Source organism: Clostridium ljungdahlii DSM 13528 (assembly GCF_000143685.1).
In the GTDB taxonomy this organism is placed as follows: Bacteria; Bacillota; Clostridia; order Clostridiales; family Clostridiaceae; genus Clostridium_B; species Clostridium_B ljungdahlii.
In genome coordinates this window covers 1,268,774-1,326,444 of sequence record NC_014328.1, presented here as the reverse complement: position 1 = coordinate 1,326,444, position 57,671 = coordinate 1,268,774, and the positions used below count along the sequence as shown (strand labels likewise).

At 31.7% G+C, this 57,671-nt stretch carries 60 protein-coding genes and 1 other annotated feature (2 of these 61 running past the window's edge); of the genes, 3 read left to right on the top strand and 57 right to left on the bottom strand.

All coding sequences use genetic code 11. From position 1 onward, the window contains the following. The 25 genes from sigK to alr form a co-directional block, all read right to left on the bottom strand. Positions 1 to 327: the 5' portion of an RNA polymerase sporulation sigma factor SigK gene (gene sigK, locus CLJU_RS06015; RefSeq protein ID WP_013237891.1), read on the bottom strand. It extends 375 nt beyond the left edge of the window; only the first 327 of its 702 coding nucleotides appear in the window; it begins with the start codon at positions 325 to 327; the stop codon falls past the left edge of the window. A gap of 82 nt (positions 328 to 409) precedes the next feature. Beyond that, positions 410 to 2,074, bottom strand: a complete 1,665-nt coding sequence (locus CLJU_RS06010; RefSeq protein ID WP_013237890.1) for a penicillin-binding transpeptidase domain-containing protein — start codon at positions 2,072 to 2,074, stop codon at positions 410 to 412. An 85-nt stretch (positions 2,075 to 2,159) separates the two neighbouring features. Next, complete coding sequence (locus CLJU_RS06005) at positions 2,160 to 3,386, bottom strand: peptidase U32 family protein (RefSeq protein ID WP_013237889.1); 1,227 nt, start codon at positions 3,384 to 3,386, stop codon at positions 2,160 to 2,162. Between the two features lies 1 nt (position 3,387). After that, positions 3,388 to 4,035 (bottom strand): O-methyltransferase, encoded by a 648-nt coding sequence (locus tag CLJU_RS06000; protein WP_013237888.1) that lies wholly within the window; start codon positions 4,033 to 4,035, stop codon positions 3,388 to 3,390. A 57-nt stretch (positions 4,036 to 4,092) separates the two neighbouring features. Beyond that, positions 4,093 to 5,916 (bottom strand): translational GTPase TypA, encoded by a 1,824-nt coding sequence (typA, locus tag CLJU_RS05995; protein WP_013237887.1) that lies wholly within the window; start codon positions 5,914 to 5,916, stop codon positions 4,093 to 4,095. A 174-nt stretch (positions 5,917 to 6,090) separates the two neighbouring features. Beyond that, on the bottom strand, positions 6,091 to 6,450 hold the full coding sequence (locus CLJU_RS05990) for a YlbF/YmcA family competence regulator (protein WP_013237886.1): 360 nt from the start codon (positions 6,448 to 6,450) through the stop codon (positions 6,091 to 6,093). A gap of 34 nt (positions 6,451 to 6,484) precedes the next feature. Further along, a complete protein-coding gene (locus CLJU_RS05985) occupies positions 6,485 to 8,152 on the bottom strand; it encodes a ribonuclease J (protein WP_013237885.1) in 1,668 nt (555 codons plus the stop codon). 39 nt (positions 8,153 to 8,191) lie between these two features. Continuing rightward, complete coding sequence (locus CLJU_RS05980; protein ID WP_013237884.1) at positions 8,192 to 8,650, bottom strand: Fur family transcriptional regulator; 459 nt, start codon at positions 8,648 to 8,650, stop codon at positions 8,192 to 8,194. A gap of 234 nt (positions 8,651 to 8,884) precedes the next feature. Beyond that, positions 8,885 to 9,145, bottom strand: a complete 261-nt coding sequence (locus CLJU_RS05975; RefSeq protein ID WP_013237883.1) for a DUF1292 domain-containing protein — start codon at positions 9,143 to 9,145, stop codon at positions 8,885 to 8,887. A 178-nt stretch (positions 9,146 to 9,323) separates the two neighbouring features. Then, complete coding sequence (gene ruvX / locus CLJU_RS05970; protein ID WP_013237882.1) at positions 9,324 to 9,737, bottom strand: Holliday junction resolvase RuvX; 414 nt, start codon at positions 9,735 to 9,737, stop codon at positions 9,324 to 9,326. 63 nt (positions 9,738 to 9,800) lie between these two features. Next, positions 9,801 to 10,052, bottom strand: a complete 252-nt coding sequence (locus CLJU_RS05965; RefSeq protein WP_013237881.1) for an IreB family regulatory phosphoprotein — start codon at positions 10,050 to 10,052, stop codon at positions 9,801 to 9,803. A gap of 61 nt (positions 10,053 to 10,113) precedes the next feature. Then, positions 10,114 to 12,753, bottom strand: a complete 2,640-nt coding sequence (gene alaS, locus CLJU_RS05960; RefSeq protein ID WP_013237880.1) for an alanine--tRNA ligase — start codon at positions 12,751 to 12,753, stop codon at positions 10,114 to 10,116. Positions 12,754 to 12,841: 88 nt separating this feature from the next. After that, positions 12,842 to 13,029: a binding site (T-box leader), on the bottom strand. A gap of 95 nt (positions 13,030 to 13,124) precedes the next feature. Continuing rightward, positions 13,125 to 14,153: an AI-2E family transporter gene (locus CLJU_RS05955; protein WP_013237879.1), complete on the bottom strand. Its 1,029-nt coding sequence runs from the start codon at positions 14,151 to 14,153 to the stop codon at positions 13,125 to 13,127. 82 nt (positions 14,154 to 14,235) lie between these two features. Next, positions 14,236 to 14,751 (bottom strand): PRC-barrel domain-containing protein, encoded by a 516-nt coding sequence (locus tag CLJU_RS05950; protein WP_406540980.1) that lies wholly within the window; start codon positions 14,749 to 14,751, stop codon positions 14,236 to 14,238. A gap of 141 nt (positions 14,752 to 14,892) precedes the next feature. Continuing rightward, positions 14,893 to 15,321, bottom strand: coding sequence for a Fe-S cluster assembly scaffold protein NifU (nifU, locus tag CLJU_RS05945; RefSeq protein ID WP_029170221.1), 429 nt, complete (start codon positions 15,319 to 15,321; stop codon positions 14,893 to 14,895). Continuing rightward, complete coding sequence (gene nifS / locus CLJU_RS05940) at positions 15,321 to 16,529, bottom strand: cysteine desulfurase NifS (protein ID WP_013237876.1); 1,209 nt, start codon at positions 16,527 to 16,529, stop codon at positions 15,321 to 15,323. Before nifS ends, nifU begins: the two co-directional genes overlap by 1 nt. Continuing rightward, entirely contained in the window at positions 16,530 to 16,976 is a 447-nt protein-coding gene (locus CLJU_RS05935) for an RrF2 family transcriptional regulator (protein ID WP_013237875.1), read from the bottom strand. A 215-nt stretch (positions 16,977 to 17,191) separates the two neighbouring features. Continuing rightward, positions 17,192 to 18,169 (bottom strand): dipeptidase, encoded by a 978-nt coding sequence (locus CLJU_RS05930; protein WP_013237874.1) that lies wholly within the window; start codon positions 18,167 to 18,169, stop codon positions 17,192 to 17,194. Between the two features lie 33 nt (positions 18,170 to 18,202). Continuing rightward, positions 18,203 to 18,955, bottom strand: a complete 753-nt coding sequence (locus CLJU_RS05925; RefSeq protein WP_013237873.1) for an ABC transporter ATP-binding protein — start codon at positions 18,953 to 18,955, stop codon at positions 18,203 to 18,205. Then, on the bottom strand, positions 18,955 to 19,911 hold the full coding sequence (locus CLJU_RS05920; RefSeq protein ID WP_013237872.1) for an ABC transporter ATP-binding protein: 957 nt from the start codon (positions 19,909 to 19,911) through the stop codon (positions 18,955 to 18,957). The genes CLJU_RS05925 and CLJU_RS05920 overlap by 1 nt, the downstream gene beginning before the upstream one ends. Before the next feature lie 12 nt (positions 19,912 to 19,923). Further along, positions 19,924 to 20,805, bottom strand: coding sequence for an ABC transporter permease (locus CLJU_RS05915; RefSeq protein ID WP_013237871.1), 882 nt, complete (start codon positions 20,803 to 20,805; stop codon positions 19,924 to 19,926). 11 nt (positions 20,806 to 20,816) lie between these two features. Beyond that, the gene (locus CLJU_RS05910; RefSeq protein ID WP_013237870.1) at positions 20,817 to 21,821 is read right to left on the bottom strand and encodes an ABC transporter permease; all 1,005 of its coding nucleotides are present in this window, start codon (positions 21,819 to 21,821) and stop codon (positions 20,817 to 20,819) included. A gap of 121 nt (positions 21,822 to 21,942) precedes the next feature. Continuing rightward, positions 21,943 to 23,532: an ABC transporter substrate-binding protein gene (locus tag CLJU_RS05905; RefSeq protein WP_013237869.1), complete on the bottom strand. Its 1,590-nt coding sequence runs from the start codon at positions 23,530 to 23,532 to the stop codon at positions 21,943 to 21,945. A gap of 311 nt (positions 23,533 to 23,843) precedes the next feature. Beyond that, positions 23,844 to 24,389, bottom strand: coding sequence for a helix-turn-helix domain-containing protein (locus CLJU_RS05900; protein ID WP_013237867.1), 546 nt, complete (start codon positions 24,387 to 24,389; stop codon positions 23,844 to 23,846). Positions 24,390 to 24,772: 383 nt separating this feature from the next. Then, complete coding sequence (gene alr / locus CLJU_RS05895) at positions 24,773 to 25,933, bottom strand: alanine racemase (protein WP_013237866.1); 1,161 nt, start codon at positions 25,931 to 25,933, stop codon at positions 24,773 to 24,775. A 501-nt stretch (positions 25,934 to 26,434) separates the two neighbouring features. Here alr and CLJU_RS05890 point away from each other — a divergent pair. Continuing rightward, positions 26,435 to 27,751, top strand: a complete 1,317-nt coding sequence (locus CLJU_RS05890) for a replication-associated recombination protein A (protein ID WP_013237865.1) — start codon at positions 26,435 to 26,437, stop codon at positions 27,749 to 27,751. Between the two features lie 99 nt (positions 27,752 to 27,850). Here the strand turns inward: CLJU_RS05890 and eutM (CLJU_RS05885) are convergent, their stop codons facing one another. The 13 genes from eutM (CLJU_RS05885) to pduB all read right to left on the bottom strand — a co-directional run bounded on the left by eutM (CLJU_RS05885) (position 27,851) and on the right by pduB (position 37,415). Next, positions 27,851 to 28,147 (bottom strand): ethanolamine utilization microcompartment protein EutM, encoded by a 297-nt coding sequence (eutM, locus tag CLJU_RS05885; protein ID WP_013237864.1) that lies wholly within the window; start codon positions 28,145 to 28,147, stop codon positions 27,851 to 27,853. 74 nt (positions 28,148 to 28,221) lie between these two features. Then, positions 28,222 to 28,512 (bottom strand): ethanolamine utilization microcompartment protein EutM, encoded by a 291-nt coding sequence (gene eutM / locus CLJU_RS05880; protein ID WP_013237863.1) that lies wholly within the window; start codon positions 28,510 to 28,512, stop codon positions 28,222 to 28,224. Positions 28,513 to 28,560: 48 nt separating this feature from the next. Continuing rightward, the gene (locus CLJU_RS05875) at positions 28,561 to 29,211 is read right to left on the bottom strand and encodes a phosphate propanoyltransferase (protein WP_013237862.1); all 651 of its coding nucleotides are present in this window, start codon (positions 29,209 to 29,211) and stop codon (positions 28,561 to 28,563) included. A 1-nt stretch (position 29,212) separates the two neighbouring features. Beyond that, on the bottom strand, positions 29,213 to 30,766 hold the full coding sequence (locus CLJU_RS05870; protein WP_013237861.1) for an acetaldehyde dehydrogenase (acetylating): 1,554 nt from the start codon (positions 30,764 to 30,766) through the stop codon (positions 29,213 to 29,215). A 51-nt stretch (positions 30,767 to 30,817) separates the two neighbouring features. Further along, complete coding sequence (locus CLJU_RS05865; protein WP_013237860.1) at positions 30,818 to 31,564, bottom strand: BMC domain-containing protein; 747 nt, start codon at positions 31,562 to 31,564, stop codon at positions 30,818 to 30,820. A 32-nt stretch (positions 31,565 to 31,596) separates the two neighbouring features. After that, complete coding sequence (locus tag CLJU_RS05860; RefSeq protein ID WP_013237859.1) at positions 31,597 to 32,268, bottom strand: cupin domain-containing protein; 672 nt, start codon at positions 32,266 to 32,268, stop codon at positions 31,597 to 31,599. A gap of 17 nt (positions 32,269 to 32,285) precedes the next feature. Further along, positions 32,286 to 32,552: a EutN/CcmL family microcompartment protein gene (locus tag CLJU_RS05855; protein WP_013237858.1), complete on the bottom strand. Its 267-nt coding sequence runs from the start codon at positions 32,550 to 32,552 to the stop codon at positions 32,286 to 32,288. Further along, positions 32,546 to 32,851 carry a BMC domain-containing protein gene (locus CLJU_RS05850; RefSeq protein WP_013237857.1) on the bottom strand — a complete coding sequence of 102 codons (306 nt, stop codon included), beginning with the start codon at positions 32,849 to 32,851 and terminating at the stop codon, positions 32,546 to 32,548. Before CLJU_RS05850 ends, CLJU_RS05855 begins: the two co-directional genes overlap by 7 nt. Before the next feature lie 16 nt (positions 32,852 to 32,867). After that, positions 32,868 to 33,710 (bottom strand): ethanolamine utilization protein EutJ, encoded by an 843-nt coding sequence (gene eutJ / locus CLJU_RS05845; RefSeq protein WP_013237856.1) that lies wholly within the window; start codon positions 33,708 to 33,710, stop codon positions 32,868 to 32,870. Beyond that, positions 33,692 to 34,465, bottom strand: coding sequence for an ethanolamine utilization protein (locus CLJU_RS05840; protein ID WP_013237855.1), 774 nt, complete (start codon positions 34,463 to 34,465; stop codon positions 33,692 to 33,694). Before CLJU_RS05840 ends, eutJ begins: the two co-directional genes overlap by 19 nt. 34 nt (positions 34,466 to 34,499) lie before the next feature. Then, positions 34,500 to 35,303 carry an MIP/aquaporin family protein gene (locus tag CLJU_RS05835; protein ID WP_029170117.1) on the bottom strand — a complete coding sequence of 268 codons (804 nt, stop codon included), beginning with the start codon at positions 35,301 to 35,303 and terminating at the stop codon, positions 34,500 to 34,502. A 50-nt stretch (positions 35,304 to 35,353) separates the two neighbouring features. Further along, positions 35,354 to 36,496: a 1-propanol dehydrogenase PduQ gene (locus CLJU_RS05830; RefSeq protein ID WP_013237853.1), complete on the bottom strand. Its 1,143-nt coding sequence runs from the start codon at positions 36,494 to 36,496 to the stop codon at positions 35,354 to 35,356. A gap of 55 nt (positions 36,497 to 36,551) precedes the next feature. Continuing rightward, entirely contained in the window at positions 36,552 to 37,415 is an 864-nt protein-coding gene (pduB, locus tag CLJU_RS05825) for a propanediol utilization microcompartment protein PduB (RefSeq protein WP_013237852.1), read from the bottom strand. 596 nt (positions 37,416 to 38,011) lie between these two features. Between pduB and CLJU_RS05820 the strand changes: the two genes are divergently transcribed. Beyond that, on the top strand, positions 38,012 to 39,223 hold the full coding sequence (locus CLJU_RS05820; protein ID WP_013237851.1) for a sensor histidine kinase: 1,212 nt from the start codon (positions 38,012 to 38,014) through the stop codon (positions 39,221 to 39,223). A gap of 68 nt (positions 39,224 to 39,291) precedes the next feature. Continuing rightward, a complete protein-coding gene (locus CLJU_RS05815) occupies positions 39,292 to 40,038 on the top strand; it encodes a response regulator transcription factor (RefSeq protein WP_013237850.1) in 747 nt (248 codons plus the stop codon). 77 nt (positions 40,039 to 40,115) lie between these two features. On the opposite strand, the gene CLJU_RS05810 is transcribed toward CLJU_RS05815, so the two are convergent. The 19 genes from CLJU_RS05810 to CLJU_RS05720 all read right to left on the bottom strand — a co-directional run. Beyond that, on the bottom strand, positions 40,116 to 41,048 hold the full coding sequence (locus tag CLJU_RS05810; protein ID WP_013237849.1) for a glycyl-radical enzyme activating protein: 933 nt from the start codon (positions 41,046 to 41,048) through the stop codon (positions 40,116 to 40,118). A 118-nt stretch (positions 41,049 to 41,166) separates the two neighbouring features. After that, positions 41,167 to 43,731, bottom strand: coding sequence for a glycyl radical protein (locus tag CLJU_RS05805; RefSeq protein WP_013237848.1), 2,565 nt, complete (start codon positions 43,729 to 43,731; stop codon positions 41,167 to 41,169). Between the two features lie 354 nt (positions 43,732 to 44,085). Beyond that, positions 44,086 to 44,580, bottom strand: a complete 495-nt coding sequence (locus CLJU_RS05800) for a flavin reductase family protein (RefSeq protein ID WP_013237847.1) — start codon at positions 44,578 to 44,580, stop codon at positions 44,086 to 44,088. A gap of 3 nt (positions 44,581 to 44,583) precedes the next feature. Further along, a complete protein-coding gene (locus CLJU_RS05795) occupies positions 44,584 to 45,357 on the bottom strand; it encodes a histidinol phosphate phosphatase (protein ID WP_013237846.1) in 774 nt (257 codons plus the stop codon). Positions 45,358 to 45,371: 14 nt separating this feature from the next. Further along, complete coding sequence (locus CLJU_RS05790; RefSeq protein WP_013237845.1) at positions 45,372 to 46,295, bottom strand: AEC family transporter; 924 nt, start codon at positions 46,293 to 46,295, stop codon at positions 45,372 to 45,374. A 127-nt stretch (positions 46,296 to 46,422) separates the two neighbouring features. Next, positions 46,423 to 47,016 carry a hypothetical protein gene (locus tag CLJU_RS05785; RefSeq protein WP_013237844.1) on the bottom strand — a complete coding sequence of 198 codons (594 nt, stop codon included), beginning with the start codon at positions 47,014 to 47,016 and terminating at the stop codon, positions 46,423 to 46,425. 83 nt (positions 47,017 to 47,099) lie between these two features. Next, positions 47,100 to 48,611: a sensor histidine kinase gene (locus CLJU_RS05780; RefSeq protein WP_013237843.1), complete on the bottom strand. Its 1,512-nt coding sequence runs from the start codon at positions 48,609 to 48,611 to the stop codon at positions 47,100 to 47,102. Next, on the bottom strand, positions 48,601 to 49,296 hold the full coding sequence (locus tag CLJU_RS05775) for a response regulator transcription factor (RefSeq protein ID WP_013237842.1): 696 nt from the start codon (positions 49,294 to 49,296) through the stop codon (positions 48,601 to 48,603). The genes CLJU_RS05780 and CLJU_RS05775 overlap by 11 nt, the downstream gene beginning before the upstream one ends. After that, a complete protein-coding gene (locus tag CLJU_RS05770; protein WP_029170119.1) occupies positions 49,242 to 49,907 on the bottom strand; it encodes a phosphatase PAP2 family protein in 666 nt (221 codons plus the stop codon). Before CLJU_RS05770 ends, CLJU_RS05775 begins: the two co-directional genes overlap by 55 nt. Before the next feature lie 384 nt (positions 49,908 to 50,291). After that, on the bottom strand, positions 50,292 to 50,627 hold the full coding sequence (gene hisE / locus CLJU_RS05765; RefSeq protein ID WP_013237840.1) for a phosphoribosyl-ATP diphosphatase: 336 nt from the start codon (positions 50,625 to 50,627) through the stop codon (positions 50,292 to 50,294). 19 nt (positions 50,628 to 50,646) lie between these two features. Then, positions 50,647 to 50,976, bottom strand: coding sequence for a phosphoribosyl-AMP cyclohydrolase (gene hisI / locus CLJU_RS05760; protein WP_013237839.1), 330 nt, complete (start codon positions 50,974 to 50,976; stop codon positions 50,647 to 50,649). 22 nt (positions 50,977 to 50,998) lie between these two features. After that, positions 50,999 to 51,760, bottom strand: a complete 762-nt coding sequence (hisF, locus tag CLJU_RS05755) for an imidazole glycerol phosphate synthase subunit HisF (protein WP_013237838.1) — start codon at positions 51,758 to 51,760, stop codon at positions 50,999 to 51,001. 4 nt (positions 51,761 to 51,764) lie between these two features. Then, positions 51,765 to 52,838, bottom strand: coding sequence for a histidinol-phosphate transaminase (gene hisC, locus CLJU_RS05750; RefSeq protein ID WP_013237837.1), 1,074 nt, complete (start codon positions 52,836 to 52,838; stop codon positions 51,765 to 51,767). Between the two features lie 28 nt (positions 52,839 to 52,866). Beyond that, the gene (hisA, locus tag CLJU_RS05745) at positions 52,867 to 53,580 is read right to left on the bottom strand and encodes a 1-(5-phosphoribosyl)-5-[(5-phosphoribosylamino)methylideneamino]imidazole-4-carboxamide isomerase (RefSeq protein ID WP_013237836.1); all 714 of its coding nucleotides are present in this window, start codon (positions 53,578 to 53,580) and stop codon (positions 52,867 to 52,869) included. 25 nt (positions 53,581 to 53,605) lie between these two features. Further along, positions 53,606 to 54,214, bottom strand: coding sequence for an imidazole glycerol phosphate synthase subunit HisH (hisH, locus tag CLJU_RS05740; protein WP_013237835.1), 609 nt, complete (start codon positions 54,212 to 54,214; stop codon positions 53,606 to 53,608). Between the two features lie 123 nt (positions 54,215 to 54,337). Next, the gene (gene hisB, locus CLJU_RS05735) at positions 54,338 to 54,922 is read right to left on the bottom strand and encodes an imidazoleglycerol-phosphate dehydratase HisB (protein WP_013237834.1); all 585 of its coding nucleotides are present in this window, start codon (positions 54,920 to 54,922) and stop codon (positions 54,338 to 54,340) included. A gap of 30 nt (positions 54,923 to 54,952) precedes the next feature. After that, the gene (gene hisD / locus CLJU_RS05730; RefSeq protein WP_013237833.1) at positions 54,953 to 56,257 is read right to left on the bottom strand and encodes a histidinol dehydrogenase; all 1,305 of its coding nucleotides are present in this window, start codon (positions 56,255 to 56,257) and stop codon (positions 54,953 to 54,955) included. A gap of 11 nt (positions 56,258 to 56,268) precedes the next feature. After that, a complete protein-coding gene (gene hisG / locus CLJU_RS05725; protein ID WP_013237832.1) occupies positions 56,269 to 56,928 on the bottom strand; it encodes an ATP phosphoribosyltransferase in 660 nt (219 codons plus the stop codon). Positions 56,929 to 56,943: 15 nt separating this feature from the next. Beyond that, positions 56,944 to 57,671: the 3' portion of an ATP phosphoribosyltransferase regulatory subunit gene (locus tag CLJU_RS05720; RefSeq protein WP_013237831.1), read on the bottom strand. Its footprint extends 451 nt past the window's final position; only the last 728 of its 1,179 coding nucleotides appear in the window; its start codon lies off the right edge, out of view; it ends in the stop codon at positions 56,944 to 56,946.

Below are 57,671 nucleotides of genomic sequence, written 5' to 3'. Positions count from 1 at the left end.
ACACTTTGCTGCATATGTTGCTAGTCTAGTTCCCTTAGACATATCAAAAGAATCTATTGCTTTAATAAGCCCAACAGTTCCAATTGAAATTAATTCATCTACTTCTTTACTAGGATATGAATACTTTTTTACAATATGTGCTACTAGTCTTAAATTTCTCTCCACTAAAATACTTTTAGCAAGCAAATCTCCCTGCTCTAATTTTTTGAGATAATATTCTTCTTCTTCATCACTTAAGGGTTGTGGAAATGAACTACTATTTGTAACGTAAGCCGTCATAAATACTACATTTCCCAGGATATCTAATAAGCAATTTGTTAAAAACACTTGTTGCTCCTCCTAACAGTGCTTATTAATATACTATGAATATATTTTAAAAAAGTGCACACATAAATAAATTTATTTAATTTCACTTTAAATATTGCTGTACTTTCAAAATTATATTTTTAAAAATAGGAGCTGCAGTATTTCCTCCGCTTTCGCTGTCTTTATTTATATCTTCAACAAAAACTACCATCGAATAATATCTTCCATTTGCTTTAAAGAAACCGGAAAACCATCCATCTGAATGTTCCTGTGCAGTTTTGCTGCTGCCAGTAAGTTCCACTCTCTGTGTGCTTCCAGTCTTTCCCCCTACTTCCTGATTGTTCATATACGCTGATTTTGCTGTACCCATATCAACTACATTTATCATCTGCTTCTTCATTTCCTCTGCTGTAGATTTCTCAATTACAGAATAACTTGTAGTATTAACTTGTTCTATAACATTATTTTTATCATCTACGTAACTATCTACTATATACGGTTTAACATATACTCCATCATTTATAACTGTATTAGGTATGCTTATAGCTTCCAGTGGAGTTATTCTTACATTTTGACCTATAGCTGCAAGTCCCAGGCTTCCATCACTATAACTTGGATTTTTCACCTCAAATCGGCCCTCTTTTTCACTATCCAAATTTAACACTTTTTGAAACAATCCTTGAGATTTTGCATTGTCATAAAAATTGTTAAATCCAACCTTATTTCCTATTTGAGAAAATACATCATTACATGACAGTGTAAGTGCCCCCTCTGGAGTCAAAGTTCCGTGATGGGACTCATCTTTTTCTTCATAAAGTCCTCTACATGTAAACTTATCATTTACACTTATCATATTCTTATCGAGTCCTGCTTCCTCCACTAAAACTTTGAATATAGATCCAGGGAAAAATCCATGATTAGTAGAAACCCCTAAATTTACATTTGGCTTATTATCATCTTTCTGCACCAGAGCTTTTATTTTTCCCGTACTTGCCTCCATTAAAACTACCCCAATCTGCCCATAGTTTTTATTTTCGCTGCTATTTAACACTTCTTTTATTTTATCTTCTATATCTTTATCTACAGTCAACCTAACATTTACATTATTTTTAGGTAAATTGGTCTTTTTCCCTATTATATTTCCATTTACATCCCTCTCAAATACTACCTGAGGTTTTTCGTTATTCTTAGTTTTATTATATATCTGCATTTCCAAAGAACTCCCAGATTTCATCTTATTATCCTTAGTTCTTCTAGGGTTTTCAAGTAAATTTTCTATGCTCCACACTCCACTCCTATTTAATGGGGAGTATATATAGGTATAAAATCCATTTACGCCTTTTATATCTTTTAGTTTATTATATGTACTCTCGTCAATTTCATAATATACTTTTTGACTGCTATTTAGCACAGCTATCTTAGATAAATCATAGCTACTATTATAATTTCTAAGAGTGTATACAAGTGTCAAAACTTTCTCTGAATCTGCATTTTGATTATCTTTTAAAAACACTTCTGGCAGTATTACAACATAATATTTCTTATTGTAACTCATAAGCTGTCTTCCATAAGAATCAAATAATTTGTAATTGGCATCTGTAAGATCTTCTTTATAGGAATACTGAGCATCCGCCATTACACTTAATTTGTTCCACCCAAAATATTGAACCTTTATTATTTTAAAATATAGTACTGAAAATATTAAAATAATTACTATAAATAAAAAACACTGTCTTTTTCTAATTACATTTCTATTAATCTCAAACATAAAAAAAACACCTCATCTAGACTAAAATTTTGTCCAAAATAAGGTGTTTTATTCATAATTTTATCATTTTTACCATACTTATTTTTTATTTATCACTTTTTGCTTTTAAAAGCATATCTCCCTTTTCCATCTTGTTACTTACTTTAGCTGTAAATATCATTTGGGCTACAGGTGCCGATTCTATTTTTTCTCCCTTTTCATTTCTCATGTCATAAAGGCGTATGCAAAAGCCATCACCTTTAGGTCTAAGCACTTCTACTTCATCTTCATTAAAAACCTTATTCCTCTGTTCTATAACAGCTCTTTCTTCAAGGCTATCATAATCTTTCACTATTCCTACTATATCATAATTTCTTATATATGAAGAGGTCTCATATACCTGTTTGCCCGGATCTCCAAAATAAAATCCAGTATAATATACTCTATGGCTTGCTTTCATTAAATCATCCAACCATACTTTTTTAAATTTATATGAATCTGGATTTTCAAAATAAGCATCTATCGCTCTTCGATAGGCTTTTACTACAGTAGCCACATAATATGAACTCTTCATTCTTCCTTCTATTTTTAATGAATTTATGCCACTCTTAACTAGTTCAGGAATATGATCTATCATACATAAATCTTTAGAATTTAATATATAAGCTCCTCTATCATCTTCAAATACCGGGAAGTATTCCCCTTGCCTTTTTTCTTCCATCAAATAATATTTATATCTGCATGGCTGGGCACATTGACCTCTATTGGCATCTCTTCCTGTCATATAATTTGAAAGTACACATCTACCAGAATAGGACATACACATTGCACCATGAACAAAAGCCTCTATTTCGCAACTCTCCGGTAAATGGCATCGTATCTCATTTATTTCTTTAAGCGATAACTCTCTTGCAAGTACTATTCTCTTTACTCCTTGGTTGTGCCAAAACATAGCTGATTTCCAATTCACATTATTGGCTTGAGTACTTAAATGAAGTTCTAAGTTAGGAACGACTTCTTTTGCAGTCATTATTATTCCTGGATCAGATACAAGTATTGCATCTGATCCTAATTCGTATAATTTTTTTAAGTAATCTTCCATTCCCACTAAATCTTCATTATGAGGGAACACATTTACAGTTACAAATACCTTTTTACCCCTTTTATGAGCATACTCTATTCCCTCTTCTAATTCATTATCTTCAAAATTATCCGCAAAAGCTCTTAAATTCAGCTTGCTGCCTCCAAGATAAACTGCATCAGCACCAAAGTTTATAGCTGTCTTCAGCTTTTCAAGATTACCAGCTGGTGCTAGAAGTTCTGGTTTTTTCATCTTAATTCCTCCTCACTGTAACAGCTATACCATCTCCCATAGGTATAATTGATGTTATAAATTTATCATGATCAGATATTGTATTTAAGTACTCTCTCATTCTTTTTACTATAGTTATCTTTCTTCTTTTCACCAATTCATCTGAAGCAATCATTCCTCTAAATAATGCATTATCTGCTACTATCATGCCTTCTTCATTTAAAAGTTTTAAACAATAAGGTAAAAAATGATTATAGTGTGCTTTGCCTGCATCCATAAATATAAAATCATATTGTTCCTGCATAGTTTTAAGTACTTCCAGGCAGTCTCCTTCTATAATGTCAATGTGCTGCTCAAATTTATATTTTTTCACATTTTCCCTGGCGATTTCTATCATGTGCTTATCTCTTTCAACTGTTGTTATATGACTTTTTTTATGGGAACTTAAGCTCATGAGAATAGCAGAGTAACCAATTGCTGTTCCAAGCTCCAAAATTTTTAAGGGCTTTTTCATAGTTATCATAAGTTCTAAAAATCTTGCCACTTCTTTATGAACTATTGGAACAGAATTTAATCTGGCGTACTCTTCCATCTCCTTTAATATTCCATCATGTTCTCCTATCAATGATCTTATATAATTTTCCATGTATTCATATGCAACACCGCTCATTTTTTCCTCCAAAATAACTTCAAATTAAATAGTTATTCTTATGTGTAAAAGCTTTTACTATTTTCTCCTTGCAGCCTTTTTTCTAAGATCTGTATTTAATATTCTCTTTCTCATTCTTATACTCTTAGGAGTAATCTCCACTAATTCATCCGATGCTATAAACTCTAGTGATTTTTCAAGACTCATTTTGTTTACAGGAACTAACTTTAATGCATCATCCGCACTTGAAGTTCTTGTATTTGTCAAATGCTTCTTTTTACATACATTTACCTCTATATCCTCAGCTCTTGAACATTCACCAGCTATCATTCCTTCGTATACTTCTGTTCCTGGCTCTATAAAAAGAGTTCCTCTTTCCTGAGCATTAAAAAGTCCATAAGTTATAGCAGTACCTGGTTCGAATACTACGAGTGATCCTCTTGTTCTTTCTGGTATGTCTCCTTTGTATTCTTCATAACTATCTAATACATGGTTCATTATTCCATTTCCCTTGGTATCTGTCATAAATTCATTTCTGAATCCAATAAGTCCCCTTGCTGGTATTTTAAATTCCAGTCTTGTATACCCATTAACTGCAGAAGTCATATTTACCATTTCAGCTTTTCTAGGTCCAAGCTTTTCCATAACAATTCCCATAAATTCTTCAGGTACATCTATAGTCAAATATTCAATAGGTTCTAATTTTTTTCCATTCTCTTCTTTATATATAACTGTTGGTTTTGAAACTTGAAATTCATAGCCTTCTCTTCTCATAGTTTCTATTAAAACTGAAAGATGTAGTTCTCCTCTGCCGCTTACTTTAAAGCAATCTGCTGAGTCAGTTTCTTCTACTTTAAGGGCAACATTTGTTTCAAGCTCTTTCATGAGTCTATCTCTCAAATGTCTTGAAGTTACATAATCTCCTTCTCTTCCAGCAAAAGGTGAATCATTTACCATAAAGTTCATATTCAATGTAGGTTCGTCTATCTCTACAAAAGGAAGTGCTTCTGGTTCTGAAGCATCTGCTATAGTTTCACCTATATTTATATCAGGAATACCTGATACAGCAACTATATCACCAAGTTTTGCCTCATCTACCTCTTTCTTTTTGAGTCCATCATAAACATAAAGATTAGACACTTTTACATTCTCTATTTTATTTCCTTTTCTTATAAGTGCAACCTGCTCATTTTTCTTTATACTTCCTCTTGTTATTTTTCCTACACCTATTCTACCTACATATTCATTGTGATCTATAGTTGTAATTAGCATTTGAAGTGGCATATCTAAATATCCCTGAGGTGGAGCAACATTTTCTATTATTGCATCAAATAAAGGTTCCATATTATCTGATTCATCTTCCATCTCTTTTTTAGCAAACCCTGCTTTTGAAGAACAATAAACTACAGGGAAGTCAAGCTGTTCATCATTAGCACCTAACTCTATAAATAAATCAAAAATTTCATCCAGTACTTCAGAAGGTCTTGCATCCGACTTATCTATTTTATTTATAACAACTATTGGCTTTAATTTTAATTCCAACGCCTTTTTCAAAACAAATTTTGTCTGAGGCATAGGTCCCTCATAAGCATCTACTAATAATAAAACGCTATCTACCATTTCAAGTACACGTTCTACTTCTCCTCCAAAATCTGCATGGCCCGGTGTGTCTACTATATTTATTTTAATTCCTTTATGCATTACAGAAGTATTCTTTGATAGTATAGTAATACCTCTTTCCTTTTCAAGATCATTTGAGTCCATGACTCTCTCTTCAACTTTTTCATTTGATCTAAATATATTGCTTTGTCTTAATAATGCATCTACCAATGTGGTCTTACCATGATCGACATGGGCTATTATTGCCACATTTCTTATATCATTTCTTGTAAACAAATTCATTATTACTCCTCCAATTTTACACTTAAACTGACTAAACATATTAAAATTCTGAATAAATACTCAAAAAAATTGGATACTTCCCTGTATCCAATTTAAAGTAACATATTTATTTTAATATCATAGTGTTAAAAAGTCAACTTTCTAAACATCATTCTAATGGTTTTCACGTAAAAACTATTTTTTATTTTTACCTGTTCCAAAAGAAAAGTCTATTCCTATGGCATCATTTAGCACCTTTAATATATTCTGCCACATAATACTGAATCTCTGTTCTGTCTGTATATACTTATTTACAGATGGATTCATAGATACTACAGAACCTATATCTTTAAATTTTTGTTTAGTTTTCTCAGAGACCTCTCCATTTTGCATTTGCTCTGAATAAGCCTCCATTTGTATTTTTCTAAAGTCATCTAACATTTTTATATTTGCTTCACTTTTTTCTATTTCCTTACTTGCCTCTCTTAATGCAGTCACTTCTTCACAGTTTTTAAGCTCTGCTGCAAGCTCACTTGCTTTATCGCATATACTCATTTCAACCATCCTCCTTAGACAATATTTCAAAACATTATATTTCCATAATTATAGGTAATATCATTGGTTTTCTCTTTGTCTTTTCGTATAAGAATGATCTGAGGACTTCTTTTACATTTGATTTTATACTTGCCCATTCAGTAATGTGTTTCTCCTCACATTCATTTAATGCACCTCGTACAAGTTCCTTTGCTTCTTCCATTAAATCTTCTGATTCTCTTACATATACAAATCCCCTGGATATTATATCAGGACCAGCAATAACGGTGCCAGTTTGTTTTTCAATGGTAATTACTACTGTAAGTATACCGTCTTGTGAAAGATGTCTTCTATCTCTCAAAACTATATTTCCAACATCCCCCACTCCAAGTCCATCTACAAATATCTGTCCAGATACTACTGTACCCGTTTTCTTTATAGAGTCTCTGGAAACTTCTATTACATCTCCATTATCTGCTATAATTATATTGTTTGAAGGCATTCCTAAGCTTACGGCAAGGTCTTTATGCTGCTTCAAATGCCTGTATTCTCCATGCACTGGCATAAAAAATTTAGGTTTTACAAGAGTATGAATTAATTTTAATTCTTCCTGACAGGCATGACCTGAAACGTGCACATCTGCTAGTGCTTCATATATTACTTCTGCTCCCTTTTTAAACAGTTGATTTATAACTCCAGAAACTAATTTTTCATTTCCAGGTATAGGATTTGCTGAAATTATTATTGTATCTCCTGGAATAATATTTACTTTCTTATGTTCGGAAGCTGCCATCCTGGAAAGAGCTGACATAGGTTCGCCTTGACTTCCAGTAGTTATTATAACTATTCTATTACCAGGATACCTATTTATATTATCTATATTAATAAGAGTATTTTTTTTAATGTCTATATATCCCAAGTTCATAGCTACTTCCATTATATTTTCCATACTTCTCCCGGAAATTGCAACTTTCCTGTCATATTTTTCAGCAGCAGTAATTACCTGCTGTATTCTATGAATATTAGAGGCAAATGTAGCCACTATTATTCTACTTTTTGCAAGTGAGAAAAACTTTTGAAAAGTTGTTCCTACAGTTCTTTCAGACATAGTGTATCCCGGTCTCTCTACATTAGTACTATCTGCTAACATAAGGATTACACCTTTTTTACCTAGTTCTGCAAGCCTAGCAAAATCAATTACACTTCCATCAATAGGCGTATAATCTACCTTAAAGTCACCAGTATGAAATATAATACCTATTGGTGTATGTATTGCAAGGGCAGTTGAATCAGCTATACTGTGGCTAGTTCTTATAAATTCCACAGACATACTATCCAATTTAATTACGTCCTTTGCTTTTACACACTTTAATTTTACTACATCATTTAAGTTATGTTCCCTTAACTTACTCTCAACAATACCCAGGGTCAACTTCGTACCGTACACAGGAACATTGATTTCTTTTAGCACATAAGGTAACGCTCCTATATGGTCTTCATGTCCATGAGTTAAAAATATTCCTCTCACCCTGTCAATATTCTTTTTTAAATAAGTAATATCGGGTATAACTATATCTATGCCCAGCATATCTGCATCCGGGAAACTCATGCCACAATCAATTACTATTATGTCATTTTTATACTCTATTACTGTAAGATTCTTTCCTATTTCACCTAGACCACCTAATGGAATGACTTTTACTCTATCTTTTTCTTTACGCAAAAAAATCTTCCCTCCTTTTTATATTTTAGTTTTTTATACTTATTTTGATTTTTTTGTACATTTATTACATATGCCATAAAATTTTAAACTATGGTTTAAAATTTTAAAATCATACTTTTCTTCTATCTTTTTTTCTAAAGGTTCCAACAAATCATCCGTTACTTCAATTATCTTAGAACATTTAGTACATATTAAATGATGATGCTGATGGTTTTCTTCTTCATGCACTATTTCGTATCTATTGCATCCATCCTCCAAATCCAATTTACATATAACGCCTATATCCTCTAAAAGCTGTACTGTCCTGTAAACTGTAGCCAAACCAATTTCAGGGCATTCACTCTTAACCTGATCATATATTTCTTCTGTAGTAAGGTGTTTTCCTTCATTTCTTATTATAATATCAACTACAGCACGCCTCTGCGGCGTAAGTTTATATCCTTTTTCTTTTAAGCTATTTTTTAATCTCTCTATTTCTGAAGAGGAAAGTTTTGGCATTACTATACCCCATTTCAACCTAAATTTGTCCCATGACAACCTTCTCTACTGCTTCACTGTGTGTAACGGTAGTGTTATAGATAGCAGCCATCGGATAAAAACATTGTTTAAAAATTACAATACTATAAGTTTAATATAGTATAAAGTTATTGTCAATTGAAAATCAATTAATATAAAAGCTAAAGGCTAAAAGCTATCTAAGCCACAGCTTTTAGCCTCTAGCTTTTATATTAACTAAGCTTCATTTCCAAATAAACTTTCATAAACTTCTAAAACCTTATCAAATTCATCCTCATCTTCTACTGTTACAAGAACTTCTTCTCCATTATCATCTTTTACTATTTTAAGTGCTATAGCTGTATCTTCATCAGCACATTCTTCAGGTACCGCAATTATATATTCTTCTTCTTTTATATCAAATTTAGTAACCACCTGGAACTTAACCTTTTTTCCATTTTCATCTTCTAATATTAAATCTGCTGCGTTATTATCCATATTGAGTTTTCCTTTCTTTTAAATCCAGATTTATTCAATAACTACTCTCTTTAACACTTAACGATACTTTGCAAAAACCCTTCACAAAAATTATAGATTTTAGTTTTCTGATTTTTTTCAAGTCTATGATAAAGAGAGACTATATCCCTAAATAAGTTCAAACAATTTTCACTTGATACTATTTTGAAATACTATCCAAATATCCTTGAAGTATATAAATAGCTGCCATCTTATCTACTATTTTTTTTCTCTTTGCCCTAGATAAATCTCCCTCTATCATAGCCCTATGAGCTGCTACAGTAGTTAATCTTTCATCCCACATCTTTATGGGTACTTTTATACTTTGCTCTATAACCTTGCAAAAACTCAACACTTTTTCACTCTGAAGACCTAACGTACCATTCATATTTTTAGGAAGCCCAGAAACAATACATTCTACACCGTATTTTTCACATATAGACTTTAATTCCTCAATATCCTTTTCCTGATTCTTTCTTCTCACAGTAGTGATTCCTTGTGCCGTTATCCCAAGTGGGTCACTTAGTGCCACTCCTATAGTTCTGTCACCTATATCCAATCCGAGTATTCTCAAATCTTCACTCTCCTACTTTATATTATTCTCATATTTAAAATAAAAATGTCCATAAGGACATTTTTATTTTATGTCTAAGTATGCTTTTAAGACTTCTTCAAGTATTTCATCTCTCTCAAGCTTCCTAACCAATGACCTTGCTCCATTATAATTTGTTATATACGTTGGATCACCAGAAATCAAATATCCCACCAATTGATTTACTGGATTATAGCCTTTTTTAATTAGCGAATCATAAACCTCAGTCAATATTTCCTTTGTCAATGCTTTTTTACTTTCAGAAATGTCAAACTGAATAGTATTATCGTTGCTCATATATATCACCCCGCTAACATTCTAATAAATATATTATAAAACATATTTCATAAAATGTATACTACTTAACTAATTTTGTAATAATTGTATTACTTTTTCCTATAGCTTCTTGTAACTTATCTGGAAGTCTTCCTCCTGCTTGAGCCATATCAGGTCTTCCTCCACCGCCGCCACCTGTAATGGCTGCAACTTCCTTTATGATTTTTCCACAATGTATTCCACTTTTTACTGCTTCTTTAGTTGCCATAGCTACAAGCTGCACTTTTCCTCCTATGCTGCTTCCAAGCAAAACTACACAATTTTCAGATTTACTCCTGATTTTATCAGCCAATTCCCTAAGAGAATTTCCATCTACATCTTTCAATATACCTGTAAATAGATCTATTCCTCCTATTTTCTCTACTGACTTTAAAATATCGTCTTCTGCACTTCCTGCAACTTTCAATTTTAATTCTTCAATTTCTTTTTCCAATTCTTTCAGTTCACTAGATTGCAAATCCAATTTATGAACAATTTCTTTTTCAGAACATTTCAGTTTGCTTGATATTTCTCTTAGTATATCACTTTTTGAATTAACATATTCAGCAGCCATCTTACCTGTAACTGCTTCTATTCTTCTTATACCAGCTGCTATTCCAGTTTCAGAAGTTATTTTAAACAAGCCTATCTCTCCAGAATTACTTACATGAGTACCTCCACAAAGTTCCTTGCTGAAATTTCCTACGGAAACTACCCTTACTTCATCCTTATATTTGTTGTCGAAAAGTGCTATTGCACCACTTTCTTTGGCTTCCTCTAAGGACATTATAGTTGTTTTTACAGGATAAACTTTCATTATACTTTCATTTACCAAGTTTTCAATATTCCTTAATTTTTCATAGCTTACAGCTTCAAAATGATTAAAATCAAACCTTAGCCTAGATTCATCTACATAAGAACCAGACTGATGTACCTGTTCTCCTAAAACTTGTTTTAAAGCAGAATCTAATAGATGAGTTGCCGTATGATTTTTTCTTATATTACTTCTTCTATCCTCGTCTACACTCAGTTCAATTGTATCCTCCAAATTTATACTTCCTGAAATAACCTTAACAAAATGTAGTACCTTTCCTGCTAGATTTTTCTTACAATCTAAAACTTCTCCTTTGAAATTTTCACTAAATACAGTTCCCTTGTCTCCTACCTGGCCTCCCATTTCAGCATAAAAAGGCGTATTAGCAGTTATAATAACTCCTTCTTCTCCTTCGTTTAAAACAGATACAAATTCTTCATCTTTTACAATTAATTTAACTTTGGAACTGGATTTTAATCTATCATACCCTTCAAATACCGTATTTATTTCAAAAGGAATTTTATTTAATACAGTATTTTCTGCTCCCATATAATTGGTCTCTGCTCTAGCAGATCTTGCTCTTTCCCTCTGATCTTTCATATTCTGATTGAATTCATCTAAATCCACAGTCATTCCTTTTTCTTCTAATATTTCTTGGGTAAGTTCTATAGGAAAACCATAAGTGTCATACAATTTAAATGCTTTTTCACCCTCAAGTACAGTATTTTTATTTGACTTTAAATCAGATATAAAGTCATTTAAAATTTGCATTCCACTATCTATAGTTTCATCAAATCTTTCCTCTTCTAGCTTTATAATCTTTTTTATATACTCTTCTTTTTCCTTCAATTCAGGATAATTTCCGCAAGAATTGTTTATGACAACTTCTGTAAGTTTATACAAAAATCCTTCCTTAATACCAAGGGACTTTCCATGCTTTGCAGCCCTTCTTAAAAGTCTTCTAAGCACATACCCGCGGCCTTCATTAGATGGAAGTATTCCATCACTTATCATAAATGTAACGCTTCTCACATGATCTGTTATTATTCTCATGGACATATCGCTTTTTTCATTTTTACTATATTCTATACCAGCCATATTGCTAACTTCTTTTAATATAGAATTTATAGTATCCACTTCAAATATACTGTTTTTACCCTGCATTATAGTTGCCATTCTCTCAAGACCCATACCCGTATCTATATTTGGATGAGAAAGCTTATTGTAGTTTCCCTCTTCATCTTTATCAAATTGTGTAAATACCAAGTTCCAAAATTCAACTACCCTGTCACTATCACCTGCTTTTACAAATTCATCTACTGTAGTTATCTTTCCTTCGCCTCTATCATAGTGAATCTCCGAACAAGGTCCACAGGGTCCTGCTCCATGTTCCCAAAAATTATCTTCTTTTCCTAGTCTGAATATTCTAGATGGATCTATGTCCGTCTTTTTCACCCATATATCATAAGCTTCATCGTCATCTAAATATATAGTGACATATAATTTATCTTTAGGAATCTTTAAAACATCAGTAGTAAATTCCCAAGCCCAAGGAATTACTTCTTCTTTGAAATAGTCTCCAAATGAAAAATTTCCAAGCATCTCAAAAAAGGTACCATGTCTGGATGTTTTCCCAACATTTTCAATATCCCCTGTTCTTATACATTTCTGACAGGTAGTCACCCTTTTTCTAGGTGGAACCTTCAATCCTGTAAAATAGGGTTTAAGAGGTGCCATTCCTGCATTTATAAGAAGTAAGCTCTTATCATTATTGGGCACTAAAGAAAAACTTGGCATTCTCAAATGCCCCTTCTTTTCAAAAAAACTTAAATACATCTCTCTAATTTGATTTAATCCTAATTTTTCCATATGTATCTCTCCTCTTCACTCATATGTAATCAAATTTTATCATCTTATTATGTAAAAAATAATTTTAATTAAAAAGCTTCCATCCCTGAAAAGGGACGAAAGCTGAATCCGCGGTACCACCCTAATTAAACAGATATATAAAACAAAAAACCTGTATCTCTTAAATTATATGTTATGACTCATAGATAGCTTCAATATATATTATAAGAAGTTTACACCATCCACTCCCTCTCTTTATATAATAAAATATTTACTTTTTCTATTCATTGCCTATATTCCATTATGATACAAATTATAATTTAAATACACTTTTATGTCAATATTGTAGTCTTTTATAGTACCTTATACTAATCAAAAATTAAAAATGGTCCTTAAAACATATAGTAATTCAGATCCTCATATATAACTTTAACTAAAACTCCAAAAGGTACTGCTAATACCATTCCAATAAATCCTGATATCTTTCCTCCAACTATTAATAGAAGAATGACTATAAGAGGATGCATATCTATGCTATCTCCTGTAACCTTAGGTGATAGTATGTTTCCTTCTATCTGCTGCAGAAGATAAAGCCATACCGCTGTCCATAAAGCCGTTTCTGGAGATTTTGTAAGGGCTATAACTATAGCCGGGAGAGCCCCAAATATAGGTCCAAAATAAGGTATTATGTTAAAAAATGCATTTAATATAGATAATATTATAGGAAATTCCACCTTTAAAAATATAAGTATAAAAAAAGTAGCTATTCCCACAAGAGCACTTAGCATAATCTGACTTGCTATATATCGTCCTAATATCTTATCTGCATGACAGCATATTTTTTTAATAGGTTTTCTACTATTTACCGGGAATGCCGAAAGCAAACTTTCATTTATGCATTTATCATCAGCTAAAAAGTAATAAGTTATTATTGGTATAACTACTAAATACAATATATTTTCTCCCATATTCATTAAGAAATCGAATATTTTAACAAATATAGAAGCAATTTCACTGTCAATCCTTCTATTTAAATTATTTACTAATAAGTGTATTGTCCTATTGCCCTGGATTAACTTTAGTTTTGCATAAAATTTGTCTATTAACATCTGAATATTGGCAGCAGTGGCATTTAACTTTAAGCTTTCCTTAAATAAAGATGGTATAAGAAGAGCAAATGTAGAAACAACTAATAAAATTAGTATACCTATTATAATAATAGCACTAACTTTTTTATTTACTCCGGCATTAACCATCTTTATTTCTATAGGTTTTAGGGTATACGCTATTAAAAAAGATATAAAAATCAAATATAACATTTCCCTTAATACAGAACTTTTAGCAACAAGCAAGGCAGCTGCTGCAAATATAACTATTGTAAGTACATATTTGACGACAGAATTTTTAATAATATTCATCATATCATCTTCCACAATTTTAATTATACTTGAGTGTTTCTCTTTCTTAGACATTTTCAAAAAAATAACCATTCAGTATGCTAGCCTATTTTCTTTCAGATGCCTTATCTGAGTTAAATAGTGCATGAGGAGAATTAAAAAATTTTAAATTTTCTTTTTTCCCTCTGTAAAATACGTTATCTTCTCCTAAAGTCAAATCATCTATAAGCAATATTTTTTTTCCTTTTATAAAATTATTTATAAATCCAGTGGAAAGTATAACTGCCTTTATGCAAAAACTTTCTTCATCAAATAATATATCTTCTACCATCCCTATTAAACATCCTTTTTCATCCACTACATTCATTCTCTTTACATCATTAAATTGAAAATACTTATCCTTATTTACATTAGTAACAACTATTACAGATGTTAGACTCACTATATCCTTTATAAATACGTTTAAACTTTTTCTAAATATGTTGTTAGGAGTTATAACAAACCCCTTTACTTGTTTTTTGTTAAAGTCTAAAAATATATCACTTATAAACCCCAGTAAATTTCCTGAAAGATTTACTGCATCCATAAATATAAAATCTCTTATTCTATACAAAGATATCACCTTAATTTAAAAATATATACCTGTAGTTTATCCAAAAAATAAAAATATAACCTCATAAAAAGGTTATATTTTTATTTAGTAAACAAAGTTTAAATTCTATATATTACAGAAAACCTACTTAATATATTATCTAAATTATTATTAATTTCCATGAACATGTTCGTGGATAGTTTCAGAATGATTTTTAGTTGCCCATGGTTCAAGTCCCTGTGACTCTCTATAATCGTTTATTGCCTTATGGATAGCTTCTTCTGCTAAAACAGAACAATGCATCTTCACTGGTGGAAGTCCATCCAGCGCCTCTGCAACTGCCTTGTTAGTAAGCTCCCATGCATCTTCTAATGTTTTTCCTTTTATAAGTTCAGTTGCCATACTGGAAGATGCTATAGCAGAACCGCATCCAAAAGTCTTAAACTTTATATCTTTTATCACATCATCTTCAACCTTTATATATATCTTCATTATATCTCCACATTGTGGATTTCCAACTTCTCCAACACCATTTGCATCCGGAATTTCACCTACATTTCTAGGGTGTCTAAAGTGATCCATAACCTTTTCGCTGTACATCATAATTGTTCTACCTTCTCTCCTTTATTTTGTGTTTTAAGAAAGTCTTCCCAAAGCGGTGACATTGCCCTTCTTCTAGCTACTACCTTCGGAATTACCTGCAGTGCATAATCTACATCCTCTTCAGTAGTACCAGCACCTAAAGTTAATCTAAGGGAACCATGTGCCACTTCGTGAGGTAACCCTAAAGCTAAAAGTACATGTGACGGATCCAATGAAGCCGATGCACAAGCACTTCCTGTAGAAACAAATATACCTGCATCATTTAAATCTAGAAGCAAAGTTTCTCCTTCTATTCCTATAAAACTCAAATTAACATTTCCAGGAAGTCTCTTATCTCCACTAGGTCCATTTACTTTAGCATAAGGTATTTCTTCAACTAATCCTTTTGTAAGTTTATCCCTTAATTTACTAAGTCTTTTACTTTCTGTCTTCATTTCAGAAGTTGCTAATTCTATTGCTTTTCCTATTCCAACTATTCCTGGGACATTTTCAGTGGAAGCTCTCTTTCCTCTTTCCTGTGCACCACCATGTATCAGGCTTTCAATTTTTACTCCCTTTTTCAAGTACATTGCTCCTATTCCCTTAGGTCCATAAAACTTATGTCCTGCCATAGAAAGAGCATCTATATTCATATCCTTTACATCTATGTTAACGTGTCCTATAGCTTGAACTGCATCTGTGTGAAAATATATCTTCTTTTCTCTACATATTTCACCTATTTCCTTTATAGGTTGAATGGTTCCCACTTCATTATTTGCAAACATTACAGATACAAGTATTGTAGTATCCTTAATTGCTTTTTTTAAATCTTCTAAATTTATAAATCCATACTCATCTACAGGTAAATAAGTAACTTCAAATCCATTCTTTTCAAGAAACTTACATGCATGTAAAATAGCATGATGTTCTATCTTAGTAGTTATTATATGATTTCCTTTATTTTTATTTGCAAAAGCTATTCCTTTTAATATCCAGTTATCACTTTCTGAGCCACCTGCTGTAAAAAATATTTCATTTTTATCTGCATTTATTGCCTTAGCCACTCTTTGTCTAGCTGTATTAATTGCCTCTCTTGGAACATCTGACATTGAATACAGTGAAGATGGGTTTCCAAAATTCTCAGTAAAATAAGGAATCATCTCTTGTAATACCTCGGGTTTTGTATAAGTAGTAGCTGAATAGTCCATGTAAACCTTCTTATTCATTTATATATCCCCTTTCGTTTTTTCTTGTTTCATTTGAATATAATCATCTACCATGTCTTGTAAAGTTGTAGACTTCATAACCTGTTCTATACTTTCTTTAATTCTACTCCATAAAAGCCTGGTAGCACAGCAATCCATATTACTGCAGGAATTTTCATTATTTTCATCTACACAATCTGAGATTTCTATAGGTCCTTCTAAAACTTTCATTATATCAGCTACAGTTATATCTTTGGGTTCTCTGTTTAAAATATACCCACCTTGTGCTCCCCTAATACTTTTTACTAAATTAGATTTTCTAAGGTTCGAAAATAGCTGTTCTAAATAGTATTCTGATATATTTTGTCTTTCCGATATACTTTTTATAGATGACGGCTCATCACTATAGTGAATAGCTAAATCTACCATAGCTTTTACCCCATATCTTCCTTTTGTGGATAGCTTCAATTCATCACTTCCTTAAATCAATGTGACTTAATACTGTAATTAATATTATAGTATCAAATTCGAGTAAAATTGTCAACAATAAAATGTGCATTTTTTACCTCTGATTATAATCATTTTTATTTTAACATGGAACTATTATATTAAATAAAAAACTAGTATAAAAAAGAGCTGTTCATAGCTATTCGAAAAATAGCTAATGCAACAACCCCCTGCCATTATACCAGTATATCTCTCACTATACGCTCCATATTTTTAAAAGCTATTTTTTCTAATTCATCATTTTTATATCCTCGCCTTTTTAGGATATTTAATAAATTAGGTATTTTTGAAGCGTCTTCAATACCTTGCGTTTTTATATATTCTTCATCCTGAAGTGATTTAAGTGTCCTAGAATCTAAATAATTTCCAAAATCAAATCCAAATCCTACATGATCTATACCAATTTTATCTACTATATAATCCACATGATCTGCCAACTTTTCTGCGCATGGATGTTCATTATCTACAAAATCCACCCAGGAGTTAACTCCTATAACTCCGTTTCTTTCACCTATGGCTTTAATTTGATCATCTTTTAAATTTCTAATACTATTGCACAAATTATATGCATTAGAATGTGAAGCTATAAATGGTTTTGTAGTATTCTCATATATATCCCAAAAAGTACTTTCATTTCCATGGGACACATCAATTATTATTCCTAATTTCTCCATTCTCTTTACTAATTCTACACCTTTTTTCGTAAGTCCCCTATCTTTATTTGAGCTTTTAACCCCTGTGGCAAATTCATTTTCCTCATTCCAAGTAAGCATAGCATGTCTAACTCCAAACCTATACATTGCATTTATAAGACTTATATCATCTCTAAGTCCACTTACACCTTCCATCCCCATTATTATTCCAATCCTATTCTCTTGATTTAATTTAATTAAATCACTATATTTATATACAATACCAGCGTATTCTCTCATATCTTCTATTTCTTCAGAAACAGCACCCATTATCTGAAGCGTTCTCCATGTACGATCTTTATTAACATAAAGGGGTTCAATCCATATTCCTAAAATTGAAGCTGCTACACCTCCTTTTTTTAATTCATCTATATGATAATTTTCTATAATATTTCTCTCACCTTTTAATCGTCTTATAGTAATATCCGTAAACATATCAGAATGTGCATCAAAAGCTTTCATTGCAATTTACCTCCAAGTTAGCTGTAATAATTTTTACTCCAATATACTAGAAATTAATCTTTTTGTATAATCATGTTTAGGACACTCAAATACCTCTTGTGAGTTTCCCATTTCAACAAATTGTCCTTTATACAAAACTCCTATCCTGCTGCTTATATACTTGACAACAGCCATATTATGCGAAATAAACAAATAAGTTATATTTTTTTCTTTTTGAATGTCCTTTAATAAATTTAAAATTTGTGCTTGAACAGATACATCTAGCGCAGAAGTAGGTTCATCTAAAATTATAACTTCTGGATCTGTAATTATGGCCCTGGCAACAGCTATTCTCTGTCTTTGTCCGCCAGAAAATTCATGTGGATATCTATCTAAATGCTGTTCTTGAAGTCCAACACTTTTTATAAGTTTTGCAAGATTTTGCCTAGATCCTTTTTCCTGTCTAATTAATTTTGGCAGCGCTAAAAGCGGTTCTGAAATTATACTCTTTATAGTCATCCTAGGATCAAGTGAAGAGCGTGGATCTTGAAATACAATTTGAATTTTTCCATACTCGCCACAATTATATTTATTGTTTTTCCACAGTTTTCTATCTTTAAAAATCACATTACCTGATGAAGGCGAATGTATTCCCACTATTATATTGGCAATAGTTGACTTGCCAGATCCCGATTCACCAACCAGTCCAAAAGTTTCACCTTTATTTAGTTTAAAAGAAACTCCTTTTAATGCAGAAAACTTGCCAAACACCTTTTTTAAATTTTTAATCTCTAAGATAGTTTCCATCACTTATCAACCTCCCAGCAATAAAAGACATGATCCTCTGAAGCTTTTTTTTGGGGTGGAGCCTCTTTCACGCATCTATCGGTTTTAAAAAGGCACCTGGAAGCAAATATACATCCCTTAGGTCTGCATCTAAGATCAGGTACTTCTCCCTTTATTTCTTGAAGCCTTATATCCGGATCAACTTTATCTGGAAGTGCATTTAGAAGTGCTTGTGTATATGGATGCTCTGGTTTTTCTAATACATCTTTCGTATATCCCCTTTCAAGTACTTTACCTCCATACATTACACAAACTTTATCACTTACAGCTCTTACTACACTAAAGTCATGTGTAATTAATAAAACAGCAGTATTTCTTTTTTTTACAAGTTCTTTCATTAAATTTAATATTTCAGCTTGTATAGTTACATCCAATGCAGTAGTAGGTTCATCTGCAATTAAAAGTTTAGGTTCATTACACATGGCAAGAGAAATAACTATTCTCTGTCTCATCCCCCCTGAAAGTTCAAATGGATATTTGTTAGCTACATATTCAGGGTTTTCAAAATGAACATCCCTTAAATTTTTAAGCATTATTTCTGCCGCCTTTTCCTTTGATATTCCTGAATTTTGTATTATTACATTTAAAATTTGTTTTCCAACCTTCATTGTAGGATGAAGGGCAGTCATAGGTTCTTGAAAAACCATACCTATTTTTTTACCTCTATATTCTTGTATTTCTTTTTCTTTTAATTTTAAAAGATCAGTATTTTCAAACAACACTTGTCCATTTTCTATGTTGGAATTTTTATCTAAAAGCCCTAGTACAGAATAAGCTGAAACGGATTTACCTGATCCAGATTCTCCTACTATAGCAAGTATCTCACCTTCATTTACAGAAAAAGATACGTTGTCAAGTACATGGATTCTACCTTCAAAAGTATCAAAAGATATAGATAAGTTTTCTACATTTAACAAAACATTTTCCTCCTATCTCAAAGATTTAGGGTCAAGTACATCTCTTAGACCATCTCCTATTAGATTAAAACCAGTTGAAGCTAAAAAAACTGCAAGTCCAGGAAACGTAGGATACCACCATTGTTCGAGCATATACTTAAATCCTGTACTTATCATAGTTCCCCATTCTGGAGTTGGGGGCTTTGCTCCAAGTCCCAAAAATCCTAATGTTGCTACAAGTAAAATAGTATCTCCTAAATCCAAAGTAATCTGAATAATTATAGGAGTTATGGCATTTGGAATAATATGCCTAAGTATTATATATATATTAGATAATCCGAAGGTATTAGCTGCTTTTACATATAGGTTGTTTTTTAAAATAAGCGCTTCTCCTCTAGCTAATCTAACATACACAGGAATTTTTACTATAGCTATGGCAAGCATAACATTAAATAAACTAGATCCTAATATTGCAGCTATAACCATTGCAAGTATAAGAGTTGGAAATGCCAAAACCATGTCCATTAGTCTCATTATTATTTGGTCTACATATCCACCAAAATATCCGCATACAGATCCTATAAAAGCACCTATAAATCCTGCAGTAACAACTACACTTATTCCAGTTGTAAGAGATATTCGAGTTCCATAAATAATTCTCGTCAAAATATCACGCCCGACTTCATCTGTTCCAAATAAATGTTTTATACTTGGCGCTTGAAATCTGTCTAGTATATTCATTTTTGTAGGATCATAACTTGTTACATATGGTGCCAAAATAGCTAGCAATGCCATTATTATTATTATAGAAAATCCCAATATGGTCATTGGATTCTTTTTTATCTTATAAAGAATAATACTATTATTTTTAGTTTTTTTATTGGATGTATCACTAACCCCTAACTCTAAATTCATAAGTATTCCTCCTATCCCCTAGTCTGTGGATTCAAAAGCATATATAAAATATCAACTACCAAATTTATAAGAACATATCCTATTACAACTACAATAGTAAATCCCATTATAGATTGAAAGTCTAAAAATGCTATTGAATCAACTACATATTTACCCATTCCAGGCCAGTTAAATACAGTTTCTGTTACTACTGCTCCACCTAAAAGTCCTCCAAGTGATAATCCAACTACAGTTATTGTAGGAACTAATGCATTTCTAAGTGCATAAGATACAATTAAAAATTTTTCTTTTATACCATTTGCTCTAGCCGTTTTTATATATTCTTCATTTAAAACTTCAATCATGCTTGATCTAACTTGCCTTGTAATTGTTGCAAGTTGTGCATAAGATAAGACAATTGCTGGCAATATGAGATGCCTTAAGGCGTCTTTAAATACTGCAAAGTTTCCAGTAAGCAAACTATCTATTGTTATAAGACCAGTTATTTTAGTATTAAAAACTACACCAAGGGATAATCGTCCTGAAGAAGGAAGTAAATTTAATTTTGAATAAAATATGAGTATTAAAATTATTCCTCCCCAAAATGCTGGAATAGAAACTCCTCCTATGCAGAAAATTCTTCCTAAATAATCAGTTAATGTGTTTTGTTTTAGACTTGTTAAAACACCTAATGGAATTCCCACTATAAGTGCTATTAAAAATGCATATAAAACTAATTCTAAAGTAGCTGGGAAATATGTTGCAAGATCTGATACAACTGGCTGTTGTGTTCTTATTGATATTCCTAAGTTTCCTGATAAAAGACCTTTCATATAAATGAAATACTGAACTATCAAAGGTTTATCTAATCCAAGCTGTTTTCTAATACTTATAAGTGTATCCTGTGAAGCTCTCTGTCCAGCCATCATTCTAGCTGGATCTCCTGGAATTACATGAGATAGGAAAAACACTATTATTGTAACTCCAAAAAGAACTAATATCATTGCTAGAAGTCTTTTTATAATAATCTTTTTCATATATTTCCTCCTAAACATCATGAAGCATATGTGTAATAAATTAAAAGTGACAAGTTTGCAAATGCAGTTTTTATAAACCTGTCACTTTTAATTTATTATTTGCAATTTATTATACCGTTAACTATTTGCTCATATCTGCTAAGTTGTATATTCCCTCTAACATTGGATTATAAACAAATCCTTTTACATTTTTGCTGATAGGTATAACAAAATCTTTTTGATATAGGTAAACATAAGGTGCATCTTCTATAACTATCTTTTGTGCTTGATTATATAAATCCTCACGTTGTGATTGATCAGTTATAGATGCTGCTTTTCTAACTAAGGTGTCTACTGTAGGGTTAACATAAAAAGCTCTGTTGCCTGCAAGCCCTTGATCATTTGAATCAAACCAATAATTCATGAACATAAACGGATCTGCATAATCTGGACTCCAAACACCAAGTGAGAGATCAAATTTTCCCGAATCAAGCATATCTCTCATAGTTGCATAAGCTACCTTGCTTAAATTTACTGTTATACCGATATCTTTCAGATTGCTTTGTATAATCAATGCTTCTTGTTCCCAGTTAGGGAATCTGTCTGAATAAAGTAGAGTGAGTTGTAAGTTGCTTACCCCTGCTTCTTTTAACAGTGATTTTGCTTTGTCAACATTTTTAGTGTATTTAAAAGCAGATGCATTGTATCCCCACAATCCTTTTGGTACAGGACTTGCTATCGGTGAAGCATAACCATGCATAACTTTACTTATTATCGAATTATAATCAACAGCATAGCCTATAGCTTGCCTTACTTTTGCGTTTTGAAGTGCAGAATTACCTTTTGTACAATTTAAATATACATAATCAACTAGTAAGCTTGACTTTTTCACAATTGAAACATTTTGATTACTTTTAAGTTTATCAATTTGATCGATATCTATTCCTTCTGCAATATCTACATCACCTTTTTCAAGTTCAAGTCTTGCTGATGAAGCATCTGCAACTAGTTTAAAATAAACGTCTTTTAAAGCTGGTTTTTTAGAATAGTTAGGATTTAAAGCAAGATGTATATAAGCTCCCTTTTTCCATTCAGTAAGTTCATAAGCACCACTTCCATCTGTATGAGTAGCCAAATAATTTTGAGCTCTATCACCATTTTGTTCATGACTCATAACTTTAGGATTTACTATACTACTATAGTTGGTAGCAAGCGTAGCTAAAAATTGAGGAAAAGCACTGTTTAAAACAAACTGAACAGTGTACTTATCTGGTGTATTTATAGTCTTTATTACTTTGAATGTATCAGCTGGTCCCTTCTTTAGAGCAAGTATTCTTTCAAAGGAAAATTTTACAGCATCTGATGTAACCTCTGTTCCATCTGCAAATTTATGTCCCTTGTCTAAATGAAAAGTCCATGTAAGTCCATCACCGCTTGTCTCCCATTTAGTTGCTAATGCTGGTTTTATGTCTGTAGATTCACCATTAAATTGTACAAGCCTTTCGTAAGCAGGATATGTTATTTTCCATGCCATATTATCCATTGTAACACCTGGATCCAAAGTTCCCATGTCTCCATTAATAGCAATAGTTAATTTACTTTTGTCTGATGAACTAGAACCATTTGCATTGCTTGATGAAGTTGTATTTCCACATCCTACTGAAAATGCAGCTAAACAAACTCCCATCAAAATTGCACATAATCTTTTTTTGTACATCTTTGTCTTCTCCATTTGTCCCCTCCACAAACTTATTTTTTTAAGTACTTATACATTCTCGTTAGATTCTATTTATCAAATACCATCTCCTTATTTTCAATATATTGAATTGGAAAGTTATAAAAATTCTGTTTGCCTATAATATTGTGTTTAATAATATCACTGTTTAATAATAATTTCAATGTTTTTTTGATAATTTTTATATTTTATTCTTATTCTTTTGATAATATGTTAATGAATGTAGCAGTAATTTGTTATATAGATATAAATAGAATGAAACTAGTCAGACTGCTTTTTCATCATAGTGAAAATAATCTTAAATACTTTTAAAAACTAGGTGGGGTCATGGCCCATATAGATATAACTTTTTCATTGCCAGCATTTATATATCTATGTGGTACATTACTATTAAAATATATGCTATCGCCTTCTTCTAAAATATGTTCTTTATTACCTAATTTAACTTTTAACGTTCCTTTAATTATATAACCACATTCTTCTCCCTCATGGCATATAAGATCTTTTGTATTACACTCTCCTGCATCTATTTCTACTAATAGATATTCTATTTTTCCCTTAATATTAGGTGACAATAGCTCATATGTTATTTTAGAATTAGGAAGAATTATCATTTTTCTTTTATCTTTTCTTACTACATTATCTTTTTCTTCATATTCATCTTCATCGAAAAAATAATTCATTGATACATTTAATGCTTTAGCTATTTTCCACAAGGTAGTTACAGAAGGTCCTGTTATGTTTCTTTCTACTTGACTTATGAGCCCTGTACTAAGTTTTGCCATTTCAGCTAGTTGCTCTATACTTATACTTTTTTCCTGCCTCAATTTTCTAATTTTAAATCCAAATTTCATAAAATTCACCCTTTATCCATTTAATTTTATTAGGTTGTGTAAAATTCTGTACTCTATGTTAAAAAATAATAACTCTATTTTACTAGATTTCTTATATTTTAACTACTACCTAATATAAAATAAATCATTACTAAATTTAAGATGTTTTATATAAATCTGAATAAATTTATATAGTTTTCAGCTGATATATATCAAATTATGACGTTTTATCCTATTACAAAGATATGCCAGCTATTAATGTGTCACAGAGTAAATTATTCAAGAACAACAGTTTGAAATAAACTAAGTACTTAAATTGTTAAGGTCTCAACGTTCTTTTTTCGTAATTATTTTATGTATTTTCTTTCTTTAAACAAATAATTATTATTCAACAAACCATTATTTTATATATAGTTTTTCACTTTTATAACGTGTCCATTTTTTATATATACCCTTGGGACTCTCTTATTCACCATACAAAGTACTTCATAGCTTATTGTACCTAAAAGTTTTGCTATATCCTCAGCATCAAATTTTACCTTTCCATCACTGCCCATCAGTATCACTTCATCTCCAATTTTCACATCTTCAATATCTGTGACATCAATCATACATTGATCCATACAAATATTGCCTATAACTGGTGCAAGCTTACCATTTATTATTACTTTTAATTTTCCAGATAAGATTCTAGTATACCCATCTGCATACCCAACTGGCAAAGTAGCTATAACAGTTCTTCGTTCAGTTTTAAATCTTCTTCCATATCCTACATACTGACCTTCATTTAAAGTTTTTAAGTATACAACGCTTGCCTTTAGTGTCATAACAGGCTTAATATCCAGCCTACTCTTGTCTACTTCATCTGAAGGATAATATCCATAGAGTATTATTCCAGGTCTTACTCCATCACAATAAGTCTCTGGCAAGTCTACTATTGCTGCACTATTAGAAATATCTCTAATCTTAATATTTAAACCTTTTTCTTTTAGCTCATTGACAAACCACCTATATTTATCAAATTGAAACTTCGAATATTTTTTATCTTTCTCATCTGCTGTAGAAAAATGTGAAAAAACACTTTCAATTTCAATATTGGAAATCTTACTTATTTTTACTGCTTCTTCTACATTATGCTCTGTTGGAAGAAACCCTATTCTTCCCATTCCGCTATCTACGGCAAGATGTACTTTTACTTTTTTGTTTTTGCTATTTGCATATTCAGATAAACTTTTTGCATATTCATATGAAAATACTACTGGTTCCAAACTGTATCCAATAAGGTCAGGAAACAACGTAGATGGTGTAACACCTAAAATATTAATTGGACAAGTTATTCCTCCTTTTCTCAGCTCTATACCTTCACTTAAAACTGCTACGGATAATCTTGTTGCTCCATTTTCCAATAGTACTTTTGAAACTTCTAAAGCACCATGTCCATACGCATCTGCTTTAACTACCCCAAAAATTTCTTTTGTCATTGTTTGGGCTTTTATGTTTCTCATATTATATGCGAGGTTATCTAAATTTACTTCTGCCCATACAGGTCTGTAATTTCTAAACATATTAAATTTCTCCTTTTTGTAAATTCATTAAAAAAATGTACAATTATTGAATTTTTCTATGATTTATAAATTGTTATAATTATAGCACATAAAATATGATTAGTTTAAAAAATGTTTAATTTTTTTGCTATTTTTTTAAAATTACATTGTAAACTTTACATTATCGTCAGAAACTTAGTTTGAATTACTCTTATTTATTAATGCATTTTTATTTTTATTTAAAATATAGAATATTTAGACAATAGTTACTCCAACTAAAACATTTAAATGTATGAAATTTTGAATAAGATACTAACAAAAAATAGGAAGTAAATTTTAGTAAAAAATATAAAAATATCCTTCAAATTATCATATATCCATTTCTAATTCAAAAGACTTCTTAAGTACATCTTTAAACAAATCAACATATGTAATAGAATACTTGAATATTGCTTTTATCATTAAAAACTATAAGTTTTGCAGTATAATAATATAGAATAATTTTAAAAGGATGGTGAAATTATGGATCTATTCGATTTTGCTAATAACAAAAATAATAAAGAATTGAAACCTTTAGCCGAAAGAATGAGACCAGAGACCTTGGAAGAATTTATAGGCCAAGAGCATATTTTAAGTAAAGGCAAAATGCTATATAGAGCAATAGTTACAGATAATATTTCCTCAGCTATTTTTTACGGACCACCTGGTGTAGGTAAGACTACATTAGCAAGAATTATAGCTAATACAACAAAGGCAAATTTTTATGAATTGAGTGCTGTAAATTCTGGTACATCAGATGTAAAGAAGATTATAAAGGAAGCAGATGATAACCAAAAATTTTATTCTAAAAAAACAATATTATTTATTGATGAAATACATAGATTCAACAAAGCTCAACAGGATAGTGTTTTAAACGCAGTTGAAAAAGGTATTATCATATTGATAGGTGCTACTACAGAAAATCCATATTTTGAAATTAATAATGCCCTTCTTTCTCGTTCTATGATTTTTGAGTTTAAAAATCTTTCCGAGAATAACGTTAAAGAAGCATTGAATAATGCCATCAAAAGTCCAAAAGGTTTTGGATATCTCAACATAGAAGTAGATCCTGAGGTGTTTGATTATTTTGCTGTACATAGTAATGGTGATATAAGGAAGGCTTTAAATGCTTTAGATATAGCAGTTAGGACTTCATCCAGGAAGGAAGATAAAATTTTTATAACTGCTGACGATGCAAAAGAATGCATCCAGAGGAAAATGACATTGTACGATAAACAAGGTACATCCCACTATGATACTATAAGCGCTTTCATAAAATCACTTAGGGGAAGTTCTCCTGACGCAGCAGTATATTATCTTGGAAAAATGTTAGATGCTGGTGAAGATCCAATGTTTATAGCAAGAAGAATTACTATTCAGGCCTCAGAGGACGTAGGAAATGCTGATCCTATGGCTTTAGTAGTAGCTACAAATGCTATGAATGCTGTACATATGATAGGCATGCCTGAATGTAGATATGCACTATCTCAGGCAGCAATATACGTAGCATCAGCACCAAAGTCAAATGCTTGCTGTGTTGCAATTGATTCTGCCCTCACAGATGTTAGAAAACGCAGAGATTCTGGAATACCTCTTTATTTAAGAGATGCCCATTACAAAGGTTCAGAGAAGTTAAGACACGGAATTGGATATTTATATCCACACTCATATGGAGGATTTGTAAATCAACAGTATTTGCCCGATTCTCATAAAGATACTGTGTATTATAACCCAACATCTAACGGATTTGAAGCTAAAATTAAAGATAGACTAATTAGACTTTGGGGTAAAAAAAAATAACTTACCTAAAACAAAATCCCCTTAAATCATCAATATAAGGGGATTTATACATTCTTTAATATTCATTTATATCTTACTAAATAAATGGTAAACTGTAATCTACTTTTCATCTTCCTTTAAATTAGTTTTAGGAAGGATAGTTTCAACTTCAACGTGTGGACGAGGAATAACATGAACAGAAACTAATTCTCCAACACGTTGTGCTGCTGCAGCACCAGCATCAGTAGCTGCCTTTACAGCTCCTACATCTCCTCTTACCATTACTGTTACAAGACCGCCACCAACATGTTCTTTTCCTATTAGATAAACATTAGCTGCCTTTACCATTGCATCTGCAGCTTCAATTGAACCTACTAAACCTTTTGTTTCAATCATTCCTAATGCATCATATTTCATTTTTATTTCCTCCTAGTTTATAATTTATTTTTTTTATTTTTTACTTTGTATCTTATATCCTATATCTTCTAATATTAGTCTTCCTTTAAACCAGTTTTAGGAAGGATAGTTTCAACTTCAACGTGTGGACGAGGAATAACATGAACAGAAACTAATTCTCCAACACGTTGTGCTGCTGCAGCACCAGCATCAGTAGCTGCCTTTACTGCTCCTACATCTCCTCTTACCATTACTGTTACAAGACCGCCGCCAACATGTTCTTTACCTATTAAGTTAACGTTAGCTGCCTTAACCATTGCATCTGCAGCCTCTATAGAACCTACTAACCCCTTTGTTTCAATCATTCCTAATGCATCAGATTTCATTTTTATTTCTCCTCTCCAAATACTGTTATTTTATAATTTATAATTTTACTATTTTACTATTGTAATTTTTGATGAGTTGCCAACACACATTGCATTTGCTTCCTCTGTGTCAATATGGCATTCTAAAGCTGAAGTATCATTTGCTCTAATTGCAACATTATTATAAATTCCACCACGTGGTCCATCAACTTTAATGCTTACTGTCTGTCCATCATGCACCCCAAAATGTTGTGCATCTGCAGGAGTCATGTGAATATGTCTTTGTGCAACAATCACACCTTCCTTTATTTGAACAGATCCCTTTGGTCCTATTATGGCAATTCCAGGTGTTCCGTGTAAATCACCGGACATCCTTACTTCTGGAGCTACTCCCAATTTGAAAGAATCTCCTCTTAGGATTTCTACCTGTGTCTTACTACGTAATGGTCCAAGAATTCTAATCTTCTCAATAGCTCCCTTTGGTCCACATACTGTTACTGTTTCTTTACAAGCATACTGTCCTGGTTGTGCTAAATCCTTTATCTTTGTTACCTGGTATCCTTCTCCAAATAATATGTTAAAATCTGCTTGTGAAAGATGAATGTGACGGTTTGAAACTCCAACCGGGATTTCATTTGTATCTTGCTTTGTCTCTGTAGAAGACTGACTACCTTGAACAGCTTCCAATAAAAGCTTTATAACAGCTTCGTACTTGTCCATTTTAGTTAGCTCCCTTCATTGCAGCTACTAATTCACTTACGAGTCTAGCAAGTTTATCATTATCAGTAGTATCTGCAGCAGTGCTATCACAATTGCTCTTTGCTGCAAATTCTGCAGGGCTTGTAGCACAGAATCCTAAGTCATTTTTGCTTCCGCAAAGTTCAGGATGATTGAAAGTTGTATCGTCTGCAGCTAATGTAGTACAATCTTTAAGACCATATGCTACTCTCTTTATATTGATTAAATGTAATGGAGTAACATTTTCAGAAACAGAGCTTCCTCCCCATGTACCACAACCTAATGTAAATGCAGGTGCTAATCCTGTGCTTGCACCAGTACCTCCCTGGCTTCCACCAGTATTAACTAAGATACGGGATGCTGGTTTTTTAGCAAACTTCATTACTAAGTCTCTATCATTTGTATGAATGTTCATTGTATGTCCAAGACCATTTTGAAGTAATCTTATACTAAGCTCACATGCTTCATGCCAATCTTTAACTGTATAGAAAGCAAGTACTGTTGTAAGTTTCTCATAAGATAGAGGGTAACCATTACCAACTCCGCCTTGTTCTCCTATTAATACTTTTGTTCCTTCTGGAACTGTGAAACCTGCAGCTTCTGCTATAACCTGAGGAGCTCTTCCTACAAACTTAGCGCTCATGCTGTGTGTACCAGGTTTAAAAAGTACGCTGCAAACTTTTGCAGTTTCTTCAGCTGTCATGAAATATCCGCCTTGTTTCTTAAATTCAGCTACTATTTCATCATGGTTGCATTCTTCTGCAATTACAGACTGCTCGGATGCACAAATAGTACCATAGTCAAAACTCTTACTAGCTATTATATCTTTAACTGATTGATGAACATCAGCAGTTCTTTCAATATAGGATGGAGAGTTACCAGCACCAACGCCTATTGCAGGTGTTCCTGAACTATATGCAGCCTTTACCATTCCAGGGCCTCCAGTTGCAATTATCATAGCAACTTCTTTAGCTTTCATAAGTTCATTTGTAGCTTGTATAGATGGTGTAACAATACCACCAATTACATTTGCAGGAGCTCCTGCTGCTACTGCTGCATCACGCATAAGTTCTATTGCTTTTGTTGAACATTTTAATGCAGCTGGGTGTGGTGAGAATACAATTGCATTTCTTGATTTAATTGCAATGATTGATTTATAAATAACAGTAGATGTTGGATTTGTAGATGGTACAATACCCATTAATAAACCAACTGGTTCTGCAAATTCAATTACACCTTCACTTTTATCTTCTTTTATAACACCAATAGTCTTCATATCCTTGATGTAATTATATACTGTAGTAGCAGCCATATGGTTCTTATAAGCCTTATCTTCAGCTTTTCCAAAACCAGTTTCTTCTGCAGCCATTTTACCAAGGCAAACTGCATTTTCTTCTGCTACCCTAACCATATTACATAGGATTTTATCAATTTGTTCTTCAGTATAATCAGCAATTTGGTCTGCTGCAATTTTTCCTAAACGTGCAAGATCTCTTGCTTCTTGTATAGAACGTAAGTCTTTATCAAAATTTTCCAATTGTGTTCCCTCCATTGTTTATTATTTATATATTTTAATTTTTATAGCTGGCTAATTATGCCCATAATATTTTTTGAACTCTATAAGCAGTAACTTCTTGTCTGCTTTAGAAATGGATCTTCCTTTGATACCAAAGTTCTTATATTTACGAGCGAGATTTCGAAGCTCTATTACCTTAAACTTACTCAAAATCTCAATAGCTTTTTCTAAACCATAGTCAAGTACCATCTTATCTACGGCTTTCCTATTTAGTTTAGTTAAATCCATTTTCAAAGGATCAGTTATTTTTTCTGGCAAAAGCTCCTCATTCTCTGAATTTTCTACTGTTGAATTCTCTTCTTTAGAGTCTTCCACTGCTGGATCTTCCACTGTTGAATTCTCTTCTATTGAGTCCTCTACTATTGAATCTTCTATTTTAACAGGAACCTCTACAGTATCTTCTTCAATTACTTCAACTGTTGTTTCATCTTCTGGTTGGTTTTTCGCTGGAGCGACAGTTGGAATATTTCTATCTTTCAGTGGTACTGCTGATACAATTATATTATCTAATTCCTCATGTGGACGGGGAATCACATGTTGTGAAACAAGCAATGTGTCATTTATGTTTCTAACTGCCGCTCCACCAGCGTCTACAGCTGCCTTCACAGCACCCACATCACCAGTTACAGCAATCGAAACAAGTCCCCCTCCTACATATGTCTTTTCTAAGAGATTCACATCTGCTGCCTTGAGCATAGCATCTGCGCTCTCAATAGCTGCAATAAGTCCTATTGTTTCGATTAACCCAAGTGCCTGCATTATTTAACCCTCCTCAACCTTGATCAGCTATTCTAATATGTAGCATAGAATGCTTTCATCTTGTCAGGTGAACCAAATGCTATCTTAGCTCCCTTAGGGAAGAATACTGAATCACCAGGATGTGCAGTATAAACTTTATTATCCACTGTTACTGTCAATGTACCCTCTATAACATAGTAAAGTTCCTGACATTCTGTTTCCCAATCAAATTTACAACTTTCAATTGTAATAAATCCGGCATTCATTGAAGAACCATCGTCTGCATTGATTATCTCCTGATAAAATACTTTGTCATCAGGATTTCCAGTATCAAGTGCTTCATATTTTACTGAACTGCCACGAACAATCTTTAAACCGATAGAGTCAGTCTCAGCAAGATAAGGCTTCTTATTGGTAATCAAATCAATCACTCCATTTAAAAGGCCTTTTTTCATCATGATCTTAAATACTTTATAAATTACTTCACTATCAATTCCATTTTCAAAAACTTTTTCAAGCTCAGAAGTTTTTGTTTCACAAGGAGTTTCCACTTCACAAGAACTTTTTGCTTCAAGGACTTGCTTTTCAGTAGAAAATTCTATGCCATAACTTTTTGCTATATCTTTGGCTGATGGAGTAATAATTGCTTCACATCCAATGTACACTACTTTTTGGCCCTGCCTTTCTGCAGTCTCAACATCTTTTGCACAAATTAATTTTTTCATTCTTGTACCTCCTGAGTCTATTCTACATTGCAATCTTCATCAATAATTCCAACAACAACTGCATCAACCGGGATGTCCTCACATTCATCTAACATTTTTCGAGCTGATGACCCGGTTGAAACAAGAACTCTATCTCCAATTCCGGCACTGATTATATCTGCAACAACTAAATGCTGACCAGCACCAGTTCCACCAATTACTTCCGCTAACATAAACTTCAATCCATTAAGTGATTCTGCTTTTCTTGTTGCCCATACATTGTCAATTAATCTTGCTATTAACATATATCTTTCTCCTTTTTAACATTGCGCTTAATCTCCTGAATTGCTGATTCAACAGATGACGTATCGCCAAAAATCGCAATCATTATCATGTTCTGTGGACAACTTCCTTTAATATCTTCTACTGTGACACCAACTGCCTTTTCAGCAATATCTGCGGCATAAATCATGTCCAGCATTTTACCTTGTACAAGACCAACCGCATCAACACAAATTGAATCCTTATTAACATTAGCACCCATACGCCTCATAAGCATATCTATTGTACCCTTTGAAGGCGATTTAATAGTTCGAAATTCCATATTGAATCATCTCCAACTATATACTTTCCTGCGTACAGCTAAGTGCTATGCCTAAAGGGGTTACAAACATCGGATTCTTTGGCTTATGAGTAAATATTCCTGTCTTTTTTTCTATAATTGTCTCAATACCTGTCAGACAGCAAGTTCCTCCAACCAGAGATATTTCCTGAACATCATACCCTTTAATATGCTGGTTAATAATAGATGCAATTTTTTCAACTACTGGCTTTAGTACAGGTAAAAGGTCCTTATGGTTTTCTGGATTACGTTTATACAATTCTGCTTCTGCAAAAGGCATTTTATATGCACCAGAAACTACTAATGAAAACTGAGTACCTCCTGTTGGTTCATCTGCAATATAAACAACTTTTCCATCTTTTAAAATTGAAATTCCAGTTGTTCCACCACCGATATCTACAACTGCACCATTCTTAATTCTAAGAACTTTATTAGCAGCCGTTGGTTCATCAAGCACACTTGTAAGTTCAAAACCAGCTGCCTGAACTACATTTTTAACTGCCCCTGAATCCAAATCATCTGTTCCTGGTGGAATAGCTGCAGCTCCATAAATCAACTCTGTACCTAACTTTTCTTCAATTTCATGCTTCATCTCTCTAACAATATTGATTGCACCAATATAATCAACAACCATACCATCTCGAACTACATCTGCATATTTATAAGCACCTGCTACTGGTTTATAGTTTTCATCTACAACTGCTAGGACAACACATGCTGTACCTAAGTCAACTCCTGTATAATAAACAGATGACTTGCCAACAATCGGATGCTTTACTACATGTTCAAAATCTTTCACAAGTTGGTCGCAGAACTTAAAAGTCAAATTTTTCTCTGACATTTTGTACCTCCAAAAATAGAACAAATCATTTGGGACAAAGCATTAATAATTTGATTGATCTTTCCAATAGTATCACTGCACAATGCATCCTCATCTTCACTATCTTCATATGCTTCTAAAATGAATGGTTCGATTTCTCTAAGAGCACATCGCAGTCTATGCAAAATTATGATATCTCTTCCCTTTTTAAGCTGCATATGAAATTCTGTAATTTCAAAGCAATCATCTAAATCAAGTGAATAATTGCTAAAATTTATTGCTGTACATTCCTTAATACAAAGATTTTCAACGGACCCTTTACCCTGAATGGCGTTTTTAATTTTAGTAAACTGCTTACCTAAACTAATAACATTCTGTGCCCAAAGGATATCCTTATTCAAAAGTTCTTCTTCTGTAATAAGGAACAATGCTTCCGTTGATTTCATCTTACTGTAAAGTTTTTTCTTCTTCCAATTATTCTTCTTTTTGGGCTGTGCAGGTGTTTGATTTTCATTTATGCTCTGCACCTTTTCCACAGTTTCCTTTTTCTCTACAGCTTGTTTTTTATCTACATCATGCTTCTTCTCCACAGGTTGTTCTTTATTTACAACATTTCTCTTTTTGTAATAAGACCCGTCATCAAACATATTTATACCTTTGTCTGACAGAAACTGACTTGCTTCAGGTGTAAGTCTTGTCCCAAGTTTTAACTCATAATCTGTAAAAGGTTCTTTTCTATATAAATCCCGCAAATCAATTTCGGTAATAAATTTCATTTTGAACCCCCTTTACCCTCTTCTAGCTCTCAACCTAATTCTTTTCAATACTAGGTTTCATTTTAGCAGGTAAATAAAGTGAAATTAATTTTTCATATATGCCTCCACCTAAAATTCCTCCTACAATAGGAGCAAATATAGGTACAATAAGTCCATAATTATTAGGTCCAAAAGCATTTGTTCCCCATCCTGCCAGCACACATAATAATCTTGGACCAAAATCACGGGCTGGATTCATAGCAAAACCAGTTAAAGTTCCAAATGATGCTCCTAATAACGCTACTACCAAACCTATAGCCAAAGCTGGCATACCATTTTTAGGACAACTCTTATTGCATCCATCTGTTACTGCAAAAATAACTAATACTAAAATGGCCGTTATACACATTTCTACCATAAAAGCATTGAACATTGACAACCCTGTTTTAGGGAATGTACTAAATATTCCTGCTGAACTCCACCCAGCTTGTGAGTTTCTAATAATATTTTTGCTGCTTTCAAATTGTCTTATAGAACTGCCATATAACCCATAAACTATTGCTGCTGCTGTAAAAGCTCCTAAAATTTGTGAAACAATATAAGGAATTACTTTCTTTTTGTCAAATTTCTTCCATACTGCTAGAGCTATTGTAACCGCAGGATTTATATGAGCTCCGGAAGTATCGCCAACAACAAATATAGCTATTGTTATAGCTAATCCCCAACACATAGATAATCCCCAAAATGTAACGTTTGCATTTACTGCAACTAGAGCTGCTACTACCCCAATTCCAATAAATAATAAGATAAATGTACCTATAAATTCAGCAAAACATTCACCTAATAATTTATTTTTCATATTCATATTATCCTCCTTATTGTTAACATTTCCGCTAATTTATAAAAATGCTATTTACCATAAACTTCTTCAAACAATTTAGCTATTTCTTCTTTGCTAGTTTTCCTTGGATTAGTAGCTGTGCATTTATCATTTAAAGCATCATTTACCATATTCTCTAGTTCGTTTAAAAAATCAAGTTTATCTATGTTTACTTCCTGTAAGTTCATAGGTGTATTAGTTGCATTCATTAATATTTTTATTGCAGCAATAATACTTCTTACTCCCTCATTTGTAGAAGCACAAGGTAACCCTAAGATTCTAGACAAATTAGCATACTTTTTTCCTGATTCTGTTTCATTTTCTGATTTTAAATTAGCATTATACTCAATGACATACGGTAATAAAATTGCATTTGCCCTACCATGTGGTATATGAAATTTCCCCCCTAATGTATGTGCCATACTGTGATTAATTCCTAAAGATGCATTTGTAAATGCCATACCAGCCATGCAAGATGCATTATGTAATTTTTCTCTTGCAAGCACATCGTTTCCATCTCTATAAGCCCTTAGTAAATAGTCAAATACTAATTTTACAACCTTTTCAGCCAGCGCATCTGTATAATCAGAGCTTTTTGTCGAAACATACGCCTCAATGGCATGAGTCAAAACATCCATTCCAGTATCTGCTGTTATTCGTTGAGGCACTGTTTTAACAAGATTTGCATCAATTATAGCTATATCTGGAACTAATTCATCATTAATCAAAGGAAATTTTGTACCTCCCATTGTAATTACTGAAAAAGAAGTAACTTCTGATCCTGTACCACTAGTAGTTGGAATAGCTACAAATAATGGTTTTTTATAATTGCCTCCATTAGTATTTAATATTTTAATAGTAAAGAATATAATGCTTTTCGTAGCATCAATTGATGAACCGCCGCCTAATGCAATTACTACATCTGGTTTAAATATTCTCATTTTATTTACTCCCATAGCAACGATTTCAATCGGTGGATCAGGTTTTATCTCTGAAAAAATTTCATACTCAACTTTATTATCTTTTAATATGTCAATTATTTTATCTGCAGTACCTGATTTAAGCATAAACGGGTCCGTAACTATACACACTCTTTTATTCTTTATGTTTTTCAAATACTCTATTGACCCTCTATTAAAACAAATTATGGGTTTAATGTTAAATATAGTCATATTATCCCTTCTTTTACGTTTATAACATATATTTATATAAGCGTTTGCATATAGCTTAAATATAAGGCTTTGTTGTTGAAATAGGATTTTGTCCCATAGATTTTAATATTCCTATTCCTACTTCTCTAGCCGCTATTACAGACTGCTTAACAGCTCCAGAATCTCCTGTTATTGATATAATTACCTCATTTGAATGTGATGTACCATCATTTGGACTTGCATAAGTAACCAATTCCACATTAGCAGTTTTCATTGCAGTATCTGCCATAACCAAACCTACCCCTGCTGGTGCTCCTACAACTATTCCAAAAGATTTTCCAAGTGGAGCCCCATAAGCCTTTTCGAGTGCAAGACTTGCTCTTGCAGTATAATGAAGTTCTGCATGTCCCGCATCACATCCATATACATCTCCAAATGTTCTTTCTACATCTTTTAATGCAACTTCAACAGCTCTTCTAGCATCTGATACATCTTCAGAAGCAAAAATTATGAGTGATCCATGTCCTGCACCACCTTTTGTATCCCTTGGAAGTTCTATTGCCGCAATTACAGTATTTGTTGCTTTTACAGCTTCATCTGCAGCCATAATATGAGGTCCAGCACCTGTCCTTGCACTTATAATTCCTAAAGAACGGTACTTAGGATCCAAGTTCATTTTTTCTTGAATACTTCCATCAATGTTAGCAATAACCAAACCAACCGTATCTCCAATAGCACATCCTACATATTCTGTTATTACAGGCGTATCATTTATCATAAAAGCTTCCCTCTTTTCTTCCTTTTCTATTATTTTTTCTTCCTTTAATTCTGATTTAGAATTTTGTGTATTTTGTGTTTTATCTGTTGTATCACTTGAATTTTCACAATTTGTTTTCTTTCTAAGCTCTTCCAAAACCTTATTGATTATCTCTTGATCCATTTTTCCACCTCGAAACATTTAATATTTTGACAATGAAGGTAAATTTCTTTAACATTTGCTACCTTAGCTATTAAACCTTGCAGCCTTCTTATTAGCTGATGATTCATTAAATTACTGTACCTAGCAATGTTTTTTTCCTATAAGATCTCACCCCCAAAAGTTTATAATATTTTTTATAATCAAATTTGTGGTTTAATTTTATTACAAAAGCAAATAAAGTTTTTTAATAAATTCGACTGCATTTTGTACAATATATATTTTTATATGTTGTACTATTTTGACATCTTAGAAATTTGTTATATTTTTATATTCATTAGTTAATTTTCTTGTAAATCGACACATTAAATATTATAATTCTATTAAGCGACAAATTTTGTTTGAGTATTATATAAGTTAAATATCTATTTTTCATTTAACTTATTTTATTTTCACAGTTTTAATTGTTAAAAAATAAACTCAGTAAATTTTAATTTTATTTTCTGTGACTTTCAAATCGTGTACCCCTTAAAATATTCTTAAATTTTACAAATATACATAAGCTATATTTCTAAAGTAACTTACTATTTACAAGATTTTTTTTTACGGAGGATATACAAATGAATTCATTAAAAGATCTTAAATTCAGTGACATTATTGATATAAACACTTTAAAAGATATCCAAGACAAACTCGCTAAAATAGTTATTTTTTCTGCAGTTACAACAGATATTCATGGGGTTCCTGTTTGTAATGAAAACAATTTCACGCCATTTTGTAAACTTATTCGTTCCTCCCCAAAAGGATGTAAAAACTGTATATCCTGTGATTCTCAAGCAGGCTTTATGGCTATGAAAGATAAAAAGCCAAGAGTATATAAATGCCACACAGGACTAATTGATTGTGCTGCACCTATAATAGTAAACGATATCTATGTAGGTGCCGTGTTGGGCGGACAGGTATTACTAAAAGGACAACAAACAAGAGATTCCATAGACTTAAATTGGATTTCTAAAAATTATGAGCTTCCTCTAGAAAAACTAAAGGAAGCTGCTGAACGCATAGAAATTGTTGAAAGCGACTACCTACAAAATTGTGTTTCATTTTATACATTTCTTGCAAATTATATAGCTGAAATGGGCCTTCATACTCTTACACAGGAAAAATTATTAAAAGAAAGTGAAGAAAAAATTAAGCTTGAACAGTATGCCAAAAAAATGCAGTTAAAAACTATACAAGCTCAAATTAATCCTCACTTTCTGTTTAACACTTTAAATACAATAGCAAGTATGGCTCTAATTGAAAATGCTCCTACAACAGAAGAACTAATATATAATCTCTCTGATTTATTAAGATATAGCTTACGAAACTTAGAGGAATTTCCCAAACTCAAAGATGAAATTACTAATATAAAACGATATCTTTTTATCCAAGCTTTAAGGTACAGCGATAGAATTTCCTATGAAATTAATATAGATGAATCTCTTAATGAATATAGAATTCCAACCATGATTCTTCAGCCACTTGTTGAAAACTCCCTCGTTCATGGCCTTGAAACCAAAAAAGAAGGTGGAAAAATAACTATAAATAGCACCTCCAATTCAAAAAAAGATATAATAATTGAAATAAGTGATAATGGCAGAGGAATTAATAGCAGCATACTTAACCTATTAAATAACTCAAAAGACCTCTCTGATAGTGGTTTAGGTATAGGACTGCAAAATACTGACAATAGGCTAAAGCATTATTTTGGTAGAGATTACGGTCTGAAAATAGAAAGTACTCTTGATGTTGGAACAAAAGTATATATACGTATTCCAAAATTGAAATAATAATTTTTAGTATTTTAACCATTACTATTAAACAAATTTTATAATACCTTAACAGGAGGGTGATTAAGATGTATAAACTTATGATAGTCGATGATGAACCTCTTGAGAGAAAATCATTAAGAATATTATTGCAAAGAGAATTCTTTAATATTGATATTGAAGGAGATTCTAAAAATGGAGAAGAAGCAGTATTAAACGCTAAGATAAATAAACCTGATATAATTCTTATGGATATAAAAATGCCTGAAAAAACTGGTTTAGATGCTCAAAAAGAAATAATTAACTTTCTGCCAAACACTAAAACAATTATAATAACAGCCTATGGAGAATTTGACTACGCACAAACGGCAATAAAATATGGAGTAATAGATTATTTATTAAAACCTGTTCGGCCATCTAATCTAAAAGCTTCTATAAATAAAGCTCTTAAATCTATAGATAACTTTGATTCTAGAAAAATATCTAATTTAAAGTCTAAGGAAATTTCTGAAAGTACTATAAAAACTGCAATAAAATATATTGATAATAATTATACACAAGATATAAAATTAAATACTGTAGCAAATTTTGTACACTTAAATCCTCAGTACTTAAGTAGATATTTCAAGCAAAAAATGGGAGTGACATTTACCCAGTATATTACAAATCTAAGACTTGAAAATGCTAAAAAGTTATTAGTCAATACAGATAAATCTATAACACAAATTGCCATGGAAGTAGGTTATACTGATATTGCATATTTCAGCAAAGTATTTTTTAAGAATGAGAATAAATCACCTTACAAATTTAAAATGAGTTATTGCAATAATTCCTAAAAATTACTGACGAATTAATAAGAGAAGTATATTAAAACTCGATGTTTAATACACTTCTCTCTATTTGTCATTTAGAACTAGTCAATTCCACCAACTTTACATATTAGTCCACATTCTTCCACTAGTTCTTTAAGCTTATTTATTTCTTCTTTAGTAGGTGGTTGTAAACCCTTCATTATATAATCATGTCCTAAGTACTCATACTTATTTTCACCAAGACGATGGTATGGTAGAAGATGTAATTCTTTAACACTTTTAAGGCTAGTTGCAAAATTAGCTGTAGCTCTTATATTATTTTCATCGCTATTAACTCCTGGAATAACAGGTACTCTTATTATTAACTGAACTCCAAACTGAGCTATTAATTTTGCATTCTGTAAGATTAACTCATTAGGCTTTCCTGTATACTCTAAATGTTTATTTGCATCCATGTGCTTAATATCAAGCATAACTAAATCAAGCCAAGGTAGCATCCTTTCTAAAACACTTTGAGATGTAAATGCTGCGGTTTCAATAGCTGTGTGCCAACCATTTTGTTTGCATCCTTTTAGTAATTCTTCAGCAAACTCAGGTTGAGCTGTTACTTCTCCTCCTGATAAAGTAATTCCACCACCAGATCGTCTATAATATATGTTATCCTTTTTCAATTCTAGTAACAATTCCTTTACAGTTCTCGTGTTTCCTGCTAAATTCAAAGCTCCAGCATAACAATTCTCAACACACTTACCACACTTAACACATTTATTCTGATCAACTCTAGAAGGAAGGTTGAAATCTATTGCTCCATTACTGCAAACTTCATAGCATTTTTTACATCCTATACATTTGCTTGGAATAAACATTACTTGTGGCTCCATACACTGAGATTCTGGGTTACTACACCAACGACAAGATAACGGGCAGCCTTTAAAAAAGACTATTGTACGAATTCCTGGTCCATCATGAACAGAAAATCTCTGTATATCAAAAATAATTCCTTTTTTATCTAAATTCACTTGATAATTCAACATAACTTTTCCTCCTATAAAAAGCTGCTCTATAAAAAACTTTACAACTAACTCTCTTTTACTAATTTAAAAATGAGGAAGTAGTAAAAACTCTTCCTCAAAATATATGAAACCAAACTAACTAAAAAGTATGTTCTGTTCTTTTTATAATATCATCCTGAATTGACTTATCTAAAGAAGTAAAGTGAGCACTATATCCGGCTACACGTACTACCAGATTTCTATAATTTTCAGGATTCTTTTGAGCATCTAAAAGCGTTTCTCTACTTACTACATTAAATTGTACATGTAATCCTTTTTCATCGAAAAAGGTTCTTACTAGAGAAGATAAATTCTGTAAACCAGTCTGACCTTCTAAAGCAGATGGATGAAACTTTTGATTAAATAATGTACCATTTGAAGCTTTACAATGGTCTATTTTCGCAACAGAATTAGCAGCTGCAGTTGGTCCCATTGCATCTCTTCCTGAAACTGGTGATACACCATCTGCTAGTGGTTCCCCAGCTTTTCTTCCATCTGGTGTTGCTCCTGTCTGTGATCCCATTGGAACATTTGCAGAAACAGGATAAAGTCCTGGTTGGAATTGACCATTACGTGGATTAGTGTATTTTTCAACTTCATTACAGTAAATTAATGCGGCTTCTCGTGCTAAATCATCAACCTCATCTATATCATTACCAAACTTAGGTGCTCTATTTAATAGCATTTGACGAATACTCTCTTTATTTCCATAACTACCTAAATTAATATCTTTACCCGGCTCCAATCCTTCTAATGAGGTTTTCTTTTCTTCTGATAATAATTTCTCAATAACTTTCAATATAGTTTCAGGTGTTAATCCTTTCATATCACCCACTTCATTTATGCTATTAGCAAGTTCAGATATTGGGTTTTTCTTACATCCACCAAAATTAGTGTCTAACGCATTCTTTAAATCCTGTAAAGTTATCTTCTTATCTTCAAAAACAAGTTTCTTAATAGCTTCTAACGAGTCTGCTGCATTTGCAACTCCTACTCCTTGTGGTCCTGTAAAGTTGTAATGTGCTCCTCCTTCTTGTAATGACTTTCCTCTAGCTATACAATCGTCTGCCATTGAAGATAAGAATGGTAATGGTGCTCTCTCTCCATGTGCTAAATCTACACTGTTATCTGCATTAACTAAAAGTTTAACAAAATACTCCATCTGTAATTTGTATGCATCAAATAATTTCTCAAATGATGTAAAAGAAGTGAAGTCTCCAGTTCTTAATCCTATCTGTTTGCCATTATCCATACCATTATTTATAGTTATCTCTAATACCTTTACAATATTAAAGAATGCAGCATCATGCCATCCTTCCGTCTTTCCACCTTTTTGAGGTTCTACACATCCAATAATACCATAATCTCTAGCATCTTCTAACGTAAGACCGCGGCTTGTCAAAGAAGGAATGATAACTTCATCATTATAGTAAGCTGGCATACCTAAACCTAAACGAGTTACTTCAGCAGCTTTTAATAATAACTCATCTGGAGTTTTGTTCCAAGCTCTTATTGAAATTGATGGTTGCGGTAATTTGGTATGTGCAGTAGCTTCAAGGCACATAAATGAAAGCTCATTTGTAGCATCTCTTCCATCAATAGTTTGTCCACCTACAATTAAGTTCTGGAACATTGGATATCCACCAAATGCTTTTGTTGATCCTTCATCACGAACCTTATTAACATCATTAAATTTAACCCATAGACAATCTAAAAGTTCTTGGGCTTTTTCTTGTGTAATAAGTCCATTTGATACATCCTTCTTAAAATAAGGATACATGTATTGGTCAAAACGCATAGGTGATATTGAATGTCCATTAGATTCTATTTGAATAATAGATTGTACAAACCAAAATGATTGTAGAGCCTCATAAAACGTTCTAGCTGGTCTTTCAGGTACCCACTGACAATTTTCAGCTATTTGCATTAACTCTTCACGTCTTCGTGAATCCAATGATTGACTTGCTAAATTTCTAGCTAATTCAGCAAAACGTCTAGCAAACTTAATAACAGCTTTTGAAGTTATGATTACAGCTGTTAAAAACTGATCCTTCTTTATGTAATCTGGATCTGCTTTATCTGCTTTAGCCTTTTCACTTTCTGCATCTTCAATTATACCGTTAAATCCTTTAGATAATACTTTTGCATAATCTACAGAAATATGACCTATACCATTGAAGTAATAATTTCCAACAGTAAATACCCCTGCTTCCATTGCTTCCTTCGTTTCTGAAAACATATACTCTGTTGCAAGCTCATTTGTTGTTTTTCCATCCCAATATTTGAATACTTCTCTAAGTTGTGATTTTACATCTTCACTAATAAGAAATACATCACCAGTTCTTTTTGCAAGAGTATCAAATTCCTCCAAAAGCCACTTATTTGAAAATTCTGGAAATATTGAAGCCGCTCTAGGTTTTTTAGTTAAATTTCCTACAATAAGTTCTTCATCACGAATAACTATATCCATTTCATTTAGTATTTTTTCTAAAGCTTTAGCTCTTCTAATAATCATAGGATAAGCTTCAGTTTCCTTAAAAGATTCCGTTATTAAAACTGCTCTTTGCGCTTCGATTTCAGGAGTTACCGAGTATAAATCGTTAGTTAATTTTTCTATTCTTTTACTTTGATTTGCAGTATAAAGTTTGTTTAAAACATCATTCAATTAAACAACCCCCTTAATTAATTTTATATAACTTTTATTAATCATTTTCATAATTACATTTTATTCTTAAAGTTCCTATCTTTTTTTGATTATTTCGACCTGTTTTTGTATTATATAGATTTGAATATGATGTATTATTTTGATATATAAAAAATTTACACAACAATACTCCTCTACTTACAGTAGAGGAGTTTTAAATTAATAACTTTAATTCTGCAAAATAGAAATCTAAATTATATAGTTTCTAACTAAAAAATAAAACACATACTGTATAAATACTATGTATGAACCATCATTGTATTTATACAGTATGTGTTTTACTTATGAAAATTAAATATCTTTACAATGAAGACTTTATTTTTCATAGCAATTTACTATTTCTCCATAATAAACTGTATGATAATCTCCATCAGGATAACAATTTGAATCTACTTCTTTTGTCAAAAGTTCTTTTTTCATATCCTGTTTATATATAATCTTGCATTCATAATACATATCACATCCTGCTATCACCGGGCTATCTACACTTCTACCTGGATTAAGCTGCAAATTACACACCTTAAATTTATCTATATTCCTACCAGATTTAGTTCCACATATTGCAAGAGCCTTTTTCATATCACTGCTAAAAGGAACACTTACTGTAAAGTTACCACTATTTTCCATGAATTCTTTAGTATATCTAGATTGTCTCACTAGCACAGTGAACACAGGTTTTCTCCATATAACACCTATGCTTCCCCACCCTATTGTCATAGTATTTACTTTTCCATTATATTTACTTGTAAGGAAGGCTCCTTCTTTACCCAATTGCTTGATTACTTCAGCCGAATTATTTGTAAAATCCATAATCTACACCTCTTTATCATACTCTTTTTTTCCATTTCTAAAATATACTATTTTTAAATTACACCTTCTAGCAATTTCTACTGCTTCTCTAAAATTACTTCCCATAGACTCTAAATTATGAGCATCAGAACCTACTGTTATGTATTTTCCACCTAATTCATTAAATCTTTTATACATTTCCAGCATACTTTTTATTGAATTTTCATTTTTAAGTCTCCTAGTATTTAATTCCAAACATTTTTCTTTATCTATAAGTACCTTGAATATCTCATCAATAATATCTGGAAAATCACTGTAATATAATTCTTTATCCTCAAATTTAGCATACCTAGCTATATAGTCAATGTGACCCAGACTATCTATAAACTCAAATTGTTTTAAATTTTCTAGCATATCTTGCAAATATTTAAAATAAGCCTCTTTTTTACTTTTGCCTTCATAATAATCTGAATAATAGAGATCTAAGTTCTCCACTAAATGTATAGATCCAATTACATAATCAAAAGAATTATCCTTTATTAACTTTCTGCTTTGTTCTAAACAATCCTCCTTCATTCCAAGCTCTATGCCGAGAAGTAAATTATCATTTCTATATTTTAAATACTTGTTTAAATATACATCTACGTTAAAACAAAATAGACCCTCTTTGGGAAAATTAATATCCATATGTTCTGTTGTTATAAAAGATATACCTTTTTCTTTTGCAGATTTTATAGCTTCTTCTATTTTCATATCAGAATCCGTAGAAAAATTAGTATGTACGTGTGTATCAAACAATATGTAACCCTCCTTCAAGTTTTAGTTAGAAATTGTATACATATAACCACAATAGGGATAGTAACCATTGAAATTATAGTAGTTATAAAAACACTTCTAGCTGCCAATTTACTATCTGCTCCATACTGCTGTGCAAGCACAGAAGCCATAACAGCTGATGGCATTGCTTCAATCACAGCACACATTTGAATCATAAAACTGTCTGCCTTCACAAGTTTTAAAAGTAAAACAGTAACTAGAGGCACTATTATCAATCTCATAAATGAAGTATAATATACCTGGAATCCCGAAAAGATATCTTTGAGTTTCACTCCTGCCAGCATAGTTCCTACTATAATCATAGAAAGCGGTGTAGTCATAGAACCTACACTATTCAATGTAGTATCTACAACATATGGAAGTTTTATAGAAAATACAAACATTAAAAATCCAACGATAGTTGAAATTATAACTGGATTAGAAATTACATTTTTTATATTTTTAATATCATTTTTACCTGCATATATGGCAATTCCTACACTAAACATAAATATGTTAAGAGGTATATTAAAAATTGCTCCATAAAAAACTCCCACTTTACCAAAAAGTCCCTCTAATACTGGATATCCCATAAATCCACTGTTAGAAAATATAATAATAAATCTCATTACTTTCTTTACTTTGTCTTCATATTTATAAGCACAAACTTTACTCAACAATATAATTACTATATGAATAATAATTGAATACAAAAATATACTTTCTGCATTAGCAATCATCTTTTCTGAATATCTATAGTTAAAGGAAGTGATGAGAAGTGATGGAAGAGTGATATTAACTAAAAAACTCGATAGACTTTTTTCTCCTTCTTCAGTTATTATATTTTTCTTTTTTGCAAAGACTCCTATAAGCATCATAAGTGATAAAATTATTACTTGGTTTATTACCCTTACAATCAAAATTTTCCCCCTAATTAGGCATCTGAAAGAAATCTACCAACGCAGCATAATAAAAATAGACTAACATACTGACTAATTATTTCTTTGAAAACACCTTTTGCTGCCCCTAGATTTAAGTACATTAATATTAATCTTCCTCCATGTCAGCATACATTCCCCTATCTGCATACTTTGAAATTAAGTCCGACATTCTTATTATAACTTCATCAGTGTCATCCTTTAATATATTAATTGCAAATTCCCTATTCTCAGATAAAAATTGATATATATTTAATACTATATAATCCCTTATACGACAATACAAATAATCTTCTTCCATACATGTCAATCTTTCATTTATGTTTTTTATGGAACTATATCTCTCTAGAAATTGTAAATCATCCTTATCTGGTTCATCTCCATTTTTAAAAACCACTTTTCCATTTAATACTTCTGTCTCACATTTCTTTTCCATATTTGAAATTGTTTCACTTATTTCCGACGTGGAAGGCATATCTTGTTTTTTACCCCAAGAATGTAGAGTATCTAATTCTTCTCTCCATAGCCTTTTTATACTCAAAATATCAGCCTTTAATTCTAAAAAATAATTGTTATCATCGTTTATAGAATCCTTCTTTGCCTTTAAAACATTGTACACACTAGCATGCCAATAATTTCTGGCCTGAAGTACAGGTTTTGCAGATACTTCTACCAGTTCATCTAACAAGGTGATTTTATCCATTTATATTCCTCCTTTAAAAGCCATATTTATATTATAATCCATTAGAATAAAAATTTGAATGTAATTCGTGTAAAATATTGTTTCTATGACCTACTATCTGCCAAATTAAAAATCACATCAAATATCATATAACCTGAAGAATATTCTGCCTTTATTTTTCCACCTTGAATTTCCACTATACTTTTAGCAATAGCAAGTCCAAGCCCACTTCCTCCTGTATTAGAAGATCTTGATTTATCCACTCTATAAAACCTATCAAATAACTTATCAACTTCTTCTTTACTTACAGGCTCACACTTGTTTTTTATAGAGATTACTGCATCGCCTTTTTCTTCTTTTAATAAAACTTCTACGTCTCCCGGTTTTATACTATATCTTATAGCGTTTATAAATAAATTTTCAAACACTCTTGCAGTTTTATTCGGATCTAAATAAACAAGAAATTTCTGCTTTGGAAAACTTCTTGTAATAGTTACCCCTGTCTCTTCACAAATCGGAACCAATTCTTCCATAAGTTGTTCTAGTAATCCATTTAAAGATATACTTTGCCTATTTAAATTAACTGCATTATTGGTAAGTTTAGTGTATTCAAACAGGTCATTTATTAATTCTTCTAACTTTTCAGATTTATTGTAAGCAATATTAATATATTGTTTCATTTGTGTTTCATCCTCATATCTTTTATCTTTAATAAGAGCTAAATACCCTTTAATAGAAGTAAGCGGTGTCCTTAAATCATGAGATACATTAGTTATGAGCTCATTTTTTATTCTCTCCTCTTCCCTTTCAACTTTCATTTTATTATTTAGCTCTTCTGCCATAAAATTTATATTATTTGATAGTAAAGCCAGTTCGTCTCTCCCCTGACTCTTTATTCTATAATCTAAATTTCCCCTTGATATTTCTATAAGTCCAGAAGATATATTTTCTATGTATTTCATTTTTTTATTAGTTATAAAATAAAACATTGTTAGAAATGATATAAAAGATACAATGGTCCCAGGAATGGGATTGTATCTTTTTTCATAAATTATTTCATACTGGGGCATACCTTTAACGACTAAATAGGCTTTTCCATCAATAAAATTTATAGGATAAAAACTGATATATTCTCTATTTTTACTTATTTCATTACCTTTATTAGTTGCATATATGTTTTGAATATTTTTCATCATTTCAAGAGAATTTTTTATGGAATTCTTTATAGTAGTATATACATCTATTTGTGTTTCATCTGCATTATTTGATTTGTACAAAACTTTTCCATTTAAATCCGTAATCATTATCTTTTCCAAATCTGAGGTATCATTACAACTATCTATAATTTTTTGTATTTTATTCTTATCGTCTATACTTATACTTTTACTCTTTATTTCATCACCTATTAAGTTGGCATTTACGGACATCCTATCTATACCTTTACTATAATCTATTCTAGCAGTGATATTCCTATTTTGTAAAAAAACGCCTGCTACTTTTCCAAGTGCAGCAGACGTGACAAAACAGAGGGCAAATACAAATATAAGCTCCAGCCTTATACTGTTTTTCATTTTACTCAAGCTAGATTCTAAAGATATTCTAAAATCATTTTTCAACTTTATATCCCACCCCCCAAATGGTCTTTATAAAACGAGGTCTTCTCGGATTTTCCTCTATCTTTTCTCTTATTTTTCTTATATGTACCATTACAGTGTTATCAGATTCAAAAAAATCCTGTTTCCATACAGATTCATAGATCTTTTCAATACTAAACACTACACCCCTATTTGAAGATAAAAGTTCTAAAATTTCAAATTCTCTTGGAGTGAGTTTTACATCCTTGTTACCAACCTTTACTTGGTGATTTTTAGTGTTTATCATTAAGTCATCTACTTCAATTACTTCCTGGTCAACTTTTTTAGGTACATTTAACCTTTTATATCTTCTCAGTTGAGATTTTACTCTGGCTACAAGTTCCAGAGGATTAAAAGGTTTTACTACATAATCATCGGCTCCAGTAGTAAGACCTAATATTTTGTCTAAATCTTGACTTTTAGCTGACAACATTATTATAGGCATATTTTTACTTTTTCTCATTCTCATACAAACTTCAATTCCATCCATTTTAGGCATCATTATATCTAAAATTACTAAATCAACTTCATTATCATTTGAAATCTGTAAAGCTTCTAAACCATCAGAAGCTTTCAATACTTTGTATCCTTCATTTACTAAATATATCTCAACTAAGTCTCTAATTTCTTTTTCATCGTCAACCACCAACACAATTTCTTTTTCCATATTAGTCCCCTTTCCAAAATGAAACCAGCAACAAACCTATAGATTATCTCTGCCAATAGTATAGCAAAGATCATATCTAAAATCACATGCTGTTTTACAAATTGGGTAGATACTATTACAGATATGCCTATAAAATTCATAGCAAATTTTATAAAAGGTTTTTTATCCAATTTTCTTGATGCCATCATTATTATATAACTTGCAAGCACATGTATACTGGGGAAACAATTAAAAGGCTTATCCCAGCTATAGGTAAACCTTACAGCACGAGAAAAAATATCATTTCCACTAACAACAGGCCTTGGCACCATGGTCTGAAAGAAAAAATAGATTATATAACATGTAATCATACCTATAACCATAGTTATTACGCATTTATAATAACTATTCCTATAATTAAAACACAAATATACTAGTGATACAAACATAAATGGAAACCACATCCAATATGCAATTATAAATTCTTTTATAAATGGAATGGCCATATCCAAACTAGTAACTAAACTATGACATCCTCTAATTGTATTATTTAGCAAACCATAAGACACATTTATTGCAGGTATGATTAGTAGCAAACTCAATGGTAGTAAATTCAATTTTAAACGCTTCAATACAACACCAACTCTCAAATTTAAATGCCTAACTTTCTAAAATTATTATATAACATTCTATACTTATTATTATAGGAAAAATTTCTTAATATTTGTTAATTAAATTCTTAAAAATTTCTTAAATTATAAGATTACTTAGCATTTACCTTCTAATGAAAAAAAGTAAACTGCACTCTTTATATTCAAACACAGCTTACTTTTATCAATAAATCTTACTTAGTTTAAGTTTTACAATAGGTATCCCATCTGATAAATTTTCTAACTTAAAAATCAATGTATGCGTAGAAATATTTTACAATAAGCAAGTACATTTAAATATTTAACGTACTTGTGTTTGTAAAAATATTCGCAGTATACGTTGATTTTTAGTTTAGAATCTCTATATTAGTGTATTCCTTCTATAATTTTTCTTTCAGGTTTTTTATTACATATTTTCTGTCTTCTTTTACCAAGTTCTTGTGATAAATCATCTAAAGTTATATTTTGATTTGACATTAAAACTAAAAGGTGATATATCAAATCACATATCTCATAAACTTCCTCTTTTTTATCATTGTTTTTGCTTGCAATTATAACTTCTGCACTTTCTTCCCCTACTTTTTTTAATATCTTATCTATTCCTTCTTTAAATAGGTAACTTGTATAAGAACCTTCTATAGGATCTGACTTTCTCTCCTCTATAACTTTACTTAATTCCTCTAATATACTTTGAAATTCCATAAAATATTCCCCCTTCAATTTAATATAATTTTCTATAAAAACAGCTCCTGTTTCCTGTGTGACAAGCTGCTCCTATTTGCTCAACTTTTATTAAAATTGTATCATAATCGCAGTCCACACTTATACTTTTTACATTTTGATAATGACCTGATGTAGCTCCCTTGTTCCAAAGCTCATTTCGAGATCTACTAAAGAACCAGGTCTTTCCTGTTTCCAGCGTTCTTTTTAACGACTCCTCATTCATATACGCCATCATAAGTACTTCTCCATTTTGAAAGTCCTGAACAATTGTAGGTACAAGTCCCTTCCCTTTTTCAAAATCTATGTTCTTTAAAATTTCTCTTTCCATATTTTCACCTTTGTTCATATTTTTATACCCTCACCGGTATATCCTTAGTTTTTAAATATTGTTTAACTTCACCTACAGTAAGCTCTCCATAGTGAAAAAGTGAGGCTGCAAGGGCTGCATCTGCTCCTGCATCATTAAATACATCATAGAAGTCATTTAAAGACCCACATCCTCCTGAAGCTATTACTGGAATATTTACCAGATTAGTTACAGTTCTTGTAAGTTCTATATCATATCCATTTTTAGTACCATCTGCATCCATACTAGTTAAAAGTATTTCACCTGCACCTAAGCTTTCTGCCTTTTTAATCCACTTTAATGCATCTATTCCTGTATTTTTTCTTCCGCCTTCTACAAATACATCCCAACCATCTCCTGAATCCCTTTTTTTAGCATCCACTGCAACTACTACACATTGTGATCCAAATTTGTCTGCTGCCTCATATATTAAGTTAGGATTCCTTATAGCAGAAGAATTTATTGATATTTTATCTGCACCTGCCCTAAGTATGTTTTTAAAATCATCTATCTGAGATATTCCACCGCCTACTGTAAGCGGTATGAACACTTTTTCTGCAGTTCTTTCTACTAAATTAATTATGGTTTTTCTCTTTTCATGAGTAGCTGTAATATCCAGAAATACTATTTCATCTGCTCCCTGTCTATTGTAATGTTCAGCTATTTCAACAGGATCTCCTACATCTTGTAGGTCAACAAAGTTTATTCCTTTAACAACCTTTCCCATATTCACATCTAAACATGGAACTATTCTTTTTGTAAGCAAAATCTTAGCTCCTCTCTATCTCATCTATTATTTCTTTAATTTTATCTATAAAGAATTTCATATCTTCATCTGATCCTATACTTACCCTTAAGTAATTGTCTATTCTATCCTTGTTAAAATATCTTACAAGAACTCCTTTTTCCCTTAACTTTATAAAAAGTTCTTTTGCAGGATATTTGGCATGGCTTATAAAAATGAAATTGGATTTTGAAGGTATGATATTAAAGTCCATTTTTTCTAATTTATTTACAGTTGTTTCTCTGGTATTTATTACTTTACTAACACATTTTTCAAAATAATCCTGGTCTTCAAAAGCTGCTATTGCTGCTGCATTTGAAACCCTGTCTACAGTATAGGAATTGAATGAATTTTTTATTCTATTCAGTCCATTTATAAGTTCTTCTTGTCCAAGTGCAAATCCCACACGAATTCCAGCTAAAGAACGTGATTTAGATAATGTCTGTACTACCAAAAGATTAGCATAGTTTTTTATAAGACCTACTACAGAGTTTCCTCCAAAATCCACATAAGCTTCATCAATTATGACTACTTTATTTTGATTATATTTTAAAATTTCTTCAATTTTTTTGGTTTCAAGACATCTTCCTGTAGGTGCATTTGGATTGGGAATTACTATTCCTCCGTTTTCAGTTAGAAACTCCTTAAATGGAATTGAAAAATCTTCATTTAATTTTGCAAGCTTATAATTTAGATTATATAAATTAGCATAAACAGGATAAAAACTGTAACTTATATCCGGAAAAATTATAGTTTCATCCTTATTAAAAAAAGTTAGAAAAGACATAGCCAGAACTTCATCAGATCCATTTCCTATAAAAATTTGATTTTTATTTAAGCCATAATATTTGGAAATAACGTCCCTTAACTCATCGCAATCTGGATCTGGGTACAACCTCAAGTCTTCATCTGCAGCATTTTTTATTGCCTTAATTACCTTAGGGGACGGTGGATAAGGACTTTCATTTGTATTCAATTTAACATATTTTTTATCCTTAGGCTGTTCACCACACACATAAGGTTCTACACTTTTTGTGATTTCGCTCCAATACTTACTCATGATTCATTCCACCTTCTACTGTAATTTTTTATTTGCAAATTTCTATGGCTTCTTTTAAATCTATGTTTCCAGAATATATAGCTTTGCCTGTAATAGCACCGTAAATATCCATTTTACTTATATCCTTCAAATCGTCTATATTTTTTATTCCGCCAGAAGCTATTATCCTGCAGCTTACACTGTTTTGAATTTTAAAGAGTTGATCTAAATTAGGTCCCTTTAGCGTTCCGTCTTTACTTATGTCTGTAAAAATGATAGTTTTGACTCCTATGTCCTCCATTCGTTTTGCAAAATCTATGTAATGGACACTGCTTACATTAAGCCATCCATTTACTGCAACTTTCTTATTTTTTGCATCTATTCCCACTGCTATTTTTTCTCCATATTTTTTTAGTGCTTCTTTTGCAAAATCAGGATTTTTTAAAGCTGCAGTTCCAAGTATTACTCTTGATATTCCTATTTCTATAAGCATATCTATGGTTTTTATATCTCTTATACCTCCACCAAGTTCTACTGGAATCTTAATGGCGTCTATTACCTTTGATATGACTTCTATATTTTTTATTTTTCCATCAAGTGCCCCATCTAAATCCACCATATGAATATACTCTGCACCGCTTTTTTTAAAGCTCAGTGCTACCTTTACCGGGTCTTCTCCTACTATCTCCGATTTTTCAAATTTTCCTTGATACAATCTAACACATTTTCCATTTCTTAAATCTATCGCTGGAAGTATCAACATATAAAAGCCCCCTTAAATTATCCAATTAAGCTGTTATCTTTACAAAATTTTTGAGCATTTCAATACCTACGTCACCACTTTTTTCTGGATGGAACTGAGCTCCATAAACATTATCTTTACTTACAACAGCTGGTATATTTATTTCTCCATAAGTGCTATAGGCATTTAAATTTTCTTTAAATTTTAATTCTCCATAAAATGAATGCACAAAGTATACATAGCTATTTTTAGGTACATCCTCTAAAATTTTACACTGTTTATCTATTACTAAATTATTCCACCCCATATGTGGTATCTTTATATCCCCATATAACTTTGTTATTTTTCCTGGTATCAGACCTAATCCTTCACACTCTTCTATTTCTTCTCCTATGTCAAATAAAAGCTGCATTCCAAGGCATATTCCCATAAAAGGCTTTCCTCTTCCTGCTTCCTTTTTTAGCACTTTATCTAAATTTCTCTTTTTCAAATTCTTCATAGCCTCGGGAAATGCACCTACCCCAGGAAGTATAATTGCTTCACTTTTTTCTATTTCACGCTGATCTGAAGTTATTTTACTATCTGTTCCTATATATTTAAGTGCTTTTTGAACACTCTTTAAATTTCCCATACCATAATCTACAATGGAAATCAATTTTACACACCCCTTTCTTCAATGCACAATGCACAATTATGGATAATTTTCGTAACATAGTGAAGAAAAATCTCCATCAACTTTCTACTCACTATTAATTATTAATTCCTAATTTTTAACTATTTATATAGTTCCTTTCGTAGACATTATTCCATTTATACTTCTATCTATACATACTGCCTCTTTAAGTGCATGACCAAATGCCTTAAATATTCCTTCTATCATATGGTGTGTATTTTTTCCGTAGATTACTTTTATATGAAGTGTCATTTCTGCATTAAAAGCAACTGCCCTAAAAAATTCTTCTACCAATTCCGTATCCATTTCTCCTACCTTTTCAGTTTTAAAATCAGCATCAAATACTAAATAAGGTCTGCCACTCAAATCTATAGATACCATCGAAAGACTCTCATCCATTGGTATAAAAAATGTTCCATATCTTTTTATATTTTTTTTATCTCCCAAGGAATCTTTTATACATTTCCCCATGACAATTCCTATATCCTCCATGGTATGATGAAAGTCCACATCAAGATCACCTTTTGCAGCTATATCAAGATCTGTCATCCCATGTTTTGCTATCATGCACAACATATGATTAAAAAAGCCTATTCCCGTATCTATATTGTACTTTCCACTACCATCTAAATTTATTTTTACCTTCACATCAGTTTCATAGGTCTTTCTAGAAAGTTCCCCTATCCTCAAACAAAACACCTTCTTTTAATGAAATATTTACTATTTAGTTCTAACTTTTATTGAATTTGCATGAGCTGTAAGCCCTTCTGTTTCTGCTAACTTTATAATTTTGTCTCCTATTTTTGAAAGAGCCTTCCTGGAATAACGAGTAAAACTTGATTTTTTTATAAAATCATCTACAGAAAGTGGAGAAAAAAACCTAGCTGTTCCGCTTGTCGGAAGTATATGATTTGGTCCTGCCATATAATCCCCAAGAGGTTCCGGTGCAAAATCACCCATAAATATGGAACCTGCATTTTTTATATCTCCAAGTATAGAAAAAGGATCCTCAACACATAATTCCAGATGTTCTGGAGCTATTTCGTTTGCCACATCTATGCCTTCTTCTATGCTGTCTACTATAATTATGGCTCCGCGATCTTTCAGAGATTTTAGTATTATATCCTTTCTTTCCAAAGATTGTACTTGTCTTTCAAGTTCCAGTTTCACTTCTACTACCAATTCTTTCGAAGTTGTAACAAGTACTGCAGATGCAAGTACATCATGTTCTGCTTGTGACATCAAGTCTGCTGCCACATATTTTGCTTTTGCCCTCTCATCTGCAATTATAAGTATTTCACTTGGCCCTGCTATCATATCTATATCTACCTGGCCATATACGCTCTTTTTTGCCATAGCTACAAATATATTCCCAGGTCCCACTATTTTATCCACTTTAGAAATACTTTCTGTTCCAAAAGCCAGCGCTCCTACAGCTTGTGCTCCTCCCGCCTTATATATTTCATCTACTCCAGCTATATCAGCAGCTACTAAAATATTAGGATTTATACTTCCATCTTCTGAAGGTGGAGTTACCATTTGCAAATTTTTAACCCCTGCTACTTTTGCAGGAATTGCATTCATTAAAACTGAGGATGGATATGCAGCTGTTCCCCCTGGTACATATATTCCTACATTCTCCAGTGCTCTAATTTGCTGTCCAAGTACTACTCCTTCTTCTTTTGTAATTATCCAGGAGGTTTTCTTCTGCTTTTCATGGAAAAATTTTATGTTTTCCGCTGCAGTTTTTAATGCATCTATAAACTCATCTTCTACAAACTCATAAGCCTTTTTTATTTCTTCTTGTGTCACTTTTATATTGCTTTTAGTAACTTCTTTACTATCAAATAAATTTGTATATTTTAGAAGAGCCTCATCTCCATTTTTCTTTATATCTTCAAGTATTTTAGAAACTTTTAAAGTTACATCTTCCTGTATACTCTCTTCTATATTTCTAAAATTTTTTAAATATTTGCTTCCTTCTTCCGTATCTAAATATACTGTCTTTACAATTTTATCTTCCATGAATTTTCCTCCTAATTTGTCAATATGTCTCCTACCCTTATCTGCATTTGAATTCTATTTATTATGTCCTCTATTTCATTTTTCTTCATCTTCATACTAGCTACATTTACTACCATTCTGGCACTTATGTCACATATATTTTCATAAACCACCAGTCCGTTTTCCTTTAAAGTAGTTCCAGTTTCCACTATATCAACTATGGCGTCTGCTAGTCCCAGTATAGGAGCCAATTCCACAGAACCTTCTATTTTTATAATTTCCACATCCTGTCCCAATTTTCTAAAATAATTTCTAGCTACGTTGGGATATTTTGTAGCAATCTTTTTTCTATTATACCCGGAATAAAAATTAGAATTTTTAGGTCCTGCTACAGAAAATTTACACTTTCCAAAACCCAAATCCAGTACCTCATAAAAATCTTTATTTTGTTCCAGTAAAGTATCTTTTCCAACTATGCCAACATCAACTACTCCATGTTCTACATAAGTAAGTACATCAGGAGCCTTCACAAGCACAAAATCTATATTGTCTTCTTCATTGTGAAATATAAGCTTTCTTCCTTTATTTATAACTTCACTACAATCTATACCTGACTTTTGAAATATATTTACAGCTTCTTTTTCAATTCTGCCCTTAGTTAAAGCTATTTTTACCCTCTTCATATTTGACATATCAATTCTACGCTCCTATATTTTTGTGAATTCCATATTTTTTTTCTCTGCATATTTTCTTGCTTCACTTTCATCTCTAAAAGGACTTAACTCTGTAACTATACCCTGATTTCTTAAGCTTTCAGCCTTTTCATAAGCTTTTCCAAAACTTTCTCCCCCATAATATACAAGAACCTTAGTATTTTTTTCACAACACAACTGTCCATTTTCTTCAAGTGAAGTGATTATTCCATCTACATCCATGGCAAATCCTGTAGCAGGCTGACTATCTCCAAATTGAGCTATCAAATTGTCATATCTTCCTCCACTTAATATATTTCCTCCAAATCCATGAGTATAACCTCTAAATATTATGCCAGTATAATAATCTATGTTGTGTACCATTCCTAAATCAAGAGCTAGATATTTTTCAAAACCAATACTTTTTACAATCTCATACACCTTTTTTATACTTTCTAAAGCCTTCAATGCTCTCTTGTTATCTTCCATAAGATGAGAGGCTCTTTCAATTACCTCCATCCCTCCAAATAACTTAGGAAGTTCTTCCAAAGACTTTAAAGAGCTTTCTTCAAATTTATCTTTGTTTTCAAGAAGTATGTTATTTAAAGCAGTAAAATTTTTATTATTTATACTCTTTCTAAGTTTCTCTCTTTCTTCATAATCCAAATTTACACCATCTACTAGTGCTTTAAATAATTCTGCATGTCCAAGTTCTATTTTAAAATTCTCAAGTCCACAGCTTA

Excerpts from the sequence above, each read along its gene's own strand:
- CLJU_RS06010 (WP_013237890.1), bottom strand. The coding sequence starts at position 2,074 with ATGTTTGAGATTAATAGAAATGTAATTAGAAAAAGACAGTGTTTTTTA.
- CLJU_RS06005 (WP_013237889.1), bottom strand. The coding sequence starts at position 3,386 with ATGAAAAAACCAGAACTTCTAGCACCAGCTGGTAATCTTGAAAAGCTG.
- CLJU_RS06000 (WP_013237888.1), bottom strand. The coding sequence starts at position 4,035 with ATGAGCGGTGTTGCATATGAATACATGGAAAATTATATAAGATCATTG.
- typA (WP_013237887.1), bottom strand. The coding sequence starts at position 5,916 with ATGAATTTGTTTACAAGAAATGATATAAGAAATGTGGCAATAATAGCC.
- CLJU_RS05990 (WP_013237886.1), bottom strand. The coding sequence starts at position 6,450 with ATGAGTATATGCGATAAAGCAAGTGAGCTTGCAGCAGAGCTTAAAAAC.
- CLJU_RS05980 (WP_013237884.1), bottom strand. The coding sequence starts at position 8,650 with ATGCCAAAACTTTCCTCTTCAGAAATAGAGAGATTAAAAAATAGCTTA.
- CLJU_RS05975 (WP_013237883.1), bottom strand. The coding sequence starts at position 9,145 with ATGGATAATAACGCAGCAGATTTAATATTAGAAGATGAAAATGGAAAA.
- CLJU_RS05965 (WP_013237881.1), bottom strand. The coding sequence starts at position 10,052 with ATGAGCAACGATAATACTATTCAGTTTGACATTTCTGAAAGTAAAAAA.
- alaS (WP_013237880.1), bottom strand. The coding sequence starts at position 12,753 with ATGGAAAAATTAGGATTAAATCAAATTAGAGAGATGTATTTAAGTTTT.
- CLJU_RS05955 (WP_013237879.1), bottom strand. The coding sequence starts at position 14,153 with ATGATGAATATTATTAAAAATTCTGTCGTCAAATATGTACTTACAATA.
- nifU (WP_029170221.1), bottom strand. The coding sequence starts at position 15,321 with ATGTACAGCGAAAAGGTTATGGATCACTTTAGACACCCTAGAAATGTA.
- nifS (WP_013237876.1), bottom strand. The coding sequence starts at position 16,529 with ATGAATAAGAAGGTTTACATGGACTATTCAGCTACTACTTATACAAAA.
- CLJU_RS05930 (WP_013237874.1), bottom strand. The coding sequence starts at position 18,169 with ATGAAAGCTTTTGATGCACATTCTGATATGTTTACGGATATTACTATA.
- CLJU_RS05925 (WP_013237873.1), bottom strand. The coding sequence starts at position 18,955 with ATGGAAACTATCTTAGAGATTAAAAATTTAAAAAAGGTGTTTGGCAAG.
- CLJU_RS05915 (WP_013237871.1), bottom strand. The coding sequence starts at position 20,805 with ATGAATTTAGAGTTAGGGGTTAGTGATACATCCAATAAAAAAACTAAA.
- CLJU_RS05910 (WP_013237870.1), bottom strand. The coding sequence starts at position 21,821 with ATGAAAAAGATTATTATAAAAAGACTTCTAGCAATGATATTAGTTCTT.
- CLJU_RS05905 (WP_013237869.1), bottom strand. The coding sequence starts at position 23,532 with ATGGAGAAGACAAAGATGTACAAAAAAAGATTATGTGCAATTTTGATG.
- CLJU_RS05900 (WP_013237867.1), bottom strand. The coding sequence starts at position 24,389 with ATGAAATTTGGATTTAAAATTAGAAAATTGAGGCAGGAAAAAAGTATA.
- alr (WP_013237866.1), bottom strand. The coding sequence starts at position 25,933 with ATGTTTAGAAATTACAGACCTGTATGGGCAGAAGTAAATTTAGATAAC.
- CLJU_RS05890 (WP_013237865.1), top strand. The coding sequence starts at position 26,435 with ATGGATCTATTCGATTTTGCTAATAACAAAAATAATAAAGAATTGAAA.
- eutM (WP_013237864.1), bottom strand. The coding sequence starts at position 28,147 with ATGAAATATGATGCATTAGGAATGATTGAAACAAAAGGTTTAGTAGGT.
- eutM (WP_013237863.1), bottom strand. The coding sequence starts at position 28,512 with ATGAAATCTGATGCATTAGGAATGATTGAAACAAAGGGGTTAGTAGGT.
- CLJU_RS05875 (WP_013237862.1), bottom strand. The coding sequence starts at position 29,211 with ATGGACAAGTACGAAGCTGTTATAAAGCTTTTATTGGAAGCTGTTCAA.
- CLJU_RS05865 (WP_013237860.1), bottom strand. The coding sequence starts at position 31,564 with ATGCAGGCACTTGGGTTAATCGAAACAATAGGACTTATTGCAGCTATT.
- CLJU_RS05860 (WP_013237859.1), bottom strand. The coding sequence starts at position 32,268 with ATGAAAAAATTAATTTGTGCAAAAGATGTTGAGACTGCAGAAAGGCAG.
- CLJU_RS05855 (WP_013237858.1), bottom strand. The coding sequence starts at position 32,552 with ATGTTAATAGCAAGATTAATTGACAATGTATGGGCAACAAGAAAAGCA.
- CLJU_RS05850 (WP_013237857.1), bottom strand. The coding sequence starts at position 32,851 with ATGGAATTTCGAACTATTAAATCGCCTTCAAAGGGTACAATAGATATG.
- eutJ (WP_013237856.1), bottom strand. The coding sequence starts at position 33,710 with ATGTCAGAGAAAAATTTGACTTTTAAGTTCTGCGACCAACTTGTGAAA.
- CLJU_RS05840 (WP_013237855.1), bottom strand. The coding sequence starts at position 34,465 with ATGAAATTTATTACCGAAATTGATTTGCGGGATTTATATAGAAAAGAA.
- CLJU_RS05835 (WP_029170117.1), bottom strand. The coding sequence starts at position 35,303 with ATGAAAAATAAATTATTAGGTGAATGTTTTGCTGAATTTATAGGTACA.
- CLJU_RS05830 (WP_013237853.1), bottom strand. The coding sequence starts at position 36,496 with ATGACTATATTTAACATTAAACCCATAATTTGTTTTAATAGAGGGTCA.
- pduB (WP_013237852.1), bottom strand. The coding sequence starts at position 37,415 with ATGGATCAAGAGATAATCAATAAGGTTTTGGAAGAGCTTAGAAAGAAA.
- CLJU_RS05820 (WP_013237851.1), top strand. The coding sequence starts at position 38,012 with ATGAATTCATTAAAAGATCTTAAATTCAGTGACATTATTGATATAAAC.
- CLJU_RS05815 (WP_013237850.1), top strand. The coding sequence starts at position 39,292 with ATGTATAAACTTATGATAGTCGATGATGAACCTCTTGAGAGAAAATCA.
- CLJU_RS05810 (WP_013237849.1), bottom strand. The coding sequence starts at position 41,048 with ATGTTGAATTATCAAGTGAATTTAGATAAAAAAGGAATTATTTTTGAT.
- CLJU_RS05800 (WP_013237847.1), bottom strand. The coding sequence starts at position 44,580 with ATGGATTTTACAAATAATTCGGCTGAAGTAATCAAGCAATTGGGTAAA.
- CLJU_RS05785 (WP_013237844.1), bottom strand. The coding sequence starts at position 47,016 with ATGGATAAAATCACCTTGTTAGATGAACTGGTAGAAGTATCTGCAAAA.
- CLJU_RS05775 (WP_013237842.1), bottom strand. The coding sequence starts at position 49,296 with ATGGAAAAAGAAATTGTGTTGGTGGTTGACGATGAAAAAGAAATTAGA.
- hisE (WP_013237840.1), bottom strand. The coding sequence starts at position 50,627 with ATGGAATTTCAAAGTATATTAGAGGAATTAAGTAAAGTTATAGAGGAG.
- hisI (WP_013237839.1), bottom strand. The coding sequence starts at position 50,976 with ATGGAAAGAGAAATTTTAAAGAACATAGATTTTGAAAAAGGGAAGGGA.
- hisC (WP_013237837.1), bottom strand. The coding sequence starts at position 52,838 with ATGAGTAAGTATTGGAGCGAAATCACAAAAAGTGTAGAACCTTATGTG.
- hisA (WP_013237836.1), bottom strand. The coding sequence starts at position 53,580 with ATGTTGATACTTCCAGCGATAGATTTAAGAAATGGAAAATGTGTTAGA.
- hisD (WP_013237833.1), bottom strand. The coding sequence starts at position 56,257 with ATGGAAGATAAAATTGTAAAGACAGTATATTTAGATACGGAAGAAGGA.
- hisG (WP_013237832.1), bottom strand. The coding sequence starts at position 56,928 with ATGTCAAATATGAAGAGGGTAAAAATAGCTTTAACTAAGGGCAGAATT.